The following is a 56,598-nucleotide window of genomic DNA, read 5'->3' on the forward strand; positions in this document are numbered from 1 at the left end:
CTTCGGCCACCTCCGGCCCGGGCCTGCCTCCGGTCCAGCCTGCCACCCCCGTCAAGCGCCTCCCCCACACACCACGGGACCCACCAGGCACCGCCGAGGATTCGGCGGCCCGGGTGGGTCCTGGAGCTTGCCGGCGGTGTCAGCGGGGGGTGATGGTGCCGGTGACCTCGCCGAGGGCGGTGCGGGTGCCGTTCGGGCCCGGGGCCCAGGCGGTGAGGGTGACGGTGTCGCCGTCCTCCAGGAAGGTCCGCTTGCCGTCGGTGAGTTCGAGGGCGTCGCGGCCGTTCCAGGTCAGCTCCAGGAGGGAGCCGCGCTGGGCCGTCTCGGGGCCGCTGACGGTGCCGGAGCCGTAGACGTCGCCGGTGCGCAGGGAGGCGCCGTTGACGGTCATGTGGGCCAGCTGCTGGGCGGCGGTCCAGTACATGGTGGCGAACGGCGGGTGCGCCACTTCCTGGCCGTTGATCGACACCGTGATGTGCAGGTCGTAGCCGGCCGGCTCGGTCTCGGCGTCGTCGAGGTACGGCAGCAGCGGGAAGTCGCGGGTCGGGGGTGCGATGCGGGCGTTCTCCAGGGCGTCCAGCGGGGTGACCCAGGCGGAGACCGAGGTGGCGAAGGACTTGCCGAGGAAGGGGCCGAGCGGCACGTACTCCCAGGCCTGGATGTCGCGTGCGGACCAGTCGTTGAGGAGGAAGAGGCCGAAGACGTGCTCGCGGAAGTCGGCCAGTGCGACCGGCTCGCCGAGTGCGGAGGGCGTGCCGACGACGAAGCCGACCTCGGCCTCGATGTCGAGCTTGATCGACGGGCCGAAGACGGGGGCCGGGTCGGTGGGGGCCTTGCGCTGGCCGGAGGGGCGGACGACGTCGGTGCCGGAGACGACGAGGGTGCCCGAGCGGCCGTGGTAACCGATCGGCAGGTGCTTCCAGTTGGGGGTGAGCGCGTCGCCGTCGGGGCGGAACATGCGGCCCACGTTGGTGGCGTGGTGCTCGCTCGCGTAGAAGTCGACGTAGTCGGCGACCTCGTAGGGCAGGTGCAGCGTGACGGAGGCGAGGGGGTGCAGGAGCGGCTCGACGGCCTCGCGGTGCTGCGGGTCGGTGACCGCGGATGTCAGGGTGCGGCGCACCTCGGTCCACACGGTGCGGCCGGCGGCGAGCAGTGGGTTGAGCACGGGCCGGTCGAGCAGGTCGGCGTGCGCGGAGCGCAGGGTGCGGGCGGCCGCGGCCGCGTCGAGGACGTGGTCCCCGAGGCGGACGCCGATGCGGCGGGTGGAGCCGTCACCGGTGGAGAACACGCCGTAGGGCAGATTGTGCGGACCGAAGGGGTCGCCCTCGGGCAGGTCGAGGGGGCTCTGCTCGGGCATGGGGTGCTGCCTCGCTTTCCGCGCGGTCCGGGGGTGTCCCGGCGTATCACAGTGCGGAGCACACGTTACGTGGGGGACGGGCGGGGCGGGAGGCCGGATTCGGTGTCTCTTTATATGACTTGTCCATAAGGGTCCCGGTAAAGATCCGTATCCTTGACGCCGTGACTTCGGCCCTCCCGTACGCCCTGATCGCCACGGACCTCGACGGCACGCTGCTGCGCGCCGGGGACACCGTCTCACCCCGCTCGTACGCGTCGCTCGCGCGGGCGCGCGCCGCGGGCGCGCGGCACGTGGTCGTCACCGGACGCCCCGTCCCGCAGGTCCGGCACGTGCTCGACGGGCTCGGCTACGCGGGGCTCGCGGTGTGCGGCCAGGGGGCGCAGCTGTACGACGCGGGCGAGGGGCGGATGCTCAGCTCGACGGCCCTGGACCGGGAGCTGGCGGAGGTCGCGCTCGGCAAGATCGAGGCGGAGATCGGCGAGGTGTACGCGGCGGTCGACCGGGACGGGGTCGGCGGCGCGATGGTGATGGCGCCGGGCTACCGGATGCAGCACCCGCACCTGCCGGTGGTCCGTGCGCGGGGGCGGGCGGAGCTGTGGACCGAGCCGATCCTGAAGGTGCTGCTCCAGCATCCGCGCCTGGACGACGACGAGCTCACGCGGGTGGCCCGGCAGGTGGTCGGGCACCTGGTGAACGTCACCATGGCGGGGGAGCACACCGTGGAGCTGCAGCCGCCGGGCGTGACCAAGGCGAGCGGGCTCTCCCTGGTCGCGGGGGCGCTCGGGCTGTCTCCGTCGTCGACGATCGCCTTCGGTGACATGCCGAACGACATCCCGATGTTCGCCTGGTCCGGCCACGGCGTCGCGATGGCCAACGCCCACCCCGAACTCCGCGCCGTCGCCGACGAGATCACCCTGTCGAACGAGGCGGACGGCATCGCGGTGGTGCTGGAGCGGCTGTACGCCTAGCTCTAGCCCGCTTCGCGCGGCAGGCGGCGTTCCCAGGTGCGGTGGAAGACCACCTCGTCGCCCTCCCGGCAGACGACCTCGTTCGAGAGGGTGAACGCGGACGAGTCGCAGGCCGTGGACGAGCGGGTCTCGACCCGGACGTCCCACGCCTCTTCCGGCCGGTGGAGGCGGATGCGCCACTCGGAGGTCGCGCGGGCGGAGAGGGGGTCCGCCGACCGGATCTCGTACACGTCCCGGGCGTCCTCCGTGTACTCGAGTCCGTCGGGGTAGGCCCGCGTCCCGGAGGGCGGGTCCACCTCCAGCCGCCAGGACCCGGCGGCCACGTCGCGGACCACCAGGCGTTCGGGTCGCGGCTCGTCGAAGGTCTCCGGGACGGCGACGCCGAGCGGCGGCGCCTGCTCCGGGGCCTCGAAGGCCACCCGGTCCGCCGTGGGGGTCCGTACCGGCAGCGTCAGGACGCTGGCGGCCGGCCGCACCGTCCAGCCGGCCTCCGACCCCGGCCGGGGCCAGATCCAGGGCCAGTACGCGGAGGAGAGCGCGAGTCGGATCCGGTGCCCGGGCGGGAACCGGTACCCGACGGCGTCCAGCTCGAAGGACACGTCCCCCGCCGCCGCGGGAGGCCAGGCCACGGAGCGGTCCGGCCCCTCGCGCGACCCCAGGTTCAGCGCCCCGCGCGCCACCAGCGTCGAGGCCCCGTCCGGCGCGACGTCGCACAGCCGGGCGACGACCTGCCCGTGCGGTACGTCCATCCGCAGCCGGAGCCGGACCGCCGGCGACCCGAGCACCTCGACCGGGGCGGCCCCCACCGCGAACTCGAAGCAGGCCGACTTCGCGTCCTCCTCCCGCTGGTCGGGCGGCAGGTCGGCGGCGCCGCCGCGGGGGCGGAAGCGCCCCGCGTCCAGCCCGGTGTGCTGCGGCGAGGCGACCGCCACCTCGTCGCCCTGGAGGCCGTACACCACGGGGGTGACGTGGGGCGAGGGCCAGGCCGGGTCGCCCACCCAGCGGCCCTCGCTCCGCTCGTACGTGGTGGCCGGCGGCCGGGACGCGCCGATCCACGACCGCAGCAGCGGCTCGGCCATGACGCCCGTGTCCGCGTCCTTGAGCCAGTGGTCCCACCAGCGCAGGGTCTCCTGGAGGAAGCCGATCGCCGGGCCCGGTGGCCGGTCCCCGTCGGGGTACTGGTGGGACCAGGGCCCGATGATCCCGCGCACCCGGTCCGGCGGCAGGGCGGAGACCAGCCGCAGCACGGTGTCCCGGCACGGGTCGTGCCAGCCGCCCACCGCGAGGACCGCGGCGCCCGCGGCGAGGGCCGGGTACGCCTCCCGGAGGCTGCCCTGCCGCCAGTACGCGTCCCGGGTCTGGTGCGCCAGCCAGCGGTGGGCCAGCGGCTCCACGGACTCCAGCCGGTCCAGCCACTGCTCCCGCCAGCCCTCGCCGGCGTACGCGGGGTCCGGGGGCCGGCACGCGGCGGCCAGCAGGGCCGCGGCGCGGGCGTGCGCGCCGACGCCCAGCACGGAGCCGCCGAGGTGGTGCGCGTCGCCGTCGTACCGGTCGTCCGGCGCGCCGACCGCCACCACCGCCTTCAGCGGCTCCGGCCCGAGCGCGGCGATCCGCAGCGCGTTGCCGCCGCCGCGGCCGATCCCGAACATCCCGACCCGGCCGTCGCACCAGGGCCGGGCCGCCAGCCACTCGACCACCGCGACCCCGTCGGCCAGCTCCCGGGCGTCGTGCACGTCGCCCGGGTGGCCGCCGCTGTTGCCGTGACCGCGCACGTCCACCCGTACGGACGCGTAGCCGTGGCCCGCGTACCAGGGGTGGCGCTGCCGGTCGCGCGGGCCGCTGCGGTCGGTCAGGCGGTCCGGGGCGTACTCCAGGAGGGCGGGGACCGGGCGGTCGGTCAGCGGGCGCCAGATCCGGGCGTACAGTTCCACCCCCCGACCGGTGCCGCCGGCCCGGGAGGCGCCCCCGTCCACGGGGATCCGGACGTCGTCGTGCGCGGTCTCGTAGGGGAACCCGGTGCGGATCGTCGTTCTGGACAAAAATCGCTCCCCGCTGGTGATCGACTTAAAACGAACATACCGGGGCTCTTCGGGCGGTGCGTCCGCGCTGGCGTCCGGGCGCTCTCGGTGATCGAAAATGGACCGGATACGCTGACTTGAGTGAAGGCAGCGACACATCGACAATCCGTGTGATCGTCAGCAGACAGGAGTACCCCTCGTGACCGTCGTCGGGCCGTTCGGACTGAGCGTGCGGGACCAGGCTCTCGAGAGCGACGTCCAGGCCGGCCTGGCCGCCGTCGAGGAGGGTCTGCTCGAAGCCTGCAAGAGCGAGGTCCCCTTCATCACCGAGGCCGCGCAGCACCTCGTGCGCGCGGGCGGCAAGCGCTTCCGCCCCCTGCTGGTGCTCCTCGCGTCGCGCTTCGGCGACCCGTACGCGCCCAAGATCGTGCCCTCCGCCGTCGTGGTGGAGCTCACGCACCTGGCGACGCTGTACCACGACGACGTCATGGACGAGGCGGAGGTCCGCCGCGGCGTGCCCAGCGCGAACACCCGCTGGGGCAACTCCGTCGCCGTCCTCACGGGTGACTTCCTCTTCGCGCGCGCCTCGCACATCCTGGCGGACCTCGGCCCCGAGGCCGTGCGCATCCAGGCGGAGGCCTTCGAGCGGCTGGTCACCGGCCAGATCCTGGAGACCGCGGGGCCGCGCGACGGCCGGGACCCGGTCGAGCACTACCTGGAGGTCATGGCGGGCAAGACCGGCTCGCTGGTGGCCGTCTCCTGCCGGTTCGGCGCGATGATGTCCGGCGCCGACGAGCGGACCGTCGACATCCTCACCCAGTACGGCGAGCGGCTCGGCCTGGCCTTCCAGCTGGCCGACGACGTCCTCGACGTGGCCTCGGACTCCCACGAGTCGGGCAAGACCCCCGGCACCGACCTGCGCGAGGGCATCCCGACCCTGCCCGTGCTGCTGCTGCGCGAGCTGGCCGAGCGCGACGCCGACGCCGACGACCTCGACCTGGTCGCCCTGCTCGACGGCGACCTCACCGACGACGCCCGGCACGCCGAGGCGCTGACCCGGCTGCGCGTCCACCCGGCGCTGGAGCAGGCCCGCCGCGTCACCGTCCGGTATGCGGAGGAGGCCCGGGCGCTGCTCGCCCCGCTGCCCGCGTGCTTCGCGAAGTCCGCGCTGGAGGAGCTGTGCGACGCGGTGGTCCACCGCGCGGGCTGAGCCTCCCCACGACGTACGCCGGCCTCCTCCGTCCCCTACGGGACGGGGGAGGCCGGTCCGTTTTGTCTCATACCTGCGTCGTACGCGGAGTTGAATCCACGGGCTGACGCCTCGGAGCCTGCCGTTTGGTCAGATTGATGCACGGTCCCCCACCACATCGGGTGACGCGACGGGGACACAACGGGTGACACGGAGGCAGGACGACATGGCACCGAACGCAAGCGGTACTCCCGAGGGCACGCCGGCCGACGACGCCGCGGAGCTCCGCCCGGGCCGCCGCAAGGCCGCCCGCTACGCCGTACCGGTCGCGGTGGCGGGCGTGGCCGCCGCCACGATCGGCCTGGTCCCCGCCCTGGCGGCGAACGGCAGCCCCGACCTGCCGAAGGTCTCGGCGCAGGAGCTCCTGGAGAAGATCGCCGCCTCGGACACCGAGCAGCTGTCCGGCACCGCCAAGGTGAGCGTGGACCTCGGGCTGCCGTCCTTCACCGACGGCCTGCTCGGTGGCGCCCTGGCCGGCGCGACGGGCGGCGGGGGCAAGGGACCGGGCTCGGCCGACCCGCAGAGCAAGCTGACCCAGCTGGCGTCGGGCACGCACACCTTCAAGGTGGCGGCCGACGGCCCGGACCGGCAGAAGCTGACGCTGGTCGAGGGCAAGGAGGAGTACAGCCTGATCCACGACGGCAAGGACGTCTGGGGCTTCGACAGCGCCTCGAACCAGGTCTTCCACGAGACCGCCGACGAGGCCGGCGCCGGCAAGGACGGCAAGGGGCGCGCCCACCGGGGCGACCACGCGCCGGCCACGCCGAAGGAGTTCGCGCAGGAGCTGCTCAAGGCCGCCGGGCCGACCACCGACGTGCGGGTCGGCGACACCGCGCAGGTCGCGGGCCGGGACGCGTACGTGCTGGTCCTCGAGCCCAAGCAGAGCGGTTCCACGATCGACTCCATCAAGATCGCGGTGGACGCGAAGAACTACACCCCGCTGCGCGTGCAGGCGCTCTCCAGCGAGGGTGGCAAGCCGATCGTCGAGGCCGGGTTCACGAAGGTGTCCTTCGGCAAGCCGTCCGCCGACGAGTTCGACTTCACCCCGCCGCCCGGCGCGAAGGTGACCGAGGGCAAGGACGCCGAGAAGGAGTTCGGCGGCCCCGACGGCAAGGGCGGCAAGAACTGGGGCAAGGGCTGGGACGAGGGCCGGGACAACCCGTTCAAGGGCCTGGACGTGCTGCCCGGCCTCGGTGACCTGACCGGCGGGGCGAACGGCGGGGACGCCACCACCCGCACGATCGGCGAGGGCTGGGCCACCATCACCGAGATCACCGTCCCGGGCGGCAAGGGCCTGGGCACCGCCAAGGGCGACAAGAACGTCCCGAAGGAGGCGCAGGGCTTCCTCGACTCGATCGGCGACAAGGTCTCCGGGAAGTTCGGTCAGGGCAAGGTCTTCTCCACCCGCGTCATCAACGTCCTGATGACGGACAACGGCAAGGTGTACGTGGGCGCGGTCACGAAGGACGCGCTCGTGAAGGCGGCCGACGCGGCGAACTAGCCGTAGGCCCGTGGTCGGGCGCAGGGGCGGTCCGGGACGTGTGTCCCGGGTCGCCCCTTCACCCGTTCCGGTGTTCCGTGCGCACGGGCGGCGGTAGCGTGTGCGGCATGTCGAGACACGTCACCATCCGCCTGGACGAGGAGTTCCACGAGCGCCTCAAGGCGCGTGCGGCGGCCCTGGGGACGACCGTCACCGCCCTGATCACCGAGGTGACCGAGCGCGAACTGGACCAGGACCGGCGCGACTTCCTCGCCGGCATCGAGGAGTTCGCCGTCCACTGGGGCTACTTCCAGGAGCGCTTCGGGACATGATGAAGATCACCGAGGAGTGGGCCTGGACCGCGCTGGCCCACCATCTGCCGTCCGATCCCGCGGTCTGGGACCCGTCCGGGATCGTGGCCGCCGTGGCGCGCCACCAGAGCGACCTCGTGCTGCTGCCGGACGCGCCCGCCCCGGACATCGCCTGGCGGGCCGCCGCCTTCCTGCACACCCTCGCCGTCTGCCCGGCGCTGGAGTCGCCGATGAACGAGTTCTACGCCGCTGCCGCCACCCGCTCGTACCTGCGGGTGGCGGGAGCGAAGCAGCTGCCCTCTCCGGAGCTCCTCGGGGACCTCGTCGAGGCGGCCAAGCTCGGCAACGCCGACACCGCCTCGATCGCCGGGGAGCTCCGGGCCGTCATGGGCGCGTAGGCCCGGTCGGGTCCTCGAGGGTCCGCGGAGCTAGAAGGTGAGCTTCCAGCTGTTGATGTAGCCGGTGTCCTGCGCGGCCACGTCCTGCACCTTCAGCTTCCAGACCCCGTTCGCGACCTCGCTGGAGGCGTTGACGGTGTACGTCGCCACGACGTTGTCCGCCGAGTCGTTCGAGGAGGAGTTCTTCAGCCGGTACGCGGTCCCGTCCGGCGCCACCAGGTCGACGACCAGGTCGCCGCGCCAGGTGTGGACGATGTTCACGTCCACCTTCAGGGTCGAGGGCGCGTTGCCCGCGACGCCCGAGACGGTGATCGGCGAGGTCACGGCCGCGCCGGGGGAGTCCGGGACGGCCACGTCGGCGGTGTTCTCGAACGACGGGCCCGGCGGGACGGTCGTACCGGCGCCCAGGGTCCAGATCGCGTAGGCGATGGCGTCGCTGTTGCGGTCCAGGGCGGTGTCGTTGATGTTCGCCGTGGTGTCGCAGGAGGAGTGGTAGCAGCGGTCGAAGGCCTGGCCGGCCGTGCCGCCCCACTTCTGGGCCTGCGCCGAGGTCTTGGTGTAGTCGGCGCCGGAGAACAGACCGCCGACCGGGATGCCCGCGTTCTTGAACGGGGCGTGGTCCGAGCGGCCGTCGCCCTCGGTCTCGATCTCGGTCGGGATGCTCAGGGTGGCGAAGTAGTCCTTGAAGACCTTCTCCAGCGCGGGGTCGTCGTCGTAGACGAAGTAGCCCGGGTTCGGCGAGCCGATCATGTCGAAGTTGAGGTAGCCGGAGATCTTCGCGCGCTCGGCGCTCGGCAGGTTGTTCACGTAGTACTTCGACCCGATCAGGCCCAGCTCCTCCGCGCCCCACCAGCCGAAGCGCAGGTGCTTGGTGGGCTGGAGCCCGGCGCGGGAGACGGCCAGCGCGGTCTCCAGCACGGCCGCCGAGCCGGAGCCGTTGTCGTTGATGCCGGGGCCGGAGGTCACCGAGTCGAGGTGGGAGCCGGCCATCAGGACGGAGTTGGGGTCGCCGCCGGGCCAGTCGGCGATCAGGTTGTAGCCGGTGGCGCCGCTGGAGGTGAAGGTCTGCAGCGTGGTGGTGAAGCCGGCGGCGTCCAGCTTGCCCTTCACGTAGTCGATCGAGGCCTTGTAGCCGGTGCGGCCGTGGGCCCGGTTGCCGCCGTTGGCGGTGGCGATGGACTGCAGCTGGGACAGGTGCGCCTTGACGTTGGCCACCGGGATGTCCGGCGGGGTGGGTGCGGCGGCCGCGGACGCGGGGACGGCGAGCGCGGCGGGCGCGGTGGCGGCGAGCAGGCCGGCGACCGCGAGCGCGGTCGTGGCGGCCAGCCGCCGTGAGGCGGAGAGGCTCATGTGGGGGCTCCGAAGTGATTCCGTACAGGGACAGGACGGAACGTGCGTGATCAGTGCGAGACGAGCTGGCGGAGCTGTTCTTGCTGACGGCGCGGTGGAGCGTGGAGCGTGGAACGGCACGGCTGGGGATCGGCGCGAGGTCGTGGAGCGTTCGCGCTGCTGTGCGAGCCGATGGTCAGCGAGGGTCTGACTCTGCGTCAAGAGCGCAATTCGGTCAGAGCCGTTCGACATACGGACGAGCGCTCGTAACCTGGGCGGTTACGAGCGCTCGTCCTGGGATGCTCGAGGGTTACGCGTGCTCTGCGCGAGGCGCGGGGGTCGATTCGGGGACGGGCGCGGGCGCGGGGACGGCCTGCCGGGCCGGCGCGGGCCCGGCCTCCCGGTCGGAGGGCGCCGACCGCGCGGCGAGGTCGGCCGCGCGCAGCGCCTCCTGGGCCCGGGCCCGGGACCGGCGGGCGGTCCGCAGCGCGTCCCACGTCAGCAGCGCGAGCGCGGCCCACACGAGACCGAAGCCGGCCCACCGCTCGGGGGGCATCGCCTCGTGGAAGTACAGGACGCCGAGCGAGAACTGGAAGACGGGCGCGAGGTACTGGAGCAGTCCCAGCGTGGACAGCGGCACCCGGATCGCGGCGGCCCCGAAGAAGATCAGCGGGATGGCGGTGACGACGCCGGTGGAGGCCAGCAGGGCCGCGTGCCCGGGCCCGCCGGAGGTGAAGGAGGAGTGGCCGGTGGAGCCCAGCCACAGCAGGTAGCCGAGGGCGGGCAGGAACTGGACCGCGGTCTCGGCGGCCAGCGACTCGAGCCCGCCGAGGCCCACCTTCTTCTTGATCAGGCCGTACGTGGCGAACGAGAAGGCGAGGGTCAGCGCGATCCAGGGCGCCCGCCCGTAGCCGATCGCGAGCACGAGCACCGCGGTGGCGCCGATGCCGACGGCCGCCCACTGGGCGGGCCGCAGCCGCTCGCCGAGCAGCAGGACGCCCATGGCGATGCTGACCAGCGGGTTGGTGAAGTAGCCGAGCGAGGCCTCGACCACGTGCCCGTTGTTGACCGCCCAGATGTACAGGCCCCAGTTGACGGTGATCACGGCCGCGGCCGCGGCCAGGAGCGCGAGCCGGCGCGGCTGGCGCAGCAGCTCGGAGATCCACCCCCAGCGGCGTATCGCCAGCAGGCCCAGGGCCACCACGGCCAGGGACCACACCATCCGGTGCGCCAGGATCTCCACCGACCCGGCCGGCTGCAGCAGCGGCCAGTAGAGCGGGACCAGTCCCCACATCCCGTACGCGCCGAAGCCGTAGAGCAACCCCGCGCGCCGCTCGCTGCCTGTCTCCACGGATCCTCCTGACCGCCGTACGCCGACCTCACGACGGTAGCTTCAGGACACCTCTCGTGTCATGTCCGTTGACGCGTGATGCTCCTGACTGCCCGCGGAGGCTCCTTGGTGCTTCCGGGGCGTGGCGGCACTCAAGACACTTTCCAAAAGTTAGCGCTTTCTGTAAGGTAGTGCTCATCCGCTACCGAAGGAGTCCCGTCATGAGCATCGTCGTCACCGGAGCCACCGGAGCCCTCGGCCGCCTCGTCATAGAGGAGCTGCTCGCCCGCGTCCCGGCCGCCGAGGTCGTCGCCGCGGTCCGCGACGAGCGCAAGGGCGCCGAGCTGGCCGCGCGCGGCGTCGAGCTGCGGATCGCCGACTACGACGACCCCGAGAGCCTGGTCAAGGCCTTCCGCGCCGGCGACCGCGTCCTGCTGATCTCGGGCAACGAGGTCGGCCGCCGGGTCGCGCAGCACACCGCCGTGATCTCGGCGGCCAAGGCGGCGGGCGTGGCCCAGCTCGCCTACACGGGCATCCTGGGCGGCCCTGACGCGGACTTCGACCTGGCCGCGGAGCACAAGGTCACCGAGCAGGCCGTCCTGGACTCCGGCCTGCCGTACACCTTCCTGCGCAACGGCTGGTACCACGAGAACTACACCGGCAACCTGGCCGGCGTCCTCGCGCACGGCGCGGTCGTGGGCAGCGCGGGCGGGGGCCGGATCGCCTCCGCCGCCCGCGCGGACTACGCGGCGGCCGCGGCCGCCGTCCTGACCGGGGACGGGCACCTGGACGCGGTGTACGAGCTCAGCGGCGACCACGCCTGGAGCCTGGCGGAGTACGCGGCCGAGGTGGCGGCGCAGAGCGGCAAGGACGTCGCGCACGCCGACGTGCCGGCCGGGGAGCACCTGGAGATCCTCAAGGGCGCCGGCGTGCCCGAGGGCTTCGCCGCGATCCTGGTCGACGTGGACGCCGCCATCGCCCGCGGCCGCCTCGCCGGCACCACCGGCGACCTGGCGCGCCTGATCGGCCGCCCGACCACCCCGGTCGCCGCGGCCATCGCCGCCGCGCTGGCCTGAGCACCGCCGTGCCGTGGCGTGAGCACCGCCGTGGCTTGAGCCGCCCGCCGGCGCCGGGGGCACGCCCCGGTGGCGGCCGCCGACGACGAGGCCCGGATCCCGGCACCCTGAGGTGCCGGGATCCGGGCCCGTGTGCGTCCGGCGGCGTACGGCGTACTAGCCGACGACCGTCCAGGTGTCGTTGCCGGCGAGCAGGGCGGACAGGTCGCCCTTGCCCTTCTGCTCGACGGCCGCGTCCAGCTGGTCCGCCATGAGGGTGTCGTACACCGGCCGCTCGACGCTGCGGAAGACGCCGATGGGCGTCTGGTGCAGCGTGTCGGGGTCGGCCAGGCGGGAGAGCGCGAAGGCGGTGGTGGGCGAGTCCGCGTGGGCGTCGTGCACCAGGATCCGGCCCTCGTTCTCGGGCGTGACCTCGACGACCTTGAGGTCGCCGGTGGCGGGGTCGCGGACGACGCCGTTGCGCAGGTCGGTGCCGAAGCGGATCGGCTGCCCGTGCTCCAGGCGGATCACCGCCTCCTGGGCCTGGTCCCGGTCCTTGAGGACCTCGAAGGCGCCGTCGTTGAAGATGTTGCAGTTCTGGTAGATCTCCACCAGGGCGGTGCCGTCGTGCTCGGCCGCCCGGCGCAGCACCTCGGTGAGGTGCTTGCGGTCGGAGTCGACCGTGCGGGCCACGAACGACGCCTCGGCGCCGAGCGCCAGCGAGACGGGGTTGAACGGGGCGTCCAGGGAGCCCATCGGCGTCGACTTGGTGATCTTGCCGAGCTCCGAGGTGGGGGAGTACTGGCCCTTGGTGAGTCCGTAGATCCGGTTGTTGAAGAGCAGGATCTTGAGGTTGACGTTGCGGCGCAGGGCGTGGATGAGGTGGTTGCCGCCGATGGAGAGGGCGTCGCCGTCGCCGGTGACGACCCAGACGGACAGGTCGCGGCGGGAGGTGGCCAGGCCCGTGGCGATGGCCGGGGCGCGGCCGTGGATGGAGTGCATCCCGTAGGTGTTCATGTAGTACGGGAAGCGGGAGGAGCAGCCGATGCCGGAGACGAAGACGATGTTCTCCTTCGCCAGGCCGAGCTCGGGCATGAAGCCCTGCACGGCGGCGAGGACGGCGTAGTCGCCGCAGCCCGGGCACCAGCGCACTTCCTGGTCGGACTTGTAGTCCTTCGCGGACTGGGGTCCGTCGGCCTTCGGAACGAGGGAGAGCAGGGAGCGGGGCGCCGGTTCGGTACGAGCCGTCGTCTCAGTCATTGATGGCCTCCTTGAGGGCCTTGGCGAGCTGCTCGGCCTTGAAGGGCATTCCGTTGACCTGGTTGTAGGACCGGGCGTCGACCAGGTACTTCGCGCGGAGCAGCATCGCGAGCTGCCCGAGGTTCATCTCCGGCACCACTACCTTCTCGTAACGCTCCAGGACCTCGCCCAGATTCCGCGGGAAGGGGTTGAGGTGGCGCAGGTGGGCCTGTGCGATGGGGGTGCCGGCCAGGCGCAGGCGGCGGACGGCGGCCGTGATCGGCCCGTAGGTGGAACCCCAGCCGAGGACGAGGGTGCGGGCGCCGTCCGGGTCGTCGACGGTCAGGTCGGGGACCTCGATGCCGTCGGTCTTGGCCTGGCGGGTGCGGACCATGAAGTCGTGGTTGGCCGGGTCGTAGGAGATGTTGCCCGTGCCGTCCTGCTTCTCGATGCCGCCGATCCGGTGCTCCAGCCCCGGCGTGCCCGGCACCGCCCAGGGGCGGGCCAGGGTCTGCGGGTCGCGCTTGTACGGCCAGAAGACCTCGGTGCCGTCGGCCAGGGTGTGGTTCGGGCCGGTGGCGAACTGCGTGCGCAGGTCGGGCAGCTCGTCGGGGTCGGGGATCCGCCACGGCTCGGAGCCGTTGGCCAGGTAGCCGTCCGAGAGCAGGAACACCGGCGTGCGGTACGTCAGCGCGATCCGGGCCGCGTCCAGGGCGGCGTCGAAGCAGTCCGCCGGCGTCTTCGGCGCGACGATCGGGACCGGGGCCTCGCCGTTGCGCCCGTACATCGCCTGCAGCAGGTCGGCCTGCTCGGTCTTGGTCGGCAGGCCGGTCGAGGGGCCGCCGCGCTGGATGTCCACGATCAGCAGGGGGAGCTCCAGGGAGACCGCCAGGCCGATGGTCTCCGACTTCAGGGCCACGCCCGGGCCGGAGGTGGTGGTGACGGCCAGCGCGCCGCCGAAGGCCGCGCCCAGGGCGGCGCCGATGCCGGCGATCTCGTCCTCGGCCTGGAACGTGCGCACGCCGAAGTTCTTGTGCTTCGAGAGCTCGTGCAGGATGTCGGAGGCCGGGGTGATCGGGTAGGAGCCCAGGTAGAGGGGCAGGTCCGCCTGCCGGGCCGCCGCGATCAGGCCGTACGACAGGGCCAGGTTCCCGGAGATGTTGCGGTAGGTGCCCGCGGGGAAGGCCTTCGTCGCGGGGGCGACCTCGTAGGAGACGGCGAAGTCCTCGGTCGTCTCGCCGAAGTTCCAGCCGGCCCGGAAGGCGGCCACGTTCGCCTCGGCGATGTCGGGCTTCTTCGCGAACTTCTGCCGCAGGAACGCCTCGGTGCCCTCGGTCGGCCGGTGGTACATCCACGACAGCAGGCCCAGCGCGAACATGTTCTTGCTGCGCTCGGCCTCCTTGCGGGACAGGCCGAACTCCTTCAGCGCCTCGACCGTGAGCGTGGTCAGCGGTACGGGGTGCACGGAGTAGCCGTCGAGCGAGCCGTCCTCCAGCGGCGAGGTCTCGTACCCCACCTTCGCCATCGGGCGCTTGGTGAACTCGTCGGTGTTGACGATGATCTCCGCGCCGCGCGGCACGTCCCCGATGTTGGCCTTCAGGGCCGCCGGGTTCATCGCCACCAGCACGTTCGGCGCGTCACCCGGGGTGAGGATGTCGTGGTCGGCGAAGTGCAGCTGGAACGAGGAGACGCCCGGCAGGGTGCCTGCGGGGGCGCGGATCTCGGCGGGGAAGTTCGGCAGGGTGGAGAGGTCGTTGCCGAACGACGCCGTCTCCGAGGTGAAACGGTCACCCGTCAGCTGCATGCCGTCACCGGAGTCACCCGCGAAGCGGATGATCACACGGTCGAGCCTGCGGACTTCCTTCTCGCCCTTCGCGCCGGCGGCGTCCGCGGGCGTGCGCTGTTCGCCGACGACGGCCTCCTCGGCGCCGTCGGCCTGCTCGGCAGGGCTACTGACCTGGCTGGTCACTGAACTGGACCTCCTTCGAGGCGTGCGCGTCCCAAGGCCAACCCTACGTCGGTAAGGGTGCCCTTCCTCGGGCCTCTCACATGCTGGACGCAAAAGTGAGACGAGCCCGCCGAGACGCCTGGCCTACGGCGTGTGTTCCGGCTCTCGACTATCTGACAGGTTGTCAGGCAGTCATGAATTCAGATAGGTGAGGACGGCGAGCACCCTGCGGTGATCCCCGTCACTGGGTGACAGCCCGAGCTTCATGAAGATGTTGCTGACGTGCTTCTCCACCGCCCCGTCGCTGACGACCAGCTGTCGTGCGACCGCCGAGTTCGTCCGGCCCTCCGCCATCAGGCCCAGCACCTCGCGCTCGCGGGGCGTCAGGCCCGCCAGCACGTCCTGCTTGCGGCTGCGGCCCAGCAGCTGGGCGACCACCTCGGGGTCGAGCGCCGTGCCGCCCCGGGCGACCCGGACGACCGCGTCGGTGAACTCCCGCACCTCGGCCACCCGGTCCTTGAGCAGGTAGCCCACGCCCGTGCTGGACCCGGCCAGCAGCTCGGTGGCGTACCGCTCCTCGACGTACTGCGACAGCACGAGGACGCCGAGATCGGGATAGGCGGCACGCAGCCGCACCGCGGCCCGCACACCCTCGTCGGTGTGGGTCGGCGGCATCCGTACGTCGGCCACCACCACATCCGGCAGGGCACCCTCGGCGGCGAGGTCCGCCATCGTCTTGACCAGCGCGTCGGCATCACCGACGCCGGCTATGACCTCGTGGCCCCGGTCGGTCAGCAGCCGCGTCAGCCCCTCCCGCAGCAACACCGAATCCTCGGCGATGACCACCCGCACCTTGTCCTGCTCCACTACAGCAGCTCCCCGCTCGGCTCTTCGGCTCGTTCCGGCGTGTCCGGTACAGCCAAGCATGCCGTTCCAGGGGCTCGGTTGAGGCCAGGCTCAGCCTTCGGGTCCGCGACGGGGGAGACCCGCCGCGGACGCCGCCGTCACCGGGACCGGGGGAGGCCCGCCGTCACCCGCGCCAGGGGAGCTCCGCGGTCACCCGTGTGCCCCCGCCGACCGGGGACCGTACGTCGAGGACGCCGTCGACCGCACCGATCCGGCCGGCCAGCCCCGCCAGCCCGGTGCCCGCGCCCGGGCCCGCGCCCGCCGCCGGGTCCGCCGCGGCCGCGGCCCCGCCCCGGCCGTCGTCCGTCACCTGCACCATCAGCCGGTCGTCCGCCCGCCAGACGTCCACGCCCGCGGACCGGGCCCCGGCGTGCCGGCTGACGTTCTCCAGCAGCTCCACCACCGTGACGTACGCCAGGCCCTCGATCGCCGGGGCCGGCCGGCCCGGCAGGTCCACCCGCACCGTGACCGGGACGGCGCACCGCGCGGCCACCGCCGACAGGGCCGCGTCCAGGCCCCGGTCGGTCAGCACCGCGGGATGGATGCCCCGGGCCAGGTCGCGCAGCTCCCGCAGGGCGATCTTCACCTCGCCGTGCGCCTCGTCGACCAGGCGGGCGGCGGCCTGCGGGTCCCGCGCGAGCGCGGCCTTGGCCAGGCCCAGGTCCATGGCCAGGTTCACCAGCCGGGCCTGGGCCCCGTCGTGCAGCTCCCGCTCGATGCGCCGCAGGTCGGCGGCGGCGGTGTCGGCCGCCGCACCCCGGTCCGACTCCAGCTCGGTGACGCGCGTGACCAGCCGGGACGGTCCGAGCAGGCCCGCGACCAGCACCCGGTCCACGGTGGTCAGGGCGCGCAGCACCCAGGGGGTCACGAAGACGACGAGGACGCCGATGAGGCAGGCGACGGCGATGCGGTACGGGGTGTCGAGGTAGAAGCCGTCGCCGGGGCCGTCGTCGTACAGCTGCAGGCCGGGCTGGTCGGTGAAGGTCGGCAGGACCCAGTGCCAGGCGGGGTAGAGGGCCATCGCCCAGCCGTACGTCATGAAGGTGATCGCCACGGTGAAGGAGAACACCGCCCACGGGAAGTGGACGATCATGTACAGCGCGTGCCGCCAGTTGGCGCCGCTCTTGAGCATCGCGCCCATCCAGGCCGCCGCGCCCCGCCTGCGCCGGACGGCCGGCTCCGGCGCCGCCACCTCCAGGCCGAGCAGCAGCCGGGCACGGGTGCGCTCCAGGGTCCCGAAGCCGCGGCACACGCCGAGCGTGACGGCCAGGACCGGGACGCCGACGAAGGTGACGAGCAGGCCGGCCCCGACCGAGAGCATGGCCACCGTCAAGGAGAAGTACAGCGCGGCGAGCGGGAACCCGATCATCAGGTGCCCGAACTCACGCCAGGTCCGCCCCGCGAACGGCGCCCCCAGCACCCCGCGCCGCCGCCCCGCGAACGGCGTCCCCGGCACCCCGCCCAGCCGCTCCCCGATCGCCATGTCCCACTCCCGTCCCGGTCCGGTCAGTACCCCTCCACCCTCGGTCGGGCCGCCTTTCGGAACCATCCGGTCCGTCGGCCTCCCGAACGGGGGGTTATCCCCACCCCGTACGACCCCGGGGTCACCCCCGGTCCCGCCACGGCAACTCCGCCGTCACCGTCGTCCCGCCCCCCGCGGGCGAGGTCACCACGAAGACCCCGTCCACCGCGGACAGCCGCTCCGCCAGCCCCGCCATGCCCGTCCCGCGCCCGGGGTCCGCCCCGCCGACCCCGTCGTCCGCCACCCGCAGCAGCAGCCGGCGTCCGTCCCGCCAGACCTCGACGCTCGCCGCCGTGGCGCGCGCGTGCTTGCTGACGTTCTGCAGCAGCTCGGAGACGGTGAAGTACGCGATCCCCTCGATGGCCTCCGCCGGCCGGCCCGGCAGATCCACGGACACCTTCACCGGCACCGTGCAGCGGGCCGCCACCGACGACAGCGCCGCGTCCAGCCCCCGGTCGGTCAGCACCGCCGGGTGGATGCCCCGGGCCAGGTCCCGCAGCTCCTGGAGGGCCAGCTTCACCTCGCCGTGCGCCTCGTCGACCATCGCCGCCGCCGTGTCGGGGTCCTCCAGCAGCTTCTCCTTGGCGAGCCCGAGCCCCATCGCCAGGTTCACCAGGCGGGCCTGGGCCCCGTCGTGCAGGTCCCGCTCGATGCGCCGCAGGTCGGCGGCCGCCGTGTCGACCACGACCCCGCGCCCCGACTCCAGCTCGGCGATCCGCCGCTCCAGCTCGTCGGAGGGCGCGAGCAGCCCCCGGACCATCGCGCGGTCCGCGTTCGCCAGCAGCCGGGCGATGTACGGCAGCACCGGCCAGAGGACGAACAGCCCGGTGAGTGCGATGGTGAAGGTGAGGACGCCCCACGGGAGCCGGATCGCGCAGTACAGCACCGCGCGCCAGCCCACCGGATCCTTCAGGCTCGTCCACAACCAGGGGAAGAAGCCCCCGCGGGTGGGGATCGCCGACGGCTCGTCCACGTGCGTGCCGAGCAGCAGCCGCGCCCGCACCCGCTCCGCCCGGCCGAGCGCACGCATCCCGAGCAGCCCGGCGGCGAGCAGGGGAAGCCCGACGGCGGTCACGGCGAGGCCGCCGGAGACCGAAATCATGAACACGGTGTAAACAAAACCGATCAACGACATCGGCAGGTTCGCCAGCAGATGTCCGATTTCCCGCCACGTCACCGCGTCGAAGGCGGGCCGGACGGACGGGAGCGGACGGTCGCCGCCGGTTGCGAGAGGGGCCGAGCTGCTCGTACTCATGACCGACAGCCTGCCCAATCGGGTGCGGCTCGTGCCATGGGGTGGCCGGGTGGCGGTGAACGGGGGATAACCCCACCCCGCTTTTAGCAGGGCCTAGACTCCCGTGCGTAACAGATCGTCGACAGTGGCCGAGAACGAGGAGCGGACGTGCCCGAACGGACGGTGGCGGCCGTGACCGTAACCGCGGCCGACTATTTCGAGAGCTATTCGGTCGTCGGACTGCTCGCGCTCATCGGCGTGCTCTTCGTCGCCGTGGCCTTCGGCGCCGGCCGCCTGCTGCGCCCCGTCGTGCCCACGCCCGAGAAGCTCCTGACGTACGAGTGCGGTGTGGACCCGGTGGGCGAGGGCTGGGCGCACACCCAGGTCCGCTACTACGTCTACGCGTTCCTCTACGTCATCTTCGCCGTCGACTCGATCTTCCTCTTCCCGTGGGCGACGGTCTTCGCCGCCCCCGGCTACGGGGCCACCACCCTGGTCGAGATGTTCATCTTCCTGGGCTTCCTCGCGGTCGGCCTGCTGTACGCATACAAGAAGGGCGTCCTCGAATGGACGTGACGAGCCAGAGCCAGAACGCGGGTGCCGCCCCGGACGCCGGTGCCGCCGCCCCGCAGCTGCTGCCGGAGCCCAAGCGGCTGGGCGCACTCGCCCGGCTGGCGCCGGAGCCGATGAAGGTCGTCCTCAACTGGGGACGCCGCTACAGCCTCTGGGTCTTCAACTTCGGCCTGGCCTGCTGCGCGATCGAGTTCATCGCCGCGTCCATGGCGCGGCACGACTTCATCCGGCTCGGCGTGATCCCCTTCGCGCCCGGTCCGCGCCAGGCCGACCTGATGATCGTCTCGGGCACCGTCACGGACAAGATGGCCCCGGCCGTGAAGCGGCTCTACGAGCAGATGCCGGAGCCGAAGTACGTCATCTCCTTCGGCGCCTGCTCCAACTGCGGCGGGCCCTACTGGGACTCGTACTCCGTCACCAAGGGCGTCGACCAGATCATCCCGGTCGACGTCTACGTGCCCGGCTGCCCGCCCCGCCCCGAGGCGCTGCTCCAGGGCATCCTCAAGCTCCAGGAGAAGATCGCCCGGGAGTCGCTCGAGGAGCGGTACGGTGCCGTCCGCCCCTCGGTCACCGAGCTGACCAGCGGTCTGGTCACGGCCCCCGAGGCGAAGCCCGGCACCCCCGTGACGCCGCCCGGCGCCGCCGCCGGTGGGTCCGGCACCGCGGCCGGCGAGGACCAGGGGGAGGGCCAGTGATGCACCCCTACGACCTGCTGCCCGAGGCCGTCACGGAGCTCTTCGGCGCCGAGGCCACCGCCGAGGCGGCGTACGACCTGCTCACCGTCGACGTGCCCACCGCGTCGTGGATCTCCGCGCTGGAGACCGCCCGCGACAAGCTCGGCTGCACGTACTTCGACTGGCTGAGCGCGGTCGACGAGCCCGGCACCGGTTTCCGCGTCGCCGCCCACGTCGTGGCCCTGACGGGTGGTGTACGGCGCCTGCTGTTGCGCACCACCGTCCCGCACGAGGCGGCCGCGCTGCCCTCGGCCGTCGCGGTGTACGCGGGCGCCGCCTGGCACGAGCGCGAGACGTACGAGATGTTCGGCGTCACCTTCACCGACCACCCCCACCTGGTGCCGCTGCTGCTCCCCGAGAACTTCGAGGGCCACCCGCTGCGCAAGGACTTCGTCCTCGCCGCCCGGGTCGCCAAGGCCTGGCCGGGCGCGAAGGAGCCGGGCGAGGGCGCGGCCGACCACGCCGGCCCGAAGCGCCGCACGATGCTGCCGCCCGGCGTGCCCGACCCGAACGACTGGGGCCCCCTCAAGGGTCAGCTGCCGCCGGCGCCCACCCGCCCGGCCCGCACCCCGCGGGCCGCCGGCGAGGCTCCGGCCCGGCGCGCCCGTACCGCCGCGGCCGGCTCCGCGAGCCAGCCGGCGACCGAGGGCGCCGAGGCCCCGGCCCGCCCGGTCCGCAGGGCCCGCACGACCGCCCAGGGCTCGGCCAGCCAGGCCGCCGAGGCCACCCCCGGCCCCGGTGTCCCGGCCGGACCCGCGGCCCCGGCAGCCCCGGGGGCCACGGCAGCTGCCGACGCGCCCGCCGGACCCGCCGCGGCCGCGGCCGGCGAGGGCCCGGCCCGGCCGGCACGCCCGCCGCGGCGCACCCGCAGCGCGGCCGACGGCTCCGCGAGCCAGGCCGCCGCGGAGACCCCCGGAACGGACACCCCCGCCACGCCGCCGGTCCGCAGTTCGGACGCCCCCTGGCACAACCCGCGCCCGGCGTTCGACGATGCGGCCCAGGTCCAGGCCCAGGCCCAGGCCCCGCAGCCCGGGGCGGAGCGGCCCGAGCCCGGGCCGAGCCCCGAGGAGCCGACGCCCGAGCCCGTGCCGAAGCCCGAACCCGAGGCCGGGCCGAAGGCCGAGCCCGAGGCCGGACCGAAGCCCGAGGCCGAGCAGGAGCCCGCGCCGCGGAAGCCCACCACCGACCCTGACAACGACACCGGAGGCGACGCGTGAACGACGTCCTCGACGTCGCGCTGCGACTGATCGTCGTCTTCGCCGTCTTCCTCGTGCTCCCGCTCGTGATCGGGCAGACCGAGCACAAGGTGATGGCCCACATGCAGGGCCGCCTCGGCCCCATGTACGCCGGCGGCTTCCACGGCTGGGCCCAGCTCGTCGCCGACGGCGTGAAGTTCGCGCAGAAGGAGGACGTGGTCCCGGCCGGCGCCGACCGCCGCATCTTCCAGCTCGCCCCCGCCGTCGCGCTGCTGCCCTACCTGCTCGTGCTCGTCGCGATCCCGGTCGGCCCGCACGAGGGCGCGGTCGGCCAGGTCCTCGACGCCGGCCTGTTCTTCGTGCTCGCCGTCATGGGCGTGGGCGTGCTCGGCAGCCTCATGGCCGGCTGGGCGTCCGCCAACAAGTTCTCCCTGCTCGGCGGTCTGCGTACGGCCGCCCAGCTGCTCGCCTACGAGCTGCCGATGCTGCTGGCCGCCGCCTCCGTGGCGATGGCCGCCGGCACGGTCTCGCTGCCCGGCATCGTCAACGCCTTCGAGTGGTGGTGGCTGCCCTGGCAGATCGTCGGCGCCCTGGTGTTCTTCACCGCGGGCCTCGCCGAGCTCCAGCGCCCGCCGTTCGACATGCCGGTCGCCGACTCCGAGATCATCTTCGGCGCGTACACCGAGTACACCGGTCTGCGGTTCGCCCTGTTCCTCCTGGCCGAGTACGCGGGCATCGTCGTGCTCTGCGCGCTGACGACCGTCCTCTTCCTCGGCGGCTGGCACGGCCCGTTCGTCGACGGCTGGGCCTGGACCCTGCTGAAGACCGCGCTCCTCGCCTTCGCCGTCATCTGGCTCCGGGTCACCTACCCCCGCCTGCGCGAGGACCAGCTCCAGAAGCTGTCCTGGACCGTACTCATCCCGCTCGCGCTCGCCCAGATCGCGCTGACCGGCATCGTGAAGGTGGCGATCCAGTAATGCCCAACCCGACGCCCCGGCCGTCGGACGCCGCCGCGCCCGACCACCGCCACCCGGCCGTGCCCGTGCCCAAGAAGTCCTTCCCCGGCGCCGGCCTGGCCAAGGGCCTCGCGGTCACCCTGCGCACGATGACCAAGCGCTCCCACACGGCGCAGTACCCCGAGGTGCAGCCCGTGCTGCCCCCGCGCACCCGCGGGGTCATCGGGCTGTTCGAGGAGAACTGCACCGTGTGCATGCTCTGCGCGCGCGAGTGCCCGGACTGGTGCATCTACATCGACTCCCACAAGGAGACGGTCCCGGCCGCCACCCCCGGCGGGCGCGAGCGCAGCCGCAACGTCCTCGACCGGTTCGCGATCGACTTCTCCCTCTGCATGTACTGCGGCATCTGCATCGAGGTGTGCCCCTTCGACGCCCTCTTCTGGTCGCCGGAGTTCGAGTACGCCGAGACGGACATCCGCGAACTCACGCACGAGCGCGACAAGCTGCGCGACTGGATGTGGACCGTCCCGGCGCCGCCGGCGCTCGACGAACGTGCCGAGGAGCCCAAGGAGCTCGCCGCCGCCCGCAAGGCCGTGGAGAAGGCCGAGGCCGCGGCCCAGGCCGCCGCGGCCCCCCAGCCGCCCGCCACCCCGGAGGGAGACGCGTGACCCTCGCAGCCGCCGCTCTGGCCGCAGCCGGGGGCCACCCCGGATTCCTCTCGCCCTCCGGCGTCGAGATCGCCTTCCTGCTCGTCGGCATCGCCACCTTCGGCGCCGCCCTCGTCACCGTGACGACCAAGCAGCTCGTGCACGCCGCGCTCTGGCTCGTCGTCGCCCTGGGCGGGGTCGCCGTCGAGTACCTGCTGCTGACCGCCGAGTTCATCGCCTGGGTCCAGGTCCTGATCTACGTCGGCTCGGTCGTCGTCCTCCTCCTCTTCGGCCTGATGCTCACCAGGGCCCCCATCGGCCCCTCCCCGGACGCCGATTCGGGCAACCGCTGGGCCGCGCTCGCCGTCGCCGTCGCCGCCGCGGCCGCCCTCGTCTGGGTGGTCGTCGACGCCTTCCGCACCACGTGGATCGACCTCGACGGGCCGGTCCAGGGCTCGACGAAGGTGTCCGGCGAGATCCTCTTCCGCCACTGGGTGCTGCCCTTCGAAGCGCTGTCCGTGCTTCTGCTGGCCGCCCTGATCGGCGCCATCGTGCTGTCCCGCAGGGCGGCCCCCGGCGAGGAGGCCACCACCGCGGCCCCTGCCCCGACCGACGGTAAGGAGCAGGGCTGATGCACCTCGCCTACCCCGCCGTGCTCGCGGCGCTCCTCTTCTGCACGGGCCTGTACGGCGTACTGGCCCGCCGCAACGCCATCCTCGTGCTGATGTCCGTCGAGCTCATGCTCAACGCCGTCAACCTCAACCTGGTCGCCTTCGACGTGTGGCTGCGCGACCAGCTGCACGCGGGCCAGGCCCTGACCCTCTTCACCATCGCCATCGCCGCCGCCGAGATCGGCATCGGCATGGCCATCGTGCTGATGGTGTACCGCAACCGCGGCACCGCCGACATCGACCGGCTGCGCGACAACGCCGAGCACCCGACCGACGCCGACGGGCCCGCCCCGACCCCCGCCGCCAGCGCGGAGAGCGCGACCGGAGCCGCCGCGTGACCACCACGACCCTCGCCGCCCTCGTCCCGGCCCTCCCGTTCGCGGGCGCGGTCGGCGGACTGCTCCTCGGCCGCAAGGCCCCGGGATTCGTCCGCCCGCTCGCCGTGCTCCCCGCCCTCGCCGCGGCGGTCCTCGCCGTGGTCGTGGCGGTGCAGCAGGGCGGCGGCCCGCCCGTCGTCGCCGCGACCGAACTGACCCCGACCGGCTCGGTCCCCATCTACCTGGCCCTGTACCTGGACGGCTTCGCCGCCCTCGTCGCGGTCCTCGTCGGCGTCGTCGCCACCTGCGTCCAGCTGTACTCGACCGCGTACCTGCGCGAGGACCCGCGCTACCCGTCGTACGCCGCCCTGGTCTCCCTGTTCACCTCCGCCATGCTGCTCGTCGTCTACTCCGGCGACCTGATGGTGCTGCTGGTGGGCTGGGAAGTCATGGGCATCTGCTCGTACTTCCTGGTCGGCCACTACTGGGAGACCGAGGCCGCCCGGTCCGCCTCCCTCAAGGCCTTCCTCGTCACCAAGCTCGGCGACGTGCCCTTCCTCTTCGGCCTGTTCGCGCTCGCCGTCGACGCCGGGTCCTTCCAGATCCCCAAGATCCTCGGTGCCGTGGCCTCCGGCGGGCTGGACCACCCGACGCTGATCGCCCTCCTGCTCCTGGCGGGCGTCGCGGGCAAGTCGGCCCAGTTCCCGCTGCACACCTGGCTCCCCGACGCCATGGCCGGCCCGACGCCCGTCTCGGCCCTCATCCACGCCGCGACCATGGTCGCGGCCGGCGTCTACTTCATCGCCCGCCTGCTGCCGGTCTTCACGGCGTCCGCGGCGGCACTGGTCGTCATGGCGGTCATGGCGGCCGTCACCATGATCGGCTCGGGCCTCGCCGCCCTCGCCCAGGACGACATCAAGCGCGTCCTGGCGTACTCCACCATCGGCCAGCTCGGCTACATGGTCGGAGCCCTGGCCGTCGCCGACCGCGGTGCCGCCGTCTTCCACCTGATGTCCCACGGCGCCTTCAAGGCGCTCCTCTTCCTCGGCGCCGGCGTGATCATCCACGCTGCCGGCACGAACTCCCTGTCCGCCATGGCCGACATGAGCGGACTGGCCAAGCGGATCCCGGACGCCTTCTGGACGATGACGGTCGCGCTCCTCGCGCTGGCCGCCGTCCCGCCGTTCGCCGGCTTCTTCTCCAAGGAGGCCGTCCTGGTCGCCGCCGAGGAGGCCGCCGCCGGGCACTCCGAGCTCGCCCCGGCCGGCGCCGGCTGGACGGTCCTGGTCGCCGGCGTCCTCACCGCCCTCCTGACCGCCGCCTACGCCACCCGACTGTGGCTCATGGCCTTCCGGGGCCGCGGCGCCGCCGCCCCCGACCACGGCAAGGAGCCGCTCGCCATGACCGGCGTGCTGTGGCTCCTCGCGATCCCGTCGATCGCCTTCGGCGCCGTCGCCCCCTGGCTCGACGACTGGTTCGACTCCCACGAACTGACCCCGACCGTCCTGACGTCCGTGCTCGGCACGGGTGCCGCCGTCGTCGGCGGGGTGCTCTCCTACGCCCTGTGGCAGCGGGCCTCCGCCACCGCGGCCCGCCGCGCGGCCGCCGTCACCCCCGCCGCGGGCGGCGCCGAACCCGCCTCCGAGGCCGCGGCCGAGTCGGCCGCCCAGGCCCCCGAGGTCGCCGAGGTCACGCACGACCACCCGGTCGTCCCCGCCGCTCCCGCGCCCGACCCGGGCCGGGCGCTGCTGGGCCCGCTGCACCCGCACGCCGCGGCCGGCTTCCACCTCGACGCCGTCTACCGCGCCGTGTTCGTACGCCCCGTGCTGGCCGCCGCCGGTCTGGTCCGCTTCCTCGACCGCGAGGTCGTGGACACGTACGTGCGCGCCGCCGGCGCCGCGCCCCGGCTGCTCGGCACCCTCGTCCGCCGCGCCCAGACCGGCAACGTGCAGACCTACCTGAGCGCGCTGCTCGGCGGCTCCGTGGTGCTGGCGGTAGCCGTCGCCGTCCTTGCCAACGTCAACGCCGGATCGTGAGCCGTGAGTCAGTCGTGATCGATATCAGCGCATCCGTGATGCAGTTCCTCCTGGCGTTCGTCGTGGCCGTCCCCCTGATCGGCGCGGCCGCCGCCCTGCTGCCGGCCCCGCCCGGCCTGCGGGGCAGGAGCCCCGAACAGGCCGTCCTGCGGCACGGCGTCACCGTCACCGGCGCGGTCCTGGCCGCAGCCGTGGTCCTCGCCCTCGGGTTCGACCACGACGCCCCCTCGACCATGCAGGCCACCACCGACATCAGCTGGATCCCGGCGCTCGACGTCCGGATCCACCTCGGGGTCGACGGCATCTCCCTGCCCCTCGTGGTGATGACCGCGCTGCTGTTCTTCCTCAGCGCGCTCTACTCGTACTTCAAGATGCCCGCGGGCCCCTCCCCGAAGGCCTTCGTCGCGCTCCTGCTCGTCCTGGAGTTCGGCACCCTGGCGACCTTCGCCGTCCTCGACCTGCTGCTGTTCTTCCTGGCGTTCGAGACGGTGCTCATCCCGATGTACTTCCTCATCGCCCGCTGGGGCGGCGCCCAGCGGCAGGCCGCCGCCTGGAAGTTCATCCTCTACACGCTTCTCGGTTCAGTGGTCATGCTGCTGGGCCTCCTGCTCATCGGGCTGAACAGCGGCACGTTCGACATGGTGGCACTGGCCGCCGACAACGGCCGCGGACTGAGCCACACCGTCCAACTGCTGGCCGTCCTCAGCATCGGCATCGGACTCGCCGTCAAGACCCCGATGTGGCCGCTGCACAGCTGGCTGCCCGAGGCCCACACCGCCGCCCCGACCGTCGGCTCCGTGCTGCTGGCCGGCGTCCTGCTGAAGATGGGCACCTACGGGTTCGTACGGATCCTGCTGCCGATGGCCCCCGGCGGGATGCACACCTTCGCCCCGTACCTCGCCGGCTTCGCCGTCGTCGGCATCATCTACGGGTCCCTCGCCTGCCTCGCGCTGGCGAAGAACGGCGCCAAGGGCGACCTCAAGCGCCTCATCGCCTACTCGTCCGTCGGCCACATGGGCTTCGTCCTGCTGGGCATCGCCACCCTGACCCCCACCGGCGTCAACGGCGCACTGTTCGCGAACATCGCCCACGGCCTGATCACCGGCCTCCTCTTCTTCCTGGTCGGCGCCCTCAAGGACCGCTACGGCACCAGCGACCTCGACACCCTCGCCGGCGCCACCGGCGCCGCCCTCTACGGCCGCGCCCCGCGCCTGGGCGCCCTGCTCGCGTTCGGCGCCGTCGCGTCCCTCGGCCTGCCCGGCCTCGCCGGCTTCTGGGGCGAGATGCTCGCCCTGTTCGGCGCCTTCGACCCGGCCGAGGGGCTGAACCGGGCCGCGTACCTGACCTTCATGGTCATCGGCGGCCTCGGCACCCTGCTGACCGCCGCGTACCTGCTGGTCGTCGTCCGCCGCATCTGCATGGGCGACCCGAAGGCGCACGCCGAGCCCGCCGTGGTGCTCGCGGACGTCCAGTCGTACGAGTTCGCCGCCTGGACCCCGCTCGTCGCCCTCACCGTCCTCGCCGGGCTCTGGCCCGCCGTCCTCCTCGGCCTCACCGACCCGGCCGTCCAGAAGCTCCTCGCAGGAGGCAACGCATGACGAGCCTCGTCCAGAACGTCGACTGGGCCGCCATCGCCCCGCCGACCATCGCGGCCGCCGTCGGCCTCCTGGTGCTGGTCGCCGACCTGTTCGTGCCCGAGCGGAACAAGGCCGTCCTCGGCTGGACCTCCGTCGCCGGCCTCGCCGCCGCGACCCTGGCCCTGATCCCGCTGCGCTCGGCCGACCGCCACACCTTCTGCCTCGCCGGCGACCCCGGCGCGTGCAGCTACACGGTCGACGGGTTCACGCTGGTCATCCAGTTCCTGGTCCTCGCGGGCGCCCTGCTGACCGCCGTGCTGTCCCTGACCGCGGTCAAGGAGACGAGACTGCCCGCGGGCGAGTACTGGTTCCTGCTGCTCTCCTCCGCCGCCGGCGCCGCGCTGCTGCCCGCCGCCCGTGACCTGGCCACCCTGATCGTGGCCCTGGAAGTCGCCTCGCTCCCCGCGTTCGCCCTCGTCGGCATGCGGCGCGGCGACCGGCTCTCCTCGGAGGCCGCGCTCAAGTTCTTCCTGTCCTCCGTGGCCGCCACCGCCGTCTCCCTGATGGGCGTGAGCTTCGTGTACGCCGTCACCGGCTCCCTGCACCTGACGCAGGTGGCCGAGCGGCTGGAGCACGTGCCCGGACAGCTCGACACCCTCGCCGTCGCGGGCGTCGCGCTCACCCTCGTCGGCTTCGCCTTCAAGACGGCCGCCGTGCCCTTCCACTTCTGGGTGCCCGACACCTACATCGGCGCCCCCCTGCCCATCGCCGCGTACCTCTCGGTGATCGGCAAGGCCGTCGGCTTCACCGGCCTCATCCTCGTCACGGTGATCGCCTTCCCGGCGTACTCCGAGGTCTGGGGACCGGCCCTGGCGGTGCTCGCCGCCCTCACGATGACCATCGGCAACGTCGCCGCCCTGCGGCAGTCCCCGGACCGCGCCCACAGCGCCGTCCGCCTGCTCGCCTGGTCCTCCGTCGGCCAGGCCGGGTACCTGCTGGTCCCGATCGCCGCCGCCGCGTACACCGAGCGCGACGAGATCGGCTCCACGGTCGCGTACGCCCTGATGTACGCCGCCGTGAACCTCGGCGCCTTCGCCGTCGCCGCCCTCGTCGGCCGCACCAGCCCGCAGCACCGGATCAGCGACTACCGCGGCCTCTACCACCGCCGTCCCGCGGCCGCCCTCGCGATGGCCTTCTTCCTCCTCTGCCTGGCCGGCCTGCCGCCGGGCGTCATCGGCCTCTTCGCCAAGGTCACGGTCTTCCAGTCCGCCGTGGACGCCGGCCTGGGCTGGCTCGCCGTGGTCATGGCCGTGAACGTCGTGATCGCCCTCTACTACTACCTCCAGTGGACGGCGCTCCTGTTCCGCGCTCCGGAGCCCGCGCAGGACGGTGCCCCCGCGCCCGTACGGGCCGCCGTACCGGCCCCCGTCACGCTGGCCATCGCCGTGACCGGGATCCTCGCGGTGGTCCTGTCCGGAGCCCCCCAGCTGGTGCTGCGGTACGCCACGACCGGCCTGTTCCACTAGCGGCTCACCCGTACGGAGCAACGGCCCCGCCGGTCGCCCCCGGCGGCGGCCGGGAACCCGGTCTCCCCGCCTGGCGTTGACCAGGAAGGGAGGGTCCACTGGACCGTAGACCCCCGCCGGGTCTCCCTGCCGCACCACTTGGAGGGCGTACCGTGCACCGCCGGCACAACGGGCTGAAGACCGCCGTACTCCTCGGCGGACTGTCCGCAATCATCATCGTCATCGGCAGCTTCTTCGGACGGGTCGGCCTGATCGTCGCCCTCCTGGTCGCGCTGGGGACGAACGCCTACGCGTACTGGAACAGCGACAAGCTGGCCCTGCGCGCGATGCGCGCCCGCCCGGTGAGCGAGTTCGAAGCCCCCGCCCTCTACCGCATGGTCCGCGAGCTCTCCACGTCCGCCCGCCAGCCGATGCCCCGCCTGTACATCTCGCCCACCGAGGCGCCGAACGCCTTCGCCACCGGCCGCAACCCGCGCAACGCCGCGGTCTGCTGCACCGAGGGGATCCTGCGCATCCTCGACGAGCGCGAGCTGCGCGGGGTCATCGGCCACGAGCTCAGCCACGTCTACAACCGGGACATCCTCATCTCGTCGGTCGCGGGCGCCCTCGCCTCCGTGGTCATGTTCCTCGTCAACTTCGCCTGGCTGATCCCCATCGGCCGCTCCGACGACGACGAGGGCCCCGGCCTCATCGGCATGCTGCTGATCATGCTGCTGGGCCCGATCGCCGCCTCGATCATCCAGCTGGCCGTCAGCCGCTCCCGCGAGTACGAGGCCGACGCCTCCGGCGCCCAGCTCACCGGCGACCCGCTCGCCCTCGCCAGCGCCCTGCGCAAGCTGGACGCCGGCACCAAGCAGCTCCCGCTGCCGCCCGAGCCCCGCCTGGAGACCGCGAGCCACATGATGATCGCGAACCCCTTCCGGCCCGGCCAGGGCCTCTCGAAGCTCTTCTCCACCCACCCGCCCATGGCCGAGCGCATCGCCCGGCTCGAACAGATGGCAGGACGGACGCAGTGAAGACGATCCTCAACATCATCTGGCTTGTCCTGAGCGGCTTCTGGCTGTTCCTGGGCTACTGCCTCGCGGGCCTGATCCTCTGCATCACCATCATCGGCATCCCCTTCGGCGTCGCGGCCTTCCGCATCGCGCTCTACGCCCTGTGGCCCTTCGGGTACACGACGGTCGAACGGCACGACGCGGGCGCCGGGTCCGCCATCGGCAACGTGCTGTGGCTGGTGCTGGCGGGCTGGTGGCTGGCCATCGGCCACATCGTCACGGGCATCGCCCTGTGCATCACGATCATCGGCATCCCGTTCGGCATCGCGAACTTCAAGATGATCCCGATCTCCCTGCTCCCCCTGGGCCGGGAAATCGTCCGCACGGACGCCCCGTTCGCCTCCCGCTGACCCGCCGGGCGCTCGACGGGAGCCGATTCCGACCCGCCCGGCGTTTGAGGGCGAGCGGGCCGGGGCGAAGCCCGGGGAACCGGCGAAGGGTGGCCAGGGGACCAGCCCCGCAGGGCAACGCCCCGCACCCGCCCAGGAGCCGCACCGGCACGACCCCAACCAACCCTCACCCCCAACCAACCTCACCCCCGCCCGGCGAACCGCCTCCGCACCCCGAACACCCCCGCGCCCACCCCGAGCACCAGCCCCCCCACCAGCACGGAACCGCTCGGCAGCGCGAACGCCAGCAGCACGCACCCGGCCAGCCCCACCCCCGTCACGACCCGCCCCCGCAGCCCCGAACCGAGCGTCCACGCCGAAGCGTTCGCGATCGCGTAGTAGGCCAGCACTCCGAAGGACGAGAAACCGATCGCACCGCGCACGTCCACGGTCGCCGCCAACACCGCCACCACCGCGCCCACCGCGAGCTCCGCGTGGTGCGGAACGCCGAACCGCGGGTGCACCGCGGCCAGTCCCCGGGGCAGGTGCCCGTCGCGAGCCATCGCCAGCGTCGTCCGCGACACTCCCAGGATCAGGGCGAGCAGGGAGCCCGTGGCGGCCAGCGCCGCCCCCGCGCGCACCGCCGGAACCAGTCCCGGGTGCCCGGCCGCCCGCACCGCGTCCGCCAGCGGGGCCGTCGCCGCGGCCAGCCCGTCCGGGCCCAGGACGGACAGCGCCGCCACCGCCACCGCCGCGTACACCGCCAGCGCGATGCCCAGCGCCAGCATGACGGCCCGCGGGACGGTCCGCCGCGGGTCGCGCACCTCCTCGCCCAGGGTGGCGATGCGCGCGTACCCCGCGAAGGCGAAGAACAGCAGGCCCGCGGCCTGGAGGACGCCGCTCGGGCTCCAGTCGCCCTCGCTCAGCCGCGCGGCGTCCGCCCGCCCGGACGTCAGGCACGCCACTACGATCCCGGCCAGCACGGCCAGCACGGTCGCCACGATCACCCTCGTGACCAGCGCGGACTTCTGCACTCCGCCGTAGTTCACGGCGGTCAGCGCGACCACGGCGGCCACCGCCACCGCGTGCGCGTGCGCGGGCCAGACGTACGCCCCGACCGTCAGCGCCATCGCCGCGCAGGAGGCGGTCTTGCCGACCACGAAGGCCCATCCGGCCAGGTAGCCCCAGAACGGCCCCAGTCGTTCGCGTCCGTACACGTAGGTGCCTCCGGACGCCGGATAGCGCACGGCGAGCCGGGCCGAGGAGTCCGCGTTGCAGTACGCCACGACCGCCGCCAGCCCGAGTGCCGCCAGCAGCCCCGCGCCCGCCGCCCCGGCCGCCGGCCCGAGCGCCGCGAAGATGCCCGCGCCGACCATCGACCCGAGCCCGATCACGACCGCGTCGGACACGCCCAGGGTCCGTTTCAGTTCCGCCACGGGGCGCGACCCTATCGGCCCCGCGGCCGGCTTTCCCCGCACGTCACCAGCTCTTCGCCACCCGTTCCGCGAAGCCTTCGGGGGGATGGGGGTGCGGGGGGTGGGTCCCGTGGTGTGTGGGTCCCCTCGGCGCTTGACGGGGGCGGCCTGCAGGCCCTGCGGCAGGCCCACCCCGAGGGCTTCGGGGCTTCGCCCGGGCCTGCGGCCCCCCTCGGCCCGGGCCTGCCTCCGGTCCAGCCTGCCACCCCTGTCTAGCGCCTCCCCCACACACCACGGGACCCACCGGCAATGCCAAGGAGCCGGCGGCCGGGGGTGTGCGCGAGCTCGGGAGAGCGGGCCCATCCGCGTGGCCGCGACCCCGCCCACCAGCGCTCCGCGTCAGTAGGTGCGCGCTTCGGCCCCGGCTCCCGCCCCCGCCCAGAGGACCGAAGCTCCCGCCAGGCCGCCCCGTGGTGTGTGGGGGAGGTGCTTGAGGCGGTAGGGCCTGCAGGCCCTGCCGGGTCAAGCGCCGAGGGGACCCACGCACCACGGGGCGGCCACCGAAGCGAGCCCACCCGCCCACCCACTTGAGCCCGCCCACCCGACCCCCACCTACCCCAGCCCCTCAGCCCCCTCCCCGACCGGCTCCCGCGCCCCCCGCACGCCTCCCGCCGTCCCCTCCCGCTGTCGCTGCCACCCCTCCAACGCGGTCAGGCAGGCGTGGTCCAGGTGCCGCAGTCCGCCCAGGTCCAGGCGTACGGGCCGGTCGGCGGGCAGCGCCTCCAACGCGTCCAGCAGCTTCGGCAGCCGCAGGAAGGTCGCGTTGCCCAGCACCCGCACCCACAGCACCCCGCCCTCCGCACCCGCCGAGCTCCCCGCACCCACCGAGCTCCCCGCACCCGCCGAGCCCCCTGCACCCACCGAGCTCCCCGAACCCCCCGAACCCCCCGAACCCCCCGAGCCCTCCCACCGCGTCTCCACGTGCACGTGCGACGTCTCCCAGGCCGACTTGGCCACAGCCAGCCCCAGCCCCACCAGCACCCCCTCGAAGAGGTTCGTCGCCACGACCGCCCCCGCGGTGACCAGCAGGACCACCGCCTCCCCCCGGTGCTCGGCCCACAACGTCCGGACCGCCCGCCCCGGCAGGAGCTTCCACCCCGCGTAGAGCAGCACCCCGGCCAGTGACGCCAGCGGCACCACCGACAGCGACGCCGGCACCAGGACCGCGAACAGCAGCAGCCAGACCCCGTGCAGCACCCGGGAGGCGCGGGTACGGGCCCCCGCCTCCACGTTCGCCGCGCTGCGCACGATCACCGCCGTCATCGGCAGCGCCCCCAGGAGCCCGCACACCGTGTTGCCGGCCCCCTGGGCGATCAGCTCGCGGTCGTAGTCCGTCCGCGGGCCCTCGTGCAGGCGGTCCACGGCGGCCGCGCTGAAGAGGGTCTCGGCCGACGCGATCAGCGCCAGCGCGAGGACGGTCGCCAGCGCCCCCGGGGACCACAGGGCGGCCACCTCCCCGGCCCCGGGCGGGGACACGGCGGCGAGCACCCCCGTGACCTCGACCCTGGCCACCGGGAGCTCCAGCAGCCAGCTCGCGGCCGTGGCCAGGGCCACCCCCGCGAGCGCCGCGGGCACCGCGCGGGCCGGGCCGGGCAGCCGGCGCCACAGCACCATCACGGCGATCGTCCCGGCCCCGAGGGCCACTGCGGCCAGATCGGCCTCGACGCCCAGCCGGCCCAGTCCCGCCACCTTGGCGAGGGTGTGGCCCGGGGCCCGCGCGTCCCCCAGGGCGTACAGCTGGCTCGCGATCAGCACCAGCCCGATGCCGGCGAGCATCCCCTGCACGACGGCCACCGAGATCGCCCGGAACCACCGCCCCAGCCGGAGGACGCCCATCACGAGCTGCAGCAGCCCCGCGGCGCACACCAGGGCTCCGAGCGCCCCGACGCCGTACGTGCGCACGGCCTCGAAGACGAGCACCGTGAGGCCCGCGGCGGGCCCGCTGACCTGGAGCGAGCTGCCGGGCAGGAATCCGGTCACGAGGCCGCCCACCACGCCGGTGATCAGCCCGAGTTCGGCGGGCACGCCCGAGGCGACGGCGATCCCGACGCACAGCGGGAGCGCGACGAGCGCCACGACGACCGAGGCGCCGACGTCGGCCCGCAGCGTGGCGGGCACGGAAGGGACCCAGGAAGTGCCGGGCCAAGGCATGGGAAAGCCCCCTGTCCACGAGGGTGACGTGAGGTACGTCACTCAGCGTGGTGGGCGCACGGGCCCGGCCCCAAGGGGCCACAGGGGGCTGTCACGGAGCACACGCCGCACGCGCGCGGCGCACGGCTGCCCCGCGCCCTCCGCTCAGCGGTGGTTCACGGCGTCAGTGGTGGTCCACGGCGTCAGCGGTAGTTCACGAACTGGATGGCGAAGTCGAGGTCCTTGCCCTTGAGGAGCTGCTGGACCGCCTGCAGGTCGTCGCGGCTCTTGGAGCTGACGCGCAGCTCCTCGCCCTGGACCTGCGCCTTGACGCCCTTGGGGCCCTCGTCACGGATGATCTTGGCGACCTTCTTGGCGTTCTCCTGGGAGATGCCCTCCTGGATGGACGCGAAGATCTTGTACTCCTTGCCGGAGAGCTGCGGCTCGCCGGCGTCGAGCGCCTTGAGGGAGATCTGGCGCTTGACCAGCTTGGTCTCGAACACGTCGAGGACCGCCTTGACGCGCTCCTCGGAGTTCGCCTCCATGAGGATCTTGTCGCCGGACCAGGAGATCGAGGCGCCGGTGCCCTTGAAGTCGTAACGCTGTGAGAGTTCCTTGGCGGCCTGGTTGAGGGCGTTGTCGACCTCCTGCCGCTCGACCTTCGAGACGATGTCGAAACTGGAGTCGGCCATGCTCTGTGGCTCCTTGAAGTCGCTGGGGGGATGCTCGGGGGCGGGGACCGGTGCCCGGCCGGACCGCCCCGCAAAGCCTAGCCATCGGGCTCGCCGTACGCGCTGATCAATCCGGGTGGCGGAGCACCCCTGAGCATCGGGTATTGTTTACGTCGTTGCCAGGGAGCACCGCGGAAACGCGGCTCCGAGGCGACATCCCATGGCGGTGTGCCCGAGTGGCCAATGGGAACGGACTGTAAATCCGTCGGCTCTGCCTACCCAGGTTCGAATCCTGGCGCCGCCACACGAGTGAGGCCCCCGTCCTCTGCGGAAACGCAGCGGACGGGGGCCTTCTCGCATTCCGCGGGACGCCTCAGAAGTCCGGGTCGCCAGGGGTCGTTCCGCCGTTGCCCCGCCGGGGATCCGCCTCGTGCGGGGTGGTCGCTACGTGTCCCGCGCCCGTCCGCCGTCCTCGGGCCCCGGTCAGCGGCCGGCGGGGCGTCACCGGTTCCGGGCAATGCGCGGGCGGCGCGCATCCCCGGGGGCGGCCGCCTCGTTGGCCCCGCATGACGCGATTCAGCAAGGGCCGGGCCCTGGCCGTGGGCGGTGCGCTGGTGGGTGCGCTGGTGGCGGGCGGTCCCGCCGCGTACGGGGCGCTGGCGGGCGAGGACACCGGGCGCGGCCAGGCGTACGTCGAGACGCACCTGTACTTCGGCACCCAGCGCTCGGACGGCGGGCCCGCCGTGACGGACCCGCAGTTCATGGACTTCATGGACCGGCGGGTCACCCCGGCCTTCCCCGAGGGCCTCACCCTCCAGCAGGGCCGCGGCCAGTGGCGCAACGCCCACGGGGTCATCGAGCGCGAGCGCAGCTACGAGCTGCTCCTGCTGTACCCGGCCGCCGAGGCGAAGGTCCGGGACCAGCGCATCGAGGCCATCAGGGAGGCGTACCAGCGCGAGTACGCGCAGGAGTCGGTCGGTCGCGCCGACGACCGCACCCGCGTGGACTTCTGACGCCGCGTCCGCACGCTCGCGGGGGTGCGGACCGCCCCGCCGGCAGGCGTACGGACCGCCAGCAGGCGCACGGACCGCCGGCATGCCTACGGAGGGCCTGCGGGCGTACCGGAGACCTGCCGGCGCGCGGCGGGCCCGACAGGCCGTCAGTTCCCGGCCACGGCCTTCACCGCGACCCCCGCCGGGGTCGAGCCCGACACGAGCTCCAGGGTCAGTCCGGCCGTGGCCGGCGTCTCGACCAGCTCCGCCAGGACGGCCGCCACGTCGTCGCGGGGGACCGGCCCGCGGCCCGTACGCGCCTCCAGCCGGACCAGCCCGGTCCCCGCGTCGTCCGTCAGCTGCCCGGGCCGCAGCACGGTCCACTCCAGGCCGAGCCGGGTCCGTACGTGGTCGTCGGCCGCGCCCTTGGCCCGCAGGTACACGTCGAACACCCCGTCACCCTCGTGGTGGGCGTCCGCGCCCATCGAGGAGACGATGACGAAGCGCCGCACGCGGGCCCGCTCGGCCGCGTCGGCGAAGAGCACCGCCGCCCCGTAGTCCACGGTGTCCTTGCGCGCGGTGCCGCTGCCCGGCCCGGCGCCCGCCGCGAACACCGCCGCGTCCGCCCCCTGCAGGACCGCGGCGACCCGCTCCAGCGAGGCCGACTCCAGGTCGCACAGGACGGGTTCGGCCCCCGCCTCCCGCAGGTCGTCGCCCTGCGCCGGATCGCGGATGATGCCCGCGACCTCGTAACCGCGCACGGCGAGCAGGCGCTCCAGCCGCAGCGCGATCTGACCGTGTCCACCAGCAATGACGATGCGCATGTCCCGACCGTACGACGGCCCGCCCGGCACCGCTCAGGGACCGGGCTCCATCCGGCCCTGCCGGGGCAGGTCCAGCGCCACCGCGACGGCCGAGTCGCAGTACTCGCGCACCGCGCTCGTCCGGGCCACCACCCGCCCCCGGTGGATGACGATGCGGCTGTAGGCCAGCGACAGCACGCCCGAGATGCGGTCCCCGCGCACGGCCAGCAGCTCGGCCGGGAAACCGGCCTCGACGCGCACCTCCGGCAGCCCGAGCGCGGCCCGTGCGGCCCCGCTGACGGCCTCGTACGCCTCCTTCGGGCGCAGCCCGCCCTGCGAGGCGAGCAGGTACGCGGCCTCCAGGGGGTCGCCCCGCCCCACCGGGTTCGCCGCGTCCCGCAGCGCCCCGCTGCCGGCTGCGACCCGTACGCCGGCCGCGCGCAGCAGCCGCACCGGGGCGGCCCGCAGTCCGCGCCGCTCCAGTGCCGCGCAGTCGCCCTGCGGCAGACACACCACGGTCACCCCGGCGGCCGCCAACTGTTCGGCCGCGCGCGTCGCGACGTCCAGCGGCAGCCGTGAGAGGCCGCCGCAGGGCCCGACCGACACGCCGGAGCGCAGCCCGCCGGCCATGGCGGCGAGCCGGGCCAGCCGGGCCGGGTCGTCGCCGTCGGTGTGCAGGTCCACGGGGCAGCCGTGTTCGGCGGCGACCTCCAGAACCGCCTCGGTGTACCCGGCCGGGTCGGGATCCAGGTCGGGGCAGCCGCCGACGACGGAGGCGCCCATCTTGACCGCGTCGCGCAGCATCGACAGCCCGTCCGCCCCCGCCACCCCGGTCAGCAACCGGGGCACGGCCACGGCGGTCAGGTCGGTGAGACCGCGCAGCGACCGGCGGGCCTGGAGCACGGCCTCCATGGGTGCGAGGCCGTGCACGTCGCCGATGCGCACGTGGGAGCGCACCGCGGTGGCCCCGTGGCCGAGCTGGAGCAGCGCGGACTCGGTGGCCCGGCGCTGGACCTCCTCGGTGGTGTACGAGGCCGGGCCCTCGCCGTCGGCGGTCAGCGCGGTGTCGCCGTGGGCGTGCGGCTCGGCGGGGGCGGGCAGCAGCAGGTAGCCGCCGAGGTCCACCCGGGACGAGGCGAGCGGGGGCGGCAGGCTGCCGGCGGTCCCGACGGCCTCGATGCGGCCGCCGCCGAGTCGGACGTCCACGGTCCGCCCGTCGGTGAGGCGGGCGCCGGACAGCAGGAGGGTGCCGAAGTCGGCGGAGGCGCCGGCCCCGCCGTTGCCGCCCGCGCCGCTGCCGCTGCGGGGGGAGTGGGGTGGCTGCTGCGGCTGGCTGTCGGGCATCGCGCTCCTGCAGGGGGCTCGGGCGGCTCCTGGACCGGTCGGAACCCCGGGGGCCACGGCCCAAGATCACGCAGCGTGCTCCGAGCCTAGGGGCCCGTACGGTGCGCTTCGAGGAAGGGCCGAATAGTCATACCGGTGTGGTGCCCCGGCGCGGGGGAGGTGGACGTGGCCTCCGGGAGGACCCCGGAAGCGGGCCGAACGGGGGCCCCGGAGGCCCTGCGACAACGGATTTGGGCGATCGGCGGAAGGCCGTGTAATGTCTTCCCTGCTCGCCCCAATAGCTCAGTCGGTAGAGCGTCTCCATGGTAAGGAGAAGGTCTGCGGTTCGATTCCGCATTGGGGCTCTGGTGCGAAAGGTTCCCCACCCTCGGGTGGGGAGCTGATCACATCAAAGCGGTGTAGCTCAGTCGGTAGAGCAAGCGGCTCATAATCGCTGTGTCACCGGTTCAAGTCCGGTCACCGCTACACACAGTAGCCGATTGTGGGGTCGGTCTCCCGATCGGCTACTCTTTTATGCGTTCATCCGTCCATCCGTCCGTCAAGGAGCACTCACGTGGCTGCCACCGACGTCCGCCCGAAGATCACGCTGGCCTGCGTGGAGTGCAAGGAGCGGAACTACATCACCAAGAAGAACCGGCGTAACAACCCGGACCGCATGGAGATGAAGAAGCACTGCCCGCGCTGCAACTCGCACACCGCGCACCGCGAGACCCGCTGACACCAGCGAGTCTTCGGACAAAGGCTCTGTCACGAGGTCGTCCCCTTCACGGGGGACGGCCTCGTGTCGTTTCCGCAGTTTTCTACCAGGAGGTAGTGAGCCATGGCGCTCGACCAGTCCTTCGTGGGGCGCACCTATCCGCCCACCGATCCTTACGAGGTCGGCCGGGAGAAGATCCGCGAATTCGCGGTGGCGGTCGGGGACGCCAACCCCGCGTACACGGATCCGGAGGCCGCGAAGGCGCTCGGGCACCAGGACGTGATCGCCCCGCCGACGTTCGTGTTCGCCATCACCTTCGCGGCGGCCGGACTGGTCGTCGAGGACCCGCAGCTGGGCCTGGACTACAGCCGCGTCGTGCACGGCGACCAGAAGTTCGCCTACAGCCGGCCGGTGCGGGCGGGCGACCGGCTCTCCGTCACCTCCACCATCGAGGCGATCAAGTCGCTGGCGGGCAACGACATCCTGGACATCCGGGGCGAGGTGCACGACGAGACCGGCGAGCACGTCGTGACCGCGTGGACGAAGCTGGTCGCGCGCGCGGCCGAGGAGGCCTGAGATGACTGCGAAGATCGCGTACGCGGACGTCGAGGTCGGCACCGAGCTGCCCGCCCAGAGCTTCCCCGTGACCCGCGCCACGCTCGTGCGGTACGCGGGCGCCTCCGGCGACTTCAACCCGATCCACTGGAACGAGAAGTTCGCCAAGGAGGTCGGACTGCCGGACGTCATCGCGCACGGCATGTTCACGATGGCCGAGGCGATCCGCGTCGTGACCGACTGGGCCGGCGACCCGGCCGCGGTGGTCGAGTACGGCGTGCGCTTCACGAAGCCGGTCGTCGTCCCGAACGACGGCGAGGGCGCGTTGGTCGAGGTCAGCGCCAAGGTGGCGGCCCTGCTGGACGACAACCAGGTGCGGGTGGACCTCACGGCCACCAGCGCCGGGCAGAAGGTGCTCGGCATGTCCCGCGCGGTGGTCCGGCTCGCCTGACCTCCCGTCCGGCCCGCTGGACCCCGGTCCGGCTTCCCGGCTCCTCGGCCCGCTCCCGTTCCCCGGGCGCGGGCCGAAGTGCTGTCCGGGGTCGGGGAACGGGCGCGGCCGGGGGTTGTGAAGTTAGTGATTGAGTACTAACTTAGTCACATGGTCAGGATGAGTGCGGAGGAGCGGCGCGAAAGCGTCGTGCGGGCGGCGATGAGCGAGTTCGCCCGCGGCGGCTACCACGGGACGTCCACCGAGGCGATCGCCAAGCGCGTCGGGGTCTCGCAGCCGTACCTCTTCCGGCTGTTCCCCAACAAGCAGGCGATCTTCCTCGCCGCGGCCATCCGCTGCACCGAGGAGATCCGCGACCTCTTCGCCAGCGTCTCCGACGGCCTGTCCGGCGAGGCGGCCAAGGAGGCGATGGCCGACGCCTACTCCCGCCTGATCGCGGAGGAGCCCGAACGGCTCCAGATGCAGATGCAGGTCTCGCTGGCCGTGGCCGCCGCCGAGGCGGCCGGCGACCACGAGTTCGGCGTGCGGGTGCGCGCGACCTGGATGGACCTCTACGACACCCTGCGCATCCCGCTCGGAGGGGACGCCCGCGTCGTCGCGGACTTCCTGGCGCACGGCATGCTCATCAACACCCTCTCGGCCATGGGCTTCCCGATGAGCCACCGCATCTGGGAGGGGCTGGCGCCGTCCGCCGAGGCCGAGCGGCGGGCGCAGGGGTAAGGGGTGAGGTGGACCGGCCGCGGGCCCCGTCCCGCGGCCGCCTTGGCGGACGTGTGCCCACAAAAGTTAGTCATTGATAACTAATCACCTGGGGGAGTCATGAAGACGCAACACCAAGCGGGCCCCGACGGCACCACCGGCCCGGACGGCACCACCGGCCCCGCAGCCGCCCCGGCCCCCGACGCCGCCGGGCTCGGCCGGACCGCCGTATGGGCGCTGGTCATCACCAGCGTCGCCGGCTTCATGGCGGCGCTCGACAACCTCGTCGTCACCACCGCCCTGCCCGCCATCCGCGCCGACCTCGGCGGCCGGCTCGAGGACCTCGAGTGGACGGTCAACGCCTACACCCTCACCTTCGCCGTCCTCCTCATGATCGGCGCGTCCCTCGGCGACCGCTTCGGCCGCCGCCGGCTCTTCCTCGCCGGCCTCGCCGTCTTCACCGCCGCCTCCGCCGCGGCCGCCCTCTCGCCCGGCATCGACGAACTGATCGCCGCCCGCGCCGTCCAGGGCGTCGGCGCGGCCGTGATGATGCCGCTCACCCTCACGCTGCTCACCGCCGCCGTCCCGGCCGCCCGCCGGGGCATGGCCCTCGGCATCTACGGCGCCGTCTCCGGCCTCGCCGTCGCCAGCGGCCCGCTCATCGGCGGCACCCTCACCGAGCACGTCTCGTGGCAGTGGATCTTCTGGCTGAACGTGCCCGTCGGCATCGCCGTCCTCGTGCTGGCCCGGCTCCGCCTCGACGAGTCCAAGGCCCCGAACGCCCGCCTCGACATCCCCGGCACCCTGCTGGTCAGCGCCGGCCTCTTCGGCGTCGTCTACGGCCTGGTCAACGCCAACGCCCACGGCTGGACCAGCGGCCGCGTCCTCACCGCGCTCATCGCCGGCGGCGTCCTCGTGCTGGCCTTCGTGCGGCACGGCATGGTCGCCCGGAACCCCATGCTCCCCATGCGGCTCTTCCGCAACCGCGGCTTCTTCGGCATCAACATCGCCAGCCTGCTGATGTTCCTGGGCATGTTCGGGTCGATCTTCCTGCTCAGCCAGTTCCTCCAGGGCGTCGCCGGCTACTCGCCCACCTCCGCCGGGCTGCACATGCTCCCGTGGACCGCCATGCCCATGGTCGTCGCCCCGCTGGCCGGCTACCTCTCCGACCGCATCGGCGGCCGCCCCGTCGTGGTCGCCGGCCTCGCCTTCCAGGCACTGGGCCTGGGCTGGTTCGCCACGGTCCTCACCCCCGACGTCTCGTACGCCGCCCAGCTCCCGGGCCTCGTCCTCTCCGGCATCGGCATGGGCCTGTACTTCGCCCCGTCCACCAACATCCTGATGTCCTCCGTCCCCCCGGCCGAACGCGGCATCGCCTCCGGCGCCCTGAGCGCCCTGCGCGAGGTCGGCGGCGCCCTCGGCGTGGCGGTCCTGGCCTCGGTGTTCTCGGCGCAGGGCGGCTACCGCAGCCCGCAGACGTTCACCGACGGCACGGTGCCCGCGCTGTGGATCGGCGTCGCGGCGGTGGGTCTGGGCGCGCTGGCGGCCCTGACCCTCCCCGGCAAGGCCGGCACCACGGTGCCCGCCGCCCCCACGGCCGCCCCGGCGGAGACCGGCGCCCCCGCGGCCGCCCGCGTGTGACGCGTACGACACCGCGGCCCCGCAAACGGTCCGCGGCCACGCCGGTACGGCGGGCCGCGGACCGTACTCTTGTGCACGTGCAGGTACTCCACGACGCCCCCCTCGCCCCCCTGACCACCTTCCGCCTCGGCGGTCCGGCGGCCCGTCTGGTCACCGCCACCACCGACGCCGAGGTGGTCGCCGCCGTCCGCGCGGCCGACGAGAGCGGTACCCCGCTCCTGGTCATCGGCGGCGGCAGCAACCTGGTCATCGGCGACGAGGGCTTCGACGGCACCGCACTGCGCATCGCCACCACCGGCTTCGCCCTCGACGGCACCGACCTCGAACTCGCCGCCGGCGAGAACTGGAGCGACGCCGTCGCCCGCACCGTCGATGCCGGCCTCGCCGGCATCGAGTGCCTCGCCGGCATCCCCGGCTCCGCCGGCGCGACCCCGATCCAGAACGTCGGCGCGTACGGCCAGGAGGTCTCCACCACGATCACCGAGGTCGTCGCCTACGACCGCACCCTCGGCGAGACCGTGACCCTCACCAACGCCGAGTGCGCCTTCTCGTACCGGCACAGCCTCTTCAAGGACCGGCCCGAGCGGTACGTCGTCCTGCGCGTCCGGTTCCGGCTGGAGGACGCCGGCGGCCTGTCCGCGCCGATCAAGTACGCCGAGACCGCCCGCAGCCTCGGCGTCGAGGCCGGTGAGCGCGTCCCCGCCGCCACCGCCCGCGAGACCGTCCTGAAGCTGCGCGCGGGCAAGGGCATGGTCCTCGACCCGGCCGACCACGACACCTGGTCCGCCGGCTCGTTCTTCACCAACCCGATCCTCACGGACGCGGCCTACGAGGCGTTCCTCGGCCGGGTGCGCGACCGCCTGGGCGCCGAGGCCGTACCGCCCGCCTACCCCGCGGGCGAGGGGCGCACGAAGACCTCCGCGGCCTGGCTCATCGACAAGGCCGGCTTCACCAAGGGCTACGGCGCCGGCCCGGCCCGCATCTCGACCAAGCACACCCTCGCCCTGACCAACCGCGGCGAGGCCACCACCGAGGACCTGCTGGCCCTCGCCCGCGAGGTCGTGGCGGGCGTGCACGCGGCCTTCGGCGTGACCCTCGTCAACGAGCCGGTCACGGTCGGCGTCCGTATCTGACAGGTCCCCGCCACCGATGCGCTGTCCGCTGCACGGGTCCGGCGCGGACCCCACGCGCCTGGTCGGGCGCACGCTCCGGCGCGTCACGGCCTCGTGGCACAGCGCCGACGGAGAGCGCTCCGAGGCGCCGCTGGACGTCTGGCTGACCGACGGCGAGGGCGAGACGACCCGGATCACCACCGGATCGGACCACTGCCTCATCGTCGAGCACGCGGCACCCCACGAGCCCTACGACATGGGGGAGTGGGGGCGCATCGAGGTCGGCGAGGACCTCGGCGACCACCCCTTCCTGCGGCACCTGGGCCAGCCCGTGGTCTCGGTCGCGGAGTTCGCGGTGCCGGAGACCGGGCGCAGCCGGCTCGACGTGGTCTTCCCGGGCGGCCGGGTGATCTGCGACTGCCACGACGGGGACCTGCGGCTCACGTGGGCACCGGCCCCCGCCGAGGGCGCCGTCCCGGCTCAGGGGGCCGTCAGCCAGTCGTCGATCCCCGCCAGCAGCTTCGCCCGGACGTCCGCCGGCGCCGCCGAGCCGCGCACCGACTGACGGGCCAGCTCCGCCAGCTCCGCGTCGGTGAACCCGTGGTGCGTCCGGGCGATCTCGTACTGGGCCGCCAGCCGCGAGCCGAACAGCAGCGGGTCGTCCGCCCCCAGTGCCATCGGCACGCCCGCCTCGAACAGCGTGCGCAGCGGCACGTCCTCGGGCTTCTCGTACACGCCCAGGGCCACGTTCGACGCCGGACACACCTCGCAGGTCACCTGCCGGTCCGCGAGCCGCTTGAGCAGCCGCGGGTCCTCCGCGGCCCGTACGCCGTGCCCGATGCGCGCCGCGTGCAGGTCGTCCAGGCAGTCCCGGACGGACGCCGGGCCGGTCAGCTCGCCGCCGTGCGGGGCCGCCAGCAGGCCGCCCTCACGGGCGATCGCGAAGGCCCGGTCGAAGTCGCGGGCCATGCCGCGCCGCTCGTCGTTGGAGAGCCCGAAGCCGACGACGCCGCGGTCGGCGTACCGGACGGCCAGGCGGGCCAGGGTACGGGCGTCGAGGGGGTGCTTCATCCGGTTGGCGGCGATCAGCACCCGGATCCCGAGGCCGGTGTCGCGCGAAGCGGAATCCACCGCGTCGAGGATGACCTCCACGGCCGGGATCAGTCCGCCGAGGTGGGGGGCGTACGAGGTGGGGTCGACCTGGATCTCCAACCAGCCGCTGCCGTCGCGGACGTCCTCCTCGGCGGCCTCGCGGACGAGGCGCTGGATGTCCTCGGGACGGCGCAGGCACGAGCGGGCGGCGTCGTAGAGGCGCTGGAAGCGGAACCAGCCGCGCTCGTCCGTGGCGCGGAGCTTGGGCGGCTCGCCGGCGGTCAGCGCGTCGGGGAGCCGGACGCCGTACTTGTCGGCGAGCTCCAGCAGCGTCGAGGGGCGCATGGAACCGGTGAAGTGCAGGTGCAGGTGGGTCTTCGGCAGAAGCGTGAGATCGCGTGCGTGCTCCATTTGGTGATCCTGCCGTACCGCTGCGCCCGGCGGGAGGGGGTTTCCCGATTCGGGGACGTCCCCGAACGCGTTACCGGCTCCGGACGCGCCGAAGCGGCGGCGCCCCGGACCGGGGTGCCACCGCTTCGGAAGGGGGGAAGCCGGGGCTTACGCCTTGGCCTCGGCCAGGAGCTTCTGGATGCGGGAGACGCCCTCGACCAGGTCCTCGTCGCCGAGCGCGTACGACAGGCGCAGGTAGCCCGGGGTGCCGAAGGCCTCGCCCGGGACGACCGCGACCTCGGCCTCGTCCAGGATCAGGGCGGCGAGCTCGACGGAGCTCTGCGGGCGCTTGCCGCGGATCTCCTTGCCGAGCAGGCCCTTGACCGACGGGTACGCGTAGAACGCGCCCTCGGGGGTCGGGCAGTACACGCCCTCGATGTCGTTGAGCATCTTGACCATCAGCTGGCGGCGGCGGTCGAAGGCCTTGCGCATCTCCGCCACGGCGTCCAGGTCGCCCGAGACGGCGGCGATCGCGGCGACCTGCGCCACGTTGGAGACGTTGGACGTGGCGTGCGACTGCAGGTTGGTCGCGGCCTTGATGACGTCCTGCGGGCCGATGACCCACCCGACGCGCCAGCCCGTCATGGCGTACGTCTTGGCCACGCCGTTGACGACGATGCACTTGTCGCGCAGCGCCGGCACGACGACCGGCAGCGAGGTGAACTTCGCGTCGCCGTAGACGAGGTGCTCGTAGATCTCGTCCGTCATGACCCACAGGCCGTGCTCGGCGGCCCACTCGCCGATCGCGCGGGTGTCCTCCTCGCTGTACACGGCGCCGGTCGGGTTCGACGGCGACACGAACAGGACGACCTTGGTGCGCTCGGTGCGCGCGGCCTCCAGCTGCTCCACGCTGACGCGGTAGCCGGTGGTCTCGTCCGCGACGACCTCGACCGGGACGCCGCCCGCGAGCTTGATCGACTCGGGATACGTGGTCCAGTACGGGGCCGGGACGATGACCTCGTCACCCGGGTCCAGGATCGCCGCGAAGGCGTTGTAGATCGCCTGCTTGCCGCCGTTGGTGACGAGGACCTGGGACGCGTCGACCTCGTAGCCGGAGTCGCGCAGGGTCTTCTCGGCGATGGCCTTCTTCAGCTCGGGCAGGCCGCCGGCCGGCGTGTAGCGGTGGAACTTGGGGTCGCGGCAGGCCTCGACCGCGGCCTCGACGATGTAGTCGGGCGTCGGGAAGTCGGGCTCGCCGGCGCCGAAGCCGATGACCGGGCGTCCGGCGGCCTTGAGGGCCTTGGCCTTGGCGTCGACGGCGAGCGTGGCGGACTCGGAGATGGCGCCGATGCGGGCGGAGACGCGGCGCTCGGAAGAAGGCGTTGCAGAGGTCATGGGGCCAATCGTCCCAGACGCCACAAGGGTGCGCGGCATCGTTTCAAGCAGCGGACGAACCGCTTTCCGACGCTCCTGCGGACGGACTTTCGAAGGTGGGCCCGCCGGGGTCCCGAAAGTCCTGCGGGACCCCGGGCCGGCGGGCTCCGGCAGGGTCCGCGCGGCGGGTCCTGGCACCCGTCGGACCACGTCCGGCCCCTTTCTGTTCGACGCGGCGACCAAGACCACGTACACTCACCTCTCGTTGGCCCTCAGCGGGCCGCTCCGACGGCGGGCACTCCGTGCACCCGCTCGGATGCGGTAGGTTGGGGGACGCAACAAAGGGTCGTAGCTCAATTGGTAGAGCACTGGTCTCCAAAACCAGCGGTTGGGGGTTCGAGTCCCTCCGGCCCTGCTCCACACTCCTTCGCCGGATGTGTGCGCAGGTACGTACTTCGATGCACCGCCGTGCGGCTCAACCGGGCGCGGCACGGCCATGACCCGGATTCAGGTGAGAGACGTGACGGACGCCCTGGGCTCCATCGACATGCCTGACGCCGAGGACGAGACCCGCGAGAAGAAGGCCCGCAAGGGCGGCAAGCGCGGCAAGAAGGGCCCTCTGGGCCGCCTCGCGCTCTTCTACCGCCAGGTCGTGGCGGAACTCCGCAAGGTTGTCTGGCCGACTCGTAGCCAGCTGACGACGTACACCACCGTGGTGATTGTCTTCGTTGCCATCATGATCGGTCTGGTTACCGTGATTGACTATGGGTTCCAGGAAGCCATCAAGTACGTCTTCGGCTGATCCCCGCGGAGGGCGGCGCCTTGATGAGGCGACCGCCCGTTTTCGCATGTTCCACCCCTCTTTGTATCCAGGAAGAAGCAGCCACCGTGTCTGACCCGAACCTGAACGTGAGCCCCGACTCCGTCGAGTCCGTCGAGGACGAGCTCGACATCGTCGAGGCGGCGGACGCTGTGGACCCTGACGAGGCCGAGGCCGAGGCCGCCGACGCCGCAGAGGCCGGCGACGCCGCCGAGGAAGCCGCCCTGCACGTCGAGGACGAGGACGTCACCGAGGACGAGGCCGCGGACGAGGCCGAGCTCGAGGACGAGGACGTCGTCGCCGAGGACGAGGCTGAGGACGAGGACGAGACCGCCGAGGAGGAGGCCGCCCCGGCCGCCCCCGCCGAGCCGGTCGACCCCATCCAGGCGCTGCGCGAGGAGCTCCGTACGCTCCCCGGCGAGTGGTACGTGATCCACACCTACGCGGGCTACGAGAAGCGCGTGAAGGCCAACCTCGAGCAGCGTGCCGTCTCGCTGAACGTCGAGGAGTTCATCTACCAGGCCGAGGTGCCCGAGGAAGAGATCGTCCAGATCAAGAACGGCGAGCGCAAGAACGTCCGGCAGAACAAGCTGCCCGGCTACGTGCTCGTCCGCATGGACCTGACGAACGAGTCCTGGGGCGTCGTCCGCAACACGCCGGGCGTCACCGGCTTCGTCGGCAACGCGTACGACCCGTACCCGCTGACCCTGGACGAGATCGTCAAGATGCTCGCCCCGGAGGCCAAGGAGAAGGCCGAGCGCGCCGCCGCGGAGGAGGCCGGTCTGCCCGCCCCCGCCGTCAAGCGCACCATCGAGGTCCTGGACTTCGAGGTCGGCGACTCGGTCACCGTCACCGACGGCCCGTTCGCCACGCTGCAGGCGACCATCAACGAGATCAACCCCGACTCGAAGAAGGTCAAGGGCCTCGTCGAGATCTTCGGTCGCGAGACCCCGGTCGAGCTGAGCTTCGACCAGATCCAGAAGAACTGAGTCCCCCCGGGACGGATCTTCCGGACCATACGCTTCCGGTCAGGTCAGGCAGCCCCTCGCGGGCGGTCTGACCTGCTCGGTTTTAAGCCCCGCACCGGTACCCGTTATCGTGGTGCGGTATGCCTCCATCCGGATGACCGGTTGGCGGCTGGAAAACTCTCACTAGGACCCGGAGAGAGCAATGCCTCCCAAGAAGAAGAAGGTCACGGGGCTTATCAAGCTCCAGATCAACGCCGGTGCGGCCAACCCGGCCCCGCCGGTCGGCCCCGCGCTGGGTCAGCACGGCGTCAACATCATGGAGTTCTGCAAGGCCTACAACGCCGCGACCGAGTCGCAGCGTGGCATGGTCGTGCCGGTGGAGATCACGGTCTACGAGGACCGCTCCTTCACCTTCGTCACCAAGACCCCGCCGGCCGCGCGCCTGATCCTCAAGGCCGCCGGTGTGGAGAAGGGCTCCGGCGAGCCGCACAAGACCAAGGTCGCCAAGCTGACGCGCGACCAGGTCCGCGAGATCGCCACCACCAAGATGCCCGACCTGAACGCCAACGACCTGGACGCCGCCGAGAAGATCATCGCCGGCACCGCCCGTTCCATGGGCATCACGGTCGAGGGCTGATCAGCTCTTCGCACGCCCCCAGTGGTAGGGCCGGCGCTGGCCCGCACCACGACTCCACACCTGAAGCACACACAGGAGCAGAAGTGAAGCGCAGCAAGTCCCTCCGCGCTGCGGACGCCAAGGTCGAGGCGGGCAAGTTCTACGCCCCGCTCGAGGCCGTCCGTCTCGCCAAGGAGACCTCCACCACCAAGTTCGACGCGACCGTCGAGGTTGCCTTCCGCCTGGGTGTCGACCCGCGCAAGGCCGACCAGATGGTCCGCGGCACCGTGAACCTCCCGCACGGCACCGGTAAGACCGCCCGGGTCCTGGTCTTCGCGACCGGTGACCGTGCTGCGGCCGCGGAAGCCGCTGGCGCCGACATCGTCGGCTCCGACGAGCTGATCGACGAGGTGGCGAAGGGCCGTCTGGACTTCGACGCCGTCGTCGCCACCCCGGACCTCATGGGCAAGGTCGGCCGCCTCGGCCGCGTGCTCGGTCCGCGTGGTCTGATGCCGAACCCGAAGACCGGCACGGTCACGATGGACGTGGCGAAGGCCGTCACCGACATCAAGGGCGGCAAGATCGAGTTCCGCGTCGACAAGCACTCGAACCTGCACTTCATCATCGGCAAGGTCTCCTTCTCCGATGAGCAGCTGGTCGAGAACTACGGCGCGGCCCTGGAGGAGATCCTCCGTCTGAAGCCGTCCGCCGCCAAGGGCCGTTACCTGAAGAAGGCCGCCCTGGCCACCACGATGGGCCCCGGCATCCAGCTGGACCCGAACCGCACCCGCAACCTCCTCGTCGAGGAGGACCCGGCCGCGGTCTGAGCCTGACGGCTCGCTTTGTGGCGTGAAGAGGCCCCCCGCTCCCGAAAGGGAGTGGGGGGCCTCTTCGTACGTCCGTACCATCGGGTGCGCAGACCAAGATCACGCAGCGTCCGCTGCGGGAGGGGTGGGGGAACGATGAACGAGTACCGCAGGAAAACCGTGGGCGCCGTCCTGGCGGCCGTACTGCTGGCCGCCGGCGCCACGGCCTGCGACGACGGTGAGAAGGCCGCCACGGGGGCCGTACGGCCCTCGCAGGCCGCCGGCCGGGGCGGAGCGGGGGACATGGCTCCGGTCGCGTACCTGGAGCGCGTCCAGAAGAAGTCGGAGGAGATCACCTCCCTGCGCTACACCATGTCGGGCACCGCGGCCGGGCAGACGATCTCCGGCGAGGTGGCCATGCGGCTCAAGCCGCAGGTGGCGATGTCCATGGTGATGGCCAACCCGCGGAAGGCCGGCGAGAAGGTCGACATCCGCCTCCTCGACGGGGCGATGTACATGGGCGCCCAGGGCAAGTGGCTGAAGTTCGACCTCAAGGCCGCGAACCCGCAGGCCGCCGGGCAGCTGGATGCCCTGTCCAACGCCGGTCAGGGCGCCGAGAACCCCGGGGACCGGGCCGGCGCGCTCAGGACCTCCAAGGACCTGAAGAAGGTCGGCGAGGAGACCGTGGACGGGCAGCGGACCACCCACCTGGCCGGCACCGTCACCCTGGACCAGATGCGGGCCGCGGCGGCCGCCGCCACCACGCCCGAGGCCAAGGAGCGCCAGGAGGCGCAGGTCAAGCAGCTCGAGAAGCAGGGCGTGACCAGCCTGCAGATGGACATGTGGATCGACGGCGGCGACCACACCAAGCAGGTGCGCGTGCAGGGCCGGACCCAGCAGGGCCCGATGGACGTGACGATGAAGTTCACGGGCCTGAACGAGCCGGTCCGGATCACCGCTCCGCCGGCGGACCAGGTCGTGGACCTCTCCGAGGCCATGAAGAAGCGGGGCGCCACGGCCGGCGCGGCGTCCGCGGGCGCCGCGGGCTGATCCCGGCCCCGCCGGGCCCGCGGGCACGCGTACGGGACGTGCGCGCGGGGCCCGGCGGAGGCGATTTGCTTCGGCTCGGGCGCTTCACGTACAGTCTCCGGGAAGCCAAAGACCGCTGGTCGTCGCCGTGCCCCCGGGCATGGTGGCCGAAGGATCCGCTGAAATGCGGACGACCCGCGCAGGTGACACCGGAGAGAAGCTCCCGGATCCTCGTCGATCAGGTTGAGCCACGCCCTGTGCGCCCTGCGCCGGGGCGTTTCGTTTTACATGCCCCTTCCGCGCGGTCCCATCACCCGGAAGGAGGCCGACGCTTATGGCAAGGCCCGACAAGGCTGCCGCGGTAGCCGAGCTGGAGGACATGTTCCGCAGCTCGGGCGCCGTTGTGCTGACCGAGTACACGGGTCTCACCGTCGCGCAGCTCAAGACGCTGCGTCGTTCGCTCGGTGAGAACGCCCAGTACGCCGTGGTGAAGAACACGCTGACCAAGATTGCGGCCAACTCGGTCGGGATCTCCGCGCTGGACGAGCACCTTGCTGGTTCGACCGCGGTCGCCTTCGTCACCGGTGACCCGGTGGAGTCGGCGAAGGCTCTGCGTGACTTCGCCAAGGAGAACCCCAAGCTCGTCATCAAGGGCGGTGTCCTTGATGGCAAGGCGCTGTCCGCCGACGAGATCAAGAAGCTTGCGGACCTCGAGTCCCGCGAGGTTCTGCTCAGCAAGCTGGCCGGCGCGTTCAAGGGCAAGCAGTCTCAGGCTGCCTCGCTCTTCCAGGCGCTGCCGTCGAAGCTCGTCCGCACCGTGGACGCGCTGCGCGCCAAGCAGGCCGAGCAGGGCGGTGCCGAGTAATTCGGCTCGCGCATTGATCCGCGCCGCCTAGTGCGCGGGTCGTAGCGGGCCGACTACGCCCGCCTCTCGATACATCTCGGCACCAGCCGAATTAGTGGAAGGATCGCCCATCATGGCGAAGCTGTCTCAGGAAGACCTGCTCGCGCAGTTCGAGGAGATGACCCTCATCGAGCTCTCCGAGTTCGTGAAGGCGTTCGAGGAGAAGTTCGACGTCACCGCCGCCGCGGCCACCGTCGCCGTTGCCGCCGGTGTCCCGGGCGCCCCGGCCGAGGCCGTCGAGGAGAAGGACGAGTTCGACGTCATCCTCACCGGCGCCGGCGACAAGAAGATCCAGGTCATCAAGGTCGTGCGCGAGCTGACCTCCCTGGGCCTGAAGGAGGCCAAGGACCTCGTCGACGGCACCCCGAAGCCGGTCCTCGAGAAGGTCAACAAGGAGGCCGCTGAGAAGGCCGCCGAGTCCCTCAAGGCCGCTGGCGCCTCGGTCGAGGTCAAGTAAGACCTTCCGAGCGTCCACGCACCGCTGACCGCCCTCTGAGGGCGTCCGGCGGGGACTGCTTGTGACGAAGGGCGATCACCCGCACGGGTGGTCGCCCTTCGGCGTTCCCGTGACCGTCGGCTTGCCCTCTCGTTCCCGGGGAGTAAGGTGATCTTCGTCGTGCCCCCGCGCACGGCCCGGTGATGGCCCGCACGGGCCCGCTGACGGCCCGTACGGGGCGGGGGGCCTTGACGAACGGCACGCGGCGCGCAATTCTCAGGACGCGTCGCTACGCCGATCCAAGTCCGAGGCATGGATCGGTTACGAAGAGGGCAGTACTGATACGCGCTCTGCACACGAGGGCTGCAGCGTGGACGGTGTGAACAACGTGGGGAAGGGCCTGTTGCCGGACTCCGGAAACCTGGTCTGGACATCAGTGAGCCAAGTGGCTACACTGACCCTTTGCGCTGCCTGTTAGCTGCCCCCTGCCCGTCGCCAGGGGCATGCCCACGCTCGAGCACACCGGATGGATAGTCCCTGACCTGGCCTTTTCCGCCAGCTGAGGGGTACCTCGTCTTCTGTGTCGGCTGGGACCGGTACGCGCGTAGTGAGTCCGAGCCCTCGGAAGGACCCCCTCTTGGCCGCCTCGCGCAACGCCTCGACCAATACGAACAACGGCGCCAGCACTGCCCCGCTGCGCATCTCCTTTGCAAAGATCAAGGAGCCCCTCGAGGTTCCGAACCTCCTGGCGCTGCAGACCGAGAGCTTTGACTGGCTGCTCGGCAACGCCGCCTGGAAGGCTCGCGTCGAGGCCGCTCTCGAGAGTGGACAGGACGTCCCCACCAAGTCCGGTCTGGAAGAGATCTTCGAGGAGATCTCGCCGATCGAGGACTTCTCCGGGTCGATGTCGCTGACCTTCCGCGACCACCGCTTCGAGCCGGCGAAGAACTCCGTCGACGAGTGCAAGGACCGCGACTTCACCTACGCGGCCCCGCTCTTCGTCACGGCCGAGTTCACCAACAACGAGACCGGTGAGATCAAGTCCCAGACGGTCTTCATGGGCGACTTCCCGCTCATGACGAACAAGGGCACCTTCGTCATCAACGGCACCGAGCGTGTCGTGGTGTCGCAGCTCGTCCGTTCGCCCGGTGTCTACTTCGACTCCTCCATCGACAAGACGTCCGACAAGGACATCTTCTCCGCCAAGATCATCCCGTCCCGGGGTGCCTGGCTGGAGATGGAGGTCGACAAGCGCGACATGGTCGGTGTCCGCATCGACCGCAAGCGCAAGCAGTCCGTCACCGTCCTCCTGAAGGCGCTCGGCTACACCACCGAGCAGATCCTCGAGGAGTTCGGCGAGTACGAGTCCATGCGCGCCACCCTGGAGAAGGACCACACCCAGGGCCAGGACGACGCGCTGCTCGACATCTACCGCAAGCTGCGCCCGGGCGAGCCGCCGACCCGTGAGGCCGCGCAGACGCTGCTGGAGAACCTGTACTTCAACCCGAAGCGCTACGACCTGGCCAAGGTCGGCCGCTACAAGGTCAACAAGAAGCTCGGTGCCGACGAGCCGCTGGACGCCGGCGTGCTCACGGTCGACGACGTCATCGCGACGATCAAGTACCTGGTCAAGCTGCACGCGGGCGAGGCCGAGACGATCGGCGAGAACGGCACCAGCATCGTCGTCGAGGTCGATGACATCGACCACTTCGGCAACCGTCGTCTGCGCAACGTCGGCGAGCTCATCCAGAACCAGGTCCGCACGGGTCTGGCCCGTATGGAGCGCGTCGTGCGCGAGCGCATGACCACCCAGGACGTCGAGGCGATCACGCCGCAGACCCTGATCAACATCCGGCCGGTCGTCGCCTCCATCAAGGAGTTCTTCGGCACCAGCCAGCTGTCGCAGTTCATGGACCAGAACAACCCGCTGTCGGGTCTGACGCACAAGCGTCGTCTCTCGGCACTGGGCCCCGGTGGTCTGAGCCGCGAGCGGGCCGGCTTCGAGGTCCGTGACGTGCACCCGTCCCACTACGGACGCATGTGCCCGATCGAGACCCCCGAAGGCCCGAACATCGGTCTGATCGGTTCGCTCGCCTCGTACGGCCGCGTCAACGCGTTCGGCTTCATCGAGACGCCGTACCGCAAGGTCGTCGACGGCCAGGTCACCGACGAGGTCGACTACGTCACCGCCGACGAGGAGGACCGCTTCGTCATCGCCCAGGCGAACGCCCGCCTGGACGAGAGCCTGCGCTTCACCGAGAACCGCGTCCTGGTCCGCAAGCGTGGCGGCGAGGTCGACTACGTCGAGCCGTCCGACGTGGACTACATGGACGTCTCGCCGCGCCAGATGGTGTCCGTCGCGACCGCGATGATCCCCTTCCTCGAGCACGACGACGCCAACCGTGCCCTCATGGGCGCGAACATGATGCGCCAGGCCGTTCCGCTCATCAAGGCGGAGGCCCCGCTGGTCGGTACCGGCATGGAGTACCGCTGTGCGGTCGACGCCGGCGACAGCATCAAGGCGGAGAAGGACGGTGTCGTCCAGGAGGTCTCGGCCGACTACGTCACCGTCGCCAACGACGACGGCACGTACACCACGTACCGCGTCGCCAAGTTCTCCCGCTCGAACCAGGGCACCTCGGTCAACCAGAAGGTCATCGTCAACGAGGGCGACCGCATCATCGCGGCCCAGGTCCTCGCCGACGGCCCGGCGACCGAAGAGGGCGAGATGGCCCTCGGCAAGAACCTGCTCGTGGCGTTCATGCCGTGGGAGGGCCACAACTACGAGGACGCGATCATCCTGTCGCAGCGCCTCGTGCAGGACGACGTCCTCTCCTCGATCCACATCGAGGAGCACGAGGTCGACGCCCGTGACACCAAGCTGGGCCCCGAGGAGATCACCCGGGACATCCCGAACGTCTCCGAGGAGGTCCTCGCCGACCTCGACGAGCGCGGCATCATCCGCATCGGTGCGGACGTCGTCGCCGGCGACATCCTGGTCGGCAAGGTCACGCCCAAGGGTGAGACCGAGCTGACCCCCGAGGAGCGCCTGCTCCGCGCGATCTTCGGTGAGAAGGCCCGCGAGGTGCGCGACACCTCGCTCAAGGTCCCGCACGGTGAGATCGGCAAGGTCATCGGCGTCCGCGTCTTCGACCGCGAGGAGGGCGACGAGCTTCCTCCGGGCGTGAACCAGCTGGTCCGCGTCTACGTCGCCCAGAAGCGCAAGATCACCGACGGTGACAAGCTCGCCGGCCGCCACGGCAACAAGGGTGTCATCTCCAAGATCCTCCCGATCGAGGACATGCCCTTCCTCGAGGACGGCACCCCGGTCGACATCATCCTCAACCCGCTCGGTGTCCCGTCCCGAATGAACCCGGGACAGGTCCTCGAGATCCACCTCGGCTGGCTCGCCAGCCGCGGCTGGGACGTCTCCGGCCTGGCCGACGACTGGGCCCAGCGCCTGCAGGCCATCGGTGCCGACCAGGTCGCCCCCGGCACCAACGTCGCGACCCCGGTCTTCGACGGTGCCCGCGAGGACGAGCTGGCCGGTCTGCTGCAGCACACCATCCCGAACCGCGACGGCGAGCGCATGGTGCTCCCGTCCGGCAAGGCGCGCCTGTTCGACGGCCGCTCCGGCGAGCCGTTCCCGGACCCGATCTCGGTCGGGTACATGTACATCCTCAAGCTCCACCACCTGGTCGACGACAAGCTCCACGCCCGCTCGACCGGTCCGTACTCGATGATCACGCAGCAGCCGCTGGGTGGTAAGGCGCAGTTCGGTGGCCAGCGCTTCGGTGAGATGGAGGTGTGGGCGCTCGAGGCTTACGGCGCCGCGTACGCCCTCCAGGAGCTGCTGACCATCAAGTCCGACGACGTCACCGGCCGCGTGAAGGTCTACGAGGCCATCGTCAAGGGCGAGAACATCCCCGAGCCGGGCATTCCCGAGTCCTTCAAGGTGCTCATCAAGGAAATGCAGTCGCTCTGCCTCAACGTGGAGGTGCTGTCCTCGGACGGCATGTCCATCGAGATGCGCGACACCGACGAGGACGTCTTCCGCGCGGCGGAGGAGCTCGGTATCGACCTGTCCCGGCGCGAGCCGAGCAGCGTCGAAGAGGTCTGACGGGCCCGGCGGGGGCTCCCACGAGGAGCCCCCGCCGCCCGGGACCGTTTCAGACCACTGATCAAGAGACACGACCCCGAAAGAGGGATTGACGCACAGTGCTCGACGTCAACTTCTTCGACGAGCTGCGGATCGGCCTTGCCACCGCGGACGACATCCGTACCTGGTCGCACGGCGAGGTAAAGAAGCCGGAGACCATCAACTACCGCACCCTGAAGCCCGAGAAGGACGGACTCTTCTGCGAGAAGATCTTCGGTCCGACCCGGGACTGGGAGTGCTACTGCGGCAAGTACAAGCGTGTCCGCTTCAAGGGCATCATCTGTGAGCGGTGTGGCGTCGAGGTCACCCGTGCCAAGGTGCGCCGTGAGCGGATGGGCCACATCGAGCTCGCCGCCCCCGTCACCCACATCTGGTACTTCAAGGGCGTCCCGTCGCGCCTGGGCTACCTGCTGGACCTCGCGCCGAAGGACCTCGAGAAGGTCATCTACTTCGCCGCGTACATGATCACGTTCGTGGACGACGAGCGTCGTACCCGCGACCTGCCGTCCCTGGAGGCCCACGTCTCCGTCGAGCGCCAGCAGATCGAGAACCGTCGCGACTCCGACCTCGAGGCCCGCGCCAAGAAGCTCGAGACCGACCTGGCCGAGCTCGAGGCCGAGGGCGCCAAGGCCGACGTGCGCCGCAAGGTGCGCGAGGGTGCCGAGCGCGAGATGAAGCAGCTGCGCGACCGCGCGCAGCGCGAGATCGACCGTCTGGACGAGGTCTGGTCGCGCTTCAAGAACCTCAAGGTCCAGGACCTCGAGGGCGACGAGCTGCTCTACCGCGAGCTGCGTGACCGCTTCGGCACGTACTTCGACGGCTCGATGGGTGCCGCGGCGCTGCAGAAGCGCCTGGAGTCCTTCGACCTCGAGGAGGAGGCCGAGCGCCTCCGCGAGATCATCCGCACCGGCAAGGGCCAGAAGAAGACCCGTGCGCTCAAGCGCCTCAAGGTCGTCTCCGCGTTCCTGCAGACCAGCAACAGCCCCAAGGGCATGGTCCTGGACTGCGTCCCGGTCATCCCGCCGGACCTGCGTCCGATGGTGCAGCTGGACGGTGGCCGCTTCGCGACCTCCGACCTGAACGACCTGTACCGCCGCGTCATCAACCGCAACAACCGTCTGAAGCGCCTGCTCGACCTCGGTGCCCCCGAGATCATCGTGAACAACGAGAAGCGGATGCTCCAGGAGGCGGTCGACGCCCTCTTCGACAACGGCCGTCGCGGTCGCCCGGTCACGGGCCCCGGCAACCGTCCGCTGAAGTCCCTCAGCGACATGCTGAAGGGCAAGCAGGGTCGATTCCGTCAGAACCTGCTCGGCAAGCGAGTCGACTACTCGGCGCGTTCCGTCATCGTCGTCGGCCCGCAGCTCAAGCTGCACCAGTGCGGTCTGCCCAAGGCCATGGCGCTGGAGCTCTTCAAGCCGTTCGTGATGAAGCGCCTGGTCGACCTGAACCACGCGCAGAACATCAAGTCGG

Annotated in this window: 51 protein-coding genes and 4 tRNA genes (1 of these 55 only partly in view); 39 read left to right on the plus strand and 16 right to left on the minus strand. The window is 72.1% G+C overall.

Annotated features, from left to right (window positions below; translation table 11 throughout):
• Window positions 1–139: 139 nt before the first annotated feature.
• On the minus strand, window positions 140–1,357 hold the full coding sequence (gene fahA, locus ACIQCH_RS25235; protein WP_402584421.1) for a fumarylacetoacetase: 1,218 nt from the start codon (window positions 1,355–1,357) through the stop codon (window positions 140–142).
• Window positions 1,358–1,518: 161 nt separating this feature from the next.
• On the opposite strand from fahA, the gene ACIQCH_RS25240 reads away from it, so the two are divergent.
• Window positions 1,519–2,325, plus strand: coding sequence for an HAD family hydrolase (locus ACIQCH_RS25240; RefSeq protein WP_402584423.1), 807 nt, complete (start codon window positions 1,519–1,521; stop codon window positions 2,323–2,325).
• A gap of 2 nt (window positions 2,326–2,327) precedes the next feature.
• On the opposite strand, the gene ACIQCH_RS25245 is transcribed toward ACIQCH_RS25240, so the two are convergent.
• The gene (locus ACIQCH_RS25245; protein ID WP_402584425.1) at window positions 2,328–4,364 is read right to left on the minus strand and encodes a CocE/NonD family hydrolase; all 2,037 of its coding nucleotides are present in this window, start codon (window positions 4,362–4,364) and stop codon (window positions 2,328–2,330) included.
• Window positions 4,365–4,542: 178 nt separating this feature from the next.
• Between ACIQCH_RS25245 and ACIQCH_RS25250 the strand changes: the two genes are divergently transcribed.
• From ACIQCH_RS25250 to ACIQCH_RS25265, 4 genes are all read left to right on the plus strand, one after another.
• On the plus strand, window positions 4,543–5,553 hold the full coding sequence (locus ACIQCH_RS25250) for a polyprenyl synthetase family protein (protein ID WP_402584427.1): 1,011 nt from the start codon (window positions 4,543–4,545) through the stop codon (window positions 5,551–5,553).
• Window positions 5,554–5,758: 205 nt separating this feature from the next.
• Complete coding sequence (locus tag ACIQCH_RS25255) at window positions 5,759–7,093, plus strand: outer membrane lipoprotein carrier protein LolA (RefSeq protein WP_402584429.1); 1,335 nt, start codon at window positions 5,759–5,761, stop codon at window positions 7,091–7,093.
• Between the two features lie 107 nt (window positions 7,094–7,200).
• Window positions 7,201–7,404 (plus strand): hypothetical protein, encoded by a 204-nt coding sequence (locus ACIQCH_RS25260; protein ID WP_107048526.1) that lies wholly within the window; start codon window positions 7,201–7,203, stop codon window positions 7,402–7,404.
• Window positions 7,401–7,781 carry a hypothetical protein gene (locus ACIQCH_RS25265; RefSeq protein WP_234332309.1) on the plus strand — a complete coding sequence of 127 codons (381 nt, stop codon included), beginning with the start codon at window positions 7,401–7,403 and terminating at the stop codon, window positions 7,779–7,781. Before ACIQCH_RS25260 ends, ACIQCH_RS25265 begins: the two co-directional genes overlap by 4 nt.
• A gap of 30 nt (window positions 7,782–7,811) precedes the next feature.
• Here ACIQCH_RS25265 and ACIQCH_RS25270 read toward each other — a convergent pair whose 3' ends face one another.
• Both ACIQCH_RS25270 and rarD read right to left on the minus strand, forming a co-directional pair.
• Complete coding sequence (locus tag ACIQCH_RS25270; RefSeq protein ID WP_402584431.1) at window positions 7,812–9,131, minus strand: M28 family metallopeptidase; 1,320 nt, start codon at window positions 9,129–9,131, stop codon at window positions 7,812–7,814.
• 289 nt (window positions 9,132–9,420) lie between these two features.
• Window positions 9,421–10,404 (minus strand): EamA family transporter RarD, encoded by a 984-nt coding sequence (gene rarD, locus ACIQCH_RS25275; protein WP_402584540.1) that lies wholly within the window; start codon window positions 10,402–10,404, stop codon window positions 9,421–9,423.
• Between the two features lie 257 nt (window positions 10,405–10,661).
• On the opposite strand from rarD, the gene ACIQCH_RS25280 reads away from it, so the two are divergent.
• Window positions 10,662–11,516, plus strand: coding sequence for an NmrA family NAD(P)-binding protein (locus ACIQCH_RS25280; protein ID WP_402584433.1), 855 nt, complete (start codon window positions 10,662–10,664; stop codon window positions 11,514–11,516).
• Window positions 11,517–11,672: 156 nt separating this feature from the next.
• Here the strand turns inward: ACIQCH_RS25280 and ACIQCH_RS25285 are convergent, their stop codons facing one another.
• From ACIQCH_RS25285 to ACIQCH_RS25305, 5 genes are all read right to left on the minus strand, one after another.
• Window positions 11,673–12,755, minus strand: coding sequence for a 2-oxoacid:ferredoxin oxidoreductase subunit beta (locus ACIQCH_RS25285; RefSeq protein ID WP_402584435.1), 1,083 nt, complete (start codon window positions 12,753–12,755; stop codon window positions 11,673–11,675).
• Window positions 12,748–14,703: a 2-oxoacid:acceptor oxidoreductase subunit alpha gene (locus tag ACIQCH_RS25290; RefSeq protein WP_402584436.1), complete on the minus strand. Its 1,956-nt coding sequence runs from the start codon at window positions 14,701–14,703 to the stop codon at window positions 12,748–12,750. The genes ACIQCH_RS25285 and ACIQCH_RS25290 overlap by 8 nt, the downstream gene beginning before the upstream one ends.
• Window positions 14,704–14,874: 171 nt before the next feature.
• Window positions 14,875–15,534, minus strand: coding sequence for a LuxR C-terminal-related transcriptional regulator (locus tag ACIQCH_RS25295; RefSeq protein WP_402584542.1), 660 nt, complete (start codon window positions 15,532–15,534; stop codon window positions 14,875–14,877).
• A 178-nt stretch (window positions 15,535–15,712) separates the two neighbouring features.
• Window positions 15,713–17,071, minus strand: coding sequence for a sensor histidine kinase (locus ACIQCH_RS25300; RefSeq protein ID WP_402584438.1), 1,359 nt, complete (start codon window positions 17,069–17,071; stop codon window positions 15,713–15,715).
• Between the two features lie 121 nt (window positions 17,072–17,192).
• Entirely contained in the window at window positions 17,193–18,365 is a 1,173-nt protein-coding gene (locus ACIQCH_RS25305) for a sensor histidine kinase (RefSeq protein ID WP_402584440.1), read from the minus strand.
• A 147-nt stretch (window positions 18,366–18,512) separates the two neighbouring features.
• Here ACIQCH_RS25305 and ACIQCH_RS25310 point away from each other — a divergent pair, with 147 nt between their 5' ends.
• The 12 genes from ACIQCH_RS25310 to ACIQCH_RS25365 all read left to right on the plus strand — a co-directional run bounded on the left by ACIQCH_RS25310 (window position 18,513) and on the right by ACIQCH_RS25365 (window position 29,982).
• Complete coding sequence (locus ACIQCH_RS25310) at window positions 18,513–18,920, plus strand: NADH-quinone oxidoreductase subunit A (RefSeq protein ID WP_030201698.1); 408 nt, start codon at window positions 18,513–18,515, stop codon at window positions 18,918–18,920.
• The gene (locus ACIQCH_RS25315; RefSeq protein WP_402584442.1) at window positions 18,911–19,612 is read left to right on the plus strand and encodes an NADH-quinone oxidoreductase subunit B; all 702 of its coding nucleotides are present in this window, start codon (window positions 18,911–18,913) and stop codon (window positions 19,610–19,612) included. The genes ACIQCH_RS25310 and ACIQCH_RS25315 overlap by 10 nt, the downstream gene beginning before the upstream one ends.
• Complete coding sequence (locus ACIQCH_RS25320; RefSeq protein WP_402584444.1) at window positions 19,612–20,868, plus strand: NADH-quinone oxidoreductase subunit C; 1,257 nt, start codon at window positions 19,612–19,614, stop codon at window positions 20,866–20,868. The genes ACIQCH_RS25315 and ACIQCH_RS25320 overlap by 1 nt, the downstream gene beginning before the upstream one ends.
• Window positions 20,865–21,824, plus strand: a complete 960-nt coding sequence (locus ACIQCH_RS25325) for a complex I subunit 1 family protein (protein ID WP_030201688.1) — start codon at window positions 20,865–20,867, stop codon at window positions 21,822–21,824. Before ACIQCH_RS25320 ends, ACIQCH_RS25325 begins: the two co-directional genes overlap by 4 nt.
• Before the next feature lie 128 nt (window positions 21,825–21,952).
• On the plus strand, window positions 21,953–22,471 hold the full coding sequence (locus ACIQCH_RS25330; protein WP_402584544.1) for a 4Fe-4S binding protein: 519 nt from the start codon (window positions 21,953–21,955) through the stop codon (window positions 22,469–22,471).
• Window positions 22,468–23,082: an NADH-quinone oxidoreductase subunit J gene (locus ACIQCH_RS25335; protein ID WP_402584446.1), complete on the plus strand. Its 615-nt coding sequence runs from the start codon at window positions 22,468–22,470 to the stop codon at window positions 23,080–23,082. The genes ACIQCH_RS25330 and ACIQCH_RS25335 overlap by 4 nt, the downstream gene beginning before the upstream one ends.
• Window positions 23,082–23,459, plus strand: coding sequence for an NADH-quinone oxidoreductase subunit NuoK (gene nuoK / locus ACIQCH_RS25340; RefSeq protein WP_402584448.1), 378 nt, complete (start codon window positions 23,082–23,084; stop codon window positions 23,457–23,459). The genes ACIQCH_RS25335 and nuoK overlap by 1 nt, the downstream gene beginning before the upstream one ends.
• Window positions 23,456–25,474, plus strand: a complete 2,019-nt coding sequence (locus ACIQCH_RS25345) for an NADH-quinone oxidoreductase subunit L (protein WP_402584450.1) — start codon at window positions 23,456–23,458, stop codon at window positions 25,472–25,474. The genes nuoK and ACIQCH_RS25345 overlap by 4 nt, the downstream gene beginning before the upstream one ends.
• Window positions 25,475–25,488: 14 nt before the next feature.
• A complete protein-coding gene (locus ACIQCH_RS25350; protein WP_402584452.1) occupies window positions 25,489–27,072 on the plus strand; it encodes a NuoM family protein in 1,584 nt (527 codons plus the stop codon).
• Complete coding sequence (locus ACIQCH_RS25355; protein ID WP_402584453.1) at window positions 27,069–28,577, plus strand: NADH-quinone oxidoreductase subunit N; 1,509 nt, start codon at window positions 27,069–27,071, stop codon at window positions 28,575–28,577. The genes ACIQCH_RS25350 and ACIQCH_RS25355 overlap by 4 nt, the downstream gene beginning before the upstream one ends.
• A gap of 152 nt (window positions 28,578–28,729) precedes the next feature.
• Window positions 28,730–29,593 (plus strand): zinc metalloprotease HtpX, encoded by an 864-nt coding sequence (htpX, locus tag ACIQCH_RS25360; protein WP_402584455.1) that lies wholly within the window; start codon window positions 28,730–28,732, stop codon window positions 29,591–29,593.
• On the plus strand, window positions 29,590–29,982 hold the full coding sequence (locus ACIQCH_RS25365; protein ID WP_402584456.1) for a YccF domain-containing protein: 393 nt from the start codon (window positions 29,590–29,592) through the stop codon (window positions 29,980–29,982). The genes htpX and ACIQCH_RS25365 overlap by 4 nt, the downstream gene beginning before the upstream one ends.
• Window positions 29,983–30,164: 182 nt before the next feature.
• On the opposite strand, the gene ACIQCH_RS25370 is transcribed toward ACIQCH_RS25365, so the two are convergent.
• The 3 genes from ACIQCH_RS25370 to ACIQCH_RS25380 all read right to left on the minus strand — a co-directional run bounded on the left by ACIQCH_RS25370 (window position 30,165) and on the right by ACIQCH_RS25380 (window position 34,258).
• The gene (locus tag ACIQCH_RS25370; RefSeq protein WP_402584458.1) at window positions 30,165–31,397 is read right to left on the minus strand and encodes an APC family permease; all 1,233 of its coding nucleotides are present in this window, start codon (window positions 31,395–31,397) and stop codon (window positions 30,165–30,167) included.
• A gap of 591 nt (window positions 31,398–31,988) precedes the next feature.
• Window positions 31,989–33,587, minus strand: a complete 1,599-nt coding sequence (locus ACIQCH_RS25375; RefSeq protein ID WP_402584460.1) for a SulP family inorganic anion transporter — start codon at window positions 33,585–33,587, stop codon at window positions 31,989–31,991.
• A 182-nt stretch (window positions 33,588–33,769) separates the two neighbouring features.
• Window positions 33,770–34,258 (minus strand): YajQ family cyclic di-GMP-binding protein, encoded by a 489-nt coding sequence (locus ACIQCH_RS25380; protein WP_030201661.1) that lies wholly within the window; start codon window positions 34,256–34,258, stop codon window positions 33,770–33,772.
• A 201-nt stretch (window positions 34,259–34,459) separates the two neighbouring features.
• Here ACIQCH_RS25380 and ACIQCH_RS25385 point away from each other — a divergent pair.
• Window positions 34,460–34,541 (plus strand) — tRNA-Tyr (locus ACIQCH_RS25385).
• 262 nt (window positions 34,542–34,803) lie between these two features.
• Entirely contained in the window at window positions 34,804–35,250 is a 447-nt protein-coding gene (locus ACIQCH_RS25390; protein WP_030201656.1) for a DUF3574 domain-containing protein, read from the plus strand.
• A 146-nt stretch (window positions 35,251–35,396) separates the two neighbouring features.
• Here ACIQCH_RS25390 and ACIQCH_RS25395 read toward each other — a convergent pair whose 3' ends face one another.
• On the minus strand, window positions 35,397–36,053 hold the full coding sequence (locus ACIQCH_RS25395) for an SDR family oxidoreductase (protein ID WP_402584462.1): 657 nt from the start codon (window positions 36,051–36,053) through the stop codon (window positions 35,397–35,399).
• Window positions 36,054–36,086: 33 nt separating this feature from the next.
• A complete protein-coding gene (locus ACIQCH_RS25400) occupies window positions 36,087–37,376 on the minus strand; it encodes an amidohydrolase family protein (protein ID WP_402584464.1) in 1,290 nt (429 codons plus the stop codon).
• A gap of 271 nt (window positions 37,377–37,647) precedes the next feature.
• On the opposite strand from ACIQCH_RS25400, the gene ACIQCH_RS25405 reads away from it, so the two are divergent.
• The 9 genes from ACIQCH_RS25405 (at window position 37,648) to ACIQCH_RS25445 (ending at window position 43,096) form a co-directional block, all read left to right on the plus strand.
• A tRNA-Thr gene (locus ACIQCH_RS25405) sits at window positions 37,648–37,720 on the plus strand.
• Window positions 37,721–37,768: 48 nt separating this feature from the next.
• A tRNA-Met gene (locus ACIQCH_RS25410) sits at window positions 37,769–37,841 on the plus strand.
• 88 nt (window positions 37,842–37,929) lie between these two features.
• Window positions 37,930–38,094, plus strand: coding sequence for a 50S ribosomal protein L33 (rpmG, locus tag ACIQCH_RS25415; RefSeq protein WP_007265873.1), 165 nt, complete (start codon window positions 37,930–37,932; stop codon window positions 38,092–38,094).
• Between the two features lie 102 nt (window positions 38,095–38,196).
• Window positions 38,197–38,649: a MaoC family dehydratase N-terminal domain-containing protein gene (locus ACIQCH_RS25420; RefSeq protein ID WP_402584466.1), complete on the plus strand. Its 453-nt coding sequence runs from the start codon at window positions 38,197–38,199 to the stop codon at window positions 38,647–38,649.
• A 1-nt stretch (window position 38,650) separates the two neighbouring features.
• Complete coding sequence (locus ACIQCH_RS25425) at window positions 38,651–39,079, plus strand: MaoC family dehydratase (RefSeq protein WP_402584467.1); 429 nt, start codon at window positions 38,651–38,653, stop codon at window positions 39,077–39,079.
• Between the two features lie 150 nt (window positions 39,080–39,229).
• Window positions 39,230–39,799, plus strand: coding sequence for a TetR/AcrR family transcriptional regulator (locus ACIQCH_RS25430; RefSeq protein WP_402584469.1), 570 nt, complete (start codon window positions 39,230–39,232; stop codon window positions 39,797–39,799).
• Window positions 39,800–39,898: 99 nt separating this feature from the next.
• Window positions 39,899–41,419 (plus strand): DHA2 family efflux MFS transporter permease subunit, encoded by a 1,521-nt coding sequence (locus ACIQCH_RS25435; protein WP_402584471.1) that lies wholly within the window; start codon window positions 39,899–39,901, stop codon window positions 41,417–41,419.
• 77 nt (window positions 41,420–41,496) lie between these two features.
• On the plus strand, window positions 41,497–42,552 hold the full coding sequence (locus ACIQCH_RS25440; protein ID WP_402584473.1) for a UDP-N-acetylmuramate dehydrogenase: 1,056 nt from the start codon (window positions 41,497–41,499) through the stop codon (window positions 42,550–42,552).
• Window positions 42,553–42,568: 16 nt separating this feature from the next.
• A complete protein-coding gene (locus tag ACIQCH_RS25445) occupies window positions 42,569–43,096 on the plus strand; it encodes a hypothetical protein (protein WP_402584475.1) in 528 nt (175 codons plus the stop codon).
• On the opposite strand, the gene ACIQCH_RS25450 is transcribed toward ACIQCH_RS25445, so the two are convergent.
• Together ACIQCH_RS25450 and ACIQCH_RS25455 are read right to left on the minus strand one after the other, a co-directional pair.
• Window positions 43,012–44,034, minus strand: a complete 1,023-nt coding sequence (locus ACIQCH_RS25450; RefSeq protein WP_402584477.1) for an adenosine deaminase — start codon at window positions 44,032–44,034, stop codon at window positions 43,012–43,014. The two genes, ACIQCH_RS25445 and ACIQCH_RS25450, sit on opposite strands and share 85 nt — an antisense overlap.
• A gap of 147 nt (window positions 44,035–44,181) precedes the next feature.
• Window positions 44,182–45,408 (minus strand): pyridoxal phosphate-dependent aminotransferase, encoded by a 1,227-nt coding sequence (locus tag ACIQCH_RS25455; protein WP_402584478.1) that lies wholly within the window; start codon window positions 45,406–45,408, stop codon window positions 44,182–44,184.
• 321 nt (window positions 45,409–45,729) lie between these two features.
• Here ACIQCH_RS25455 and ACIQCH_RS25460 point away from each other — a divergent pair.
• From ACIQCH_RS25460 to ACIQCH_RS25505, 10 genes are all read left to right on the plus strand, one after another.
• Window positions 45,730–45,802 (plus strand) — tRNA-Trp (locus tag ACIQCH_RS25460).
• A gap of 105 nt (window positions 45,803–45,907) precedes the next feature.
• Window positions 45,908–46,189: a preprotein translocase subunit SecE gene (gene secE, locus ACIQCH_RS25465; protein WP_030201624.1), complete on the plus strand. Its 282-nt coding sequence runs from the start codon at window positions 45,908–45,910 to the stop codon at window positions 46,187–46,189.
• A gap of 86 nt (window positions 46,190–46,275) precedes the next feature.
• Window positions 46,276–47,196: a transcription termination/antitermination protein NusG gene (gene nusG, locus ACIQCH_RS25470; protein ID WP_402584480.1), complete on the plus strand. Its 921-nt coding sequence runs from the start codon at window positions 46,276–46,278 to the stop codon at window positions 47,194–47,196.
• 181 nt (window positions 47,197–47,377) lie between these two features.
• On the plus strand, window positions 47,378–47,812 hold the full coding sequence (gene rplK / locus ACIQCH_RS25475) for a 50S ribosomal protein L11 (protein ID WP_030201618.1): 435 nt from the start codon (window positions 47,378–47,380) through the stop codon (window positions 47,810–47,812).
• Window positions 47,813–47,895: 83 nt separating this feature from the next.
• Entirely contained in the window at window positions 47,896–48,618 is a 723-nt protein-coding gene (gene rplA / locus ACIQCH_RS25480) for a 50S ribosomal protein L1 (protein ID WP_402584482.1), read from the plus strand.
• A gap of 135 nt (window positions 48,619–48,753) precedes the next feature.
• Entirely contained in the window at window positions 48,754–49,647 is an 894-nt protein-coding gene (locus ACIQCH_RS25485) for an LppX_LprAFG lipoprotein (RefSeq protein ID WP_402584483.1), read from the plus strand.
• A 313-nt stretch (window positions 49,648–49,960) separates the two neighbouring features.
• The gene (gene rplJ / locus ACIQCH_RS25490) at window positions 49,961–50,491 is read left to right on the plus strand and encodes a 50S ribosomal protein L10 (RefSeq protein WP_402584485.1); all 531 of its coding nucleotides are present in this window, start codon (window positions 49,961–49,963) and stop codon (window positions 50,489–50,491) included.
• Window positions 50,492–50,603: 112 nt separating this feature from the next.
• Window positions 50,604–50,987 (plus strand): 50S ribosomal protein L7/L12, encoded by a 384-nt coding sequence (gene rplL / locus ACIQCH_RS25495; RefSeq protein WP_402584489.1) that lies wholly within the window; start codon window positions 50,604–50,606, stop codon window positions 50,985–50,987.
• Window positions 50,988–51,603: 616 nt separating this feature from the next.
• Window positions 51,604–55,086: a DNA-directed RNA polymerase subunit beta gene (gene rpoB, locus ACIQCH_RS25500; RefSeq protein ID WP_402584491.1), complete on the plus strand. Its 3,483-nt coding sequence runs from the start codon at window positions 51,604–51,606 to the stop codon at window positions 55,084–55,086.
• Window positions 55,087–55,184: 98 nt separating this feature from the next.
• Window positions 55,185–56,598: the start of a DNA-directed RNA polymerase subunit beta' gene (locus tag ACIQCH_RS25505; RefSeq protein ID WP_402584493.1), read on the plus strand. It continues 2,486 nt past the right edge of the window; only the first 1,414 of its 3,900 coding nucleotides appear in the window; the start codon lies at window positions 55,185–55,187; the stop codon falls past the right edge of the window.

The organism is Streptomyces sp. NPDC093225 (assembly GCF_044753805.1).
In the GTDB taxonomy this organism is placed as follows: domain Bacteria; phylum Actinomycetota; class Actinomycetes; order Streptomycetales; family Streptomycetaceae; genus Streptomyces.

What these genes read in the sequence shown, in the direction of transcription:
- fahA (WP_402584421.1), bottom strand. Translation starts at nt 1,357, where the DNA reads ATGCCCGAGCAGAGCCCCCTCGACCTGCCCGAGGGCGACCCCTTCGGT.
- ACIQCH_RS25255 (WP_402584429.1), top strand. Translation starts at nt 5,759, where the DNA reads ATGGCACCGAACGCAAGCGGTACTCCCGAGGGCACGCCGGCCGACGAC.
- ACIQCH_RS25260 (WP_107048526.1), top strand. Translation starts at nt 7,201, where the DNA reads ATGTCGAGACACGTCACCATCCGCCTGGACGAGGAGTTCCACGAGCGC.
- ACIQCH_RS25265 (WP_234332309.1), top strand. Translation starts at nt 7,401, where the DNA reads ATGATGAAGATCACCGAGGAGTGGGCCTGGACCGCGCTGGCCCACCAT.
- ACIQCH_RS25270 (WP_402584431.1), bottom strand. Translation starts at nt 9,131, where the DNA reads ATGAGCCTCTCCGCCTCACGGCGGCTGGCCGCCACGACCGCGCTCGCG.
- rarD (WP_402584540.1), bottom strand. Translation starts at nt 10,404, where the DNA reads ATGTGGGGACTGGTCCCGCTCTACTGGCCGCTGCTGCAGCCGGCCGGG.
- ACIQCH_RS25280 (WP_402584433.1), top strand. Translation starts at nt 10,662, where the DNA reads ATGAGCATCGTCGTCACCGGAGCCACCGGAGCCCTCGGCCGCCTCGTC.
- ACIQCH_RS25285 (WP_402584435.1), bottom strand. Translation starts at nt 12,755, where the DNA reads ATGACTGAGACGACGGCTCGTACCGAACCGGCGCCCCGCTCCCTGCTC.
- ACIQCH_RS25300 (WP_402584438.1), bottom strand. Translation starts at nt 17,071, where the DNA reads ATGGCGATCGGGGAGCGGCTGGGCGGGGTGCCGGGGACGCCGTTCGCG.
- ACIQCH_RS25305 (WP_402584440.1), bottom strand. Translation starts at nt 18,365, where the DNA reads ATGAGTACGAGCAGCTCGGCCCCTCTCGCAACCGGCGGCGACCGTCCG.
- ACIQCH_RS25315 (WP_402584442.1), top strand. Translation starts at nt 18,911, where the DNA reads ATGGACGTGACGAGCCAGAGCCAGAACGCGGGTGCCGCCCCGGACGCC.
- ACIQCH_RS25320 (WP_402584444.1), top strand. Translation starts at nt 19,612, where the DNA reads ATGCACCCCTACGACCTGCTGCCCGAGGCCGTCACGGAGCTCTTCGGC.
- ACIQCH_RS25330 (WP_402584544.1), top strand. Translation starts at nt 21,953, where the DNA reads ATGACCAAGCGCTCCCACACGGCGCAGTACCCCGAGGTGCAGCCCGTG.
- nuoK (WP_402584448.1), top strand. Translation starts at nt 23,082, where the DNA reads ATGCACCTCGCCTACCCCGCCGTGCTCGCGGCGCTCCTCTTCTGCACG.
- ACIQCH_RS25355 (WP_402584453.1), top strand. Translation starts at nt 27,069, where the DNA reads ATGACGAGCCTCGTCCAGAACGTCGACTGGGCCGCCATCGCCCCGCCG.
- ACIQCH_RS25375 (WP_402584460.1), bottom strand. Translation starts at nt 33,587, where the DNA reads ATGCCTTGGCCCGGCACTTCCTGGGTCCCTTCCGTGCCCGCCACGCTG.
- ACIQCH_RS25380 (WP_030201661.1), bottom strand. Translation starts at nt 34,258, where the DNA reads ATGGCCGACTCCAGTTTCGACATCGTCTCGAAGGTCGAGCGGCAGGAG.
- ACIQCH_RS25390 (WP_030201656.1), top strand. Translation starts at nt 34,804, where the DNA reads ATGACGCGATTCAGCAAGGGCCGGGCCCTGGCCGTGGGCGGTGCGCTG.
- ACIQCH_RS25395 (WP_402584462.1), bottom strand. Translation starts at nt 36,053, where the DNA reads ATGCGCATCGTCATTGCTGGTGGACACGGTCAGATCGCGCTGCGGCTG.
- ACIQCH_RS25400 (WP_402584464.1), bottom strand. Translation starts at nt 37,376, where the DNA reads ATGCCCGACAGCCAGCCGCAGCAGCCACCCCACTCCCCCCGCAGCGGC.
- ACIQCH_RS25420 (WP_402584466.1), top strand. Translation starts at nt 38,197, where the DNA reads ATGGCGCTCGACCAGTCCTTCGTGGGGCGCACCTATCCGCCCACCGAT.
- ACIQCH_RS25425 (WP_402584467.1), top strand. Translation starts at nt 38,651, where the DNA reads ATGACTGCGAAGATCGCGTACGCGGACGTCGAGGTCGGCACCGAGCTG.
- ACIQCH_RS25430 (WP_402584469.1), top strand. Translation starts at nt 39,230, where the DNA reads ATGGTCAGGATGAGTGCGGAGGAGCGGCGCGAAAGCGTCGTGCGGGCG.
- ACIQCH_RS25435 (WP_402584471.1), top strand. Translation starts at nt 39,899, where the DNA reads ATGAAGACGCAACACCAAGCGGGCCCCGACGGCACCACCGGCCCGGAC.
- ACIQCH_RS25445 (WP_402584475.1), top strand. Translation starts at nt 42,569, where the DNA reads ATGCGCTGTCCGCTGCACGGGTCCGGCGCGGACCCCACGCGCCTGGTC.
- ACIQCH_RS25450 (WP_402584477.1), bottom strand. Translation starts at nt 44,034, where the DNA reads ATGGAGCACGCACGCGATCTCACGCTTCTGCCGAAGACCCACCTGCAC.
- ACIQCH_RS25455 (WP_402584478.1), bottom strand. Translation starts at nt 45,408, where the DNA reads ATGACCTCTGCAACGCCTTCTTCCGAGCGCCGCGTCTCCGCCCGCATC.
- rplK (WP_030201618.1), top strand. Translation starts at nt 47,378, where the DNA reads ATGCCTCCCAAGAAGAAGAAGGTCACGGGGCTTATCAAGCTCCAGATC.
- ACIQCH_RS25485 (WP_402584483.1), top strand. Translation starts at nt 48,754, where the DNA reads ATGAACGAGTACCGCAGGAAAACCGTGGGCGCCGTCCTGGCGGCCGTA.
- rplJ (WP_402584485.1), top strand. Translation starts at nt 49,961, where the DNA reads ATGGCAAGGCCCGACAAGGCTGCCGCGGTAGCCGAGCTGGAGGACATG.
- rplL (WP_402584489.1), top strand. Translation starts at nt 50,604, where the DNA reads ATGGCGAAGCTGTCTCAGGAAGACCTGCTCGCGCAGTTCGAGGAGATG.